The following is a 57,671-nucleotide window of genomic DNA, read 5'->3' as shown; positions in this document are numbered from 1 at the left end:
GCGTTGGCTCCGGTCGCGCGCACGCTGAGCGCGCCGCTGGGTATCTATTCGCGCAAATACAAGTCGCTGGAAGAACTGCCGGAAGGCGCGCTGGTGGGTATTCCGGGCGACGATACCAATCGCAATCGGGCCTTGCTGCTGTTGCAGCATTACGGACTGATCACGTTGCGCGCCGATCTCGATGTCAACAAAGGGGACAACGCGACGGCGCTGGATATCGTGGCCAATCCCAGGAAGCTGGACATCCGTGAGATCGACTCGCTGATCCTGGCACGCGCCCTGGATGATGTCGACGCCGGAGCGATCATCACGGCGGAAGCGTCGCAGGCCGGGCTGTTGCCGGCGCGTGACGCCATTGCCATCGAGCCGCCTGGCGGTCCGTATGCCAATGTGCTGGTGGTGCGCGAACAAGACCGCGAGCAACCCTGGGTGGCGCCGCTGACGCGAGCCTTCCAGTCCGACGAAGTCCGCCAGTTGCTGGCCACGCGCTACAGCGGCACCCTGCTGCCGGCATTCTAAGCCCCGGCCCTGCTGTTACCGTCTTGCAGGGCCTTTTTCATTTTCCCGTTCCGGATCGTTCATTGCCATGAGTCTTGATCTTCATAACGAAAGCCTGCCCATTCTCGACCTGTCGCTGCTTAATGGCGATGCCGGGCAACGCGAAGCCTTCCTTGCCGATTTGCGCTATGCCGCCCGCGAGATCGGCTTCTTCTATATCAAGGGCCATGGCATCCGGCCTGAACTGCTGCACGCGGTGAAACAACGGGCACGCGAGTTCTTTGCCCTGCCGCAAGCTGACAAGCTGGCGGTGCAGATGATCCATTCACCGCATTTCCGTGGCTATTCGCTGGCGGCGGCGGAGTACACGCGCGGTCACCAGGACTGGCGCGAACAGTTCGATATCGGTGCCGAACGCGCAGTGCGCGACATCGGGCCGGGTAGCCCGCCGTGGGCACGCCTGCAGGGGCCCAACCTGTGGCCCGACGCGGCCTTGCCCGAGCTGCGTCCGGTGTTGCAGGAATGGCAGGCGGAAATGACGCGCACTACGCTGCGCCTGTTGCGGGCTTTTGCGCTGGCGCTGGGGCTGGAGGAAAACGCATTCGACGCGCTTTATGGCCGCGAACCGAATGAACATGCCAAGATTATTCGCTACCCCGGCCGCGAGCAAACCAGTAGCGACCAGGGGGTGGGGCCGCACAAGGACAGCGGCTTGATTACTTTCGTGCTGCAGGACGAGCAGGGCGGCCTGCAGGTTGAGGGCAAGGATGGCCGCTGGATAGATGCGCATCCCATAGAAAATACCTTCGTGGTGAATATCGGCGAGTTGCTGGAATTGGCGACCAACGGCTACCTGCGCGCCACCGTTCATCAGGTGATTACCCCGCCCTCGGGGCGCGACCGCCTGTCCGTAGCCTTCTTCCTGGGCGCCAGGCTGGATGCCGAAGTGCCCCTGTACCGCCTGCCGTCAGAATTGGCGGCGCAGGCACTGGGCCCGGAGACAGATCCGCTCAATCCCTTGTTGCGCCAGGTCGGCCTGAATTACCTGAAAGGGCGGTTGCGCTCACATCCGGATGTCGCGCAGCGTTATTACGCGGACGTACTGGACAAGACCGGCGTGCACGCCTGATTACCTGGCCGGCTGACAGGCCGGCCTGCCCCGTACCCCTCAGCCGGCAGGTCGGCCGGCTGCAACGACCCATCGGAGTAAGAGACATGCATCCGCTTTTCGATTCCAAACAGGAGGACATGGTGCCTGCTGCATTGCATCCTGCCAGCCGTCTGGTACGCTGGCGTCGCCTGCTGGCTGGCGCCATGGTCTGTTTCGGTGCCAGCCTGGGCGCGACCGCCTGGGCGCAAGCGCCATTGATCGTGGCGGCTGATGCGATCCCGCATGCGGAAATACTGGAGCAGGTGGGGCGTGTTGCCCCGGATCTGAACCTGAAAATCATTGAAATACCCAATGGCGTGAACCCCAACGCTTTGCTGGCAGGCGGTGACGTGCAGGCGAATTTCTTCCAGCATGTGCCGTATTTGCGTACCCAGGAGGAAGCGCTGGGGCAGAAGTTCGCCGTGGTTGCCACCGTTCATATTGAGCCGCTGGGTATTTATTCGCGCCGCCATACCTCCCTGAAGCATCTGCCCGAGGGGGCGGTGGTGGCTTTGCCTAATAATGCCAGCAATCTCAGCCGCGCTTTGTTCCTGCTGCAGGACCAGGGCCTGCTGAGCCTGCGTCCAGGCCTGGAGGACCCGGCCAGCGGCCTGGCGACGCTTGCCGATATCGCCGGGAACCCGCGCAAGTTGCGCATTTCGGAGGTGGAATCACCCTTGCTGCCGCGAGTGCTGCCAGATGTCGATCTGGCGATCATCAATGGCAACTATGCGCTGGAAGCCGGGCTCAAGCCTGCGACCGACGCCCTGGCACTGGAGCGCGTGGCGGGCAACCCCTATGCCAATGTGTTGGTGACTTCACAGGCGCTGGCGCAGGACGCGCGGGTGGCGCGGCTGGCGCAAGTGCTGGAATCGCCGCAGATCGCCACCTATATCCAGGACCACTACGAGGGTTCGGTGATCCCGGTGCATGAGGCCCGTCCTTAGGCCGCAGACCCGATATCTGCCGTTCCTGGCTGCTCGTACGCCGGCGGGGGGGCAGCGTGTTGCGGAGCGATTCCCTGACTGGCCTGGACCGGGGGGATGATGACGCCGCCGCAGACCACCACAATGATGTCATGCAGCCCTGCCAGAACACCGGCCTGGTCGTAGGCCAGCGCCAGGCTGGCGCCACAGGCCGGCTCCACCAACAGACGGTGGTCATCAAGGAAACGCTGGCAGGCAAGCAGCGCCTCGGTATCGCTGACGACCGCAGGACGGGTGGGGTGGGCTTGCCCCAGCTGAAAGGCCTGTTCGCAGACCTGTTTGGCGGCCAGCGAGCTGGCCACGCTGGTAATGTGTTCCAGCGCGACACGCCGGCCCGCCGCCAGGGAGCGGGCAAAAGCATCGGCGCCGTCGGTTTCCGCAGTGATCACTGGAACATGGCCCCAGCCATTGCGGCGCAGGCCTTCGACCGCACCGCAAAACAGCCCGCCACCGCCCACGGACAGGAGGATGGCGTCGGGCGCGGCGGTCGAGGCAGCGAGTTCGTCGATCAGCGACGCATGGCCCTGCCACAATAGGGGGTCATCGAACGGGTGGATGAAGGCATCCGTTTCCGTCAGCAAGGATTGCGCCAGGGCATTGGCTTCGTGCCAGGCAGCGCCATGCACGATGAGTTGCGCCCCTTGCCGGCGAATGCGTTCGCGAGCGGCTTCCGGGGTGGATTCGGGCACGACGACGACAACGGCAATGCCCAGATGGCGTCCGGCATGAGCCACGGCAATGCCGGCATTGCCGCCGGAGGATGCGACAAACCGTTGCTTGCCCTGCTGCGCGTAGCGCGCGCAAGCCAGGCCGATGCCGCGTATCTTGAACGATCCCGGCGGCTGCAGTATGTCCAGCTTCAGGCGGATGCGGCGCCCGGCAGCACGGCTGATGGGTTCGGATTCGATCAACGGGGTATTGATATGTAGGGTCATTGGTGCGGGCAGCGGTAAACAGGCGATTGCAAAAGGGTGTGCGGCCAGTGTACGAAATAGCGAAAATGGCGATAATCATCTATTCATTCAAATAATATTTGCGCCATGAGCACAAATCAGGAAATGACCCTGCTGGCGGAGATGGCCGTATTTGCCAAGGTGGTCGAGGCCGGCAGTTTTTCCGCTGCGGCCCGCCTGCTTGGCAGCACGCCTTCGGCCACCAGCCGGGCCGTCGCGCGGCTGGAAAAGGCGCTGGGCACTCGGCTATTGCAACGCACGACCCGCAAGCTGCGCCTGAGTGAAAGCGGGCGCGATGTCTATGCCGGTTGCCAGGACATGGTGCACGCTGCGCAGGCCGTTGTGGCGCGGGCGGGGCGTTTTGATGAAGTGCCGCGTGGTCTGGTGCGTATGAGCGTGCCCAAGGCCGTGGGGCATTTCGTGGTGCATCCGCACATGCCGGAATTCCTGCGCCGCTACCCCGAGGTGGATGTGGAACTGCGCCTGGATGACAGGCCGCTGGATCTCATTGAAGACGGCATGGATCTGGCGATCCGGATTACCGATCAACCCCCGCCCGGCCTGATGGGGCGGCCCTTGCTCGCGCTAGAGCACAAACTGTGCGCCAGCCCCCGTTATCTGGCATGCCATGGCATGCCGTTGCAGCCGCAGGACCTGAAGCAGCACAGCTGCATCTATCTCGGGGAAGTGCCCGGGGACGCACGCTGGAAGTTCGTGCGTGGCGGCAAGACCGTCACGGTGCAGGTCAGGGGGCGCTATGCCGCCAATCATACCGGCGTGCGGCTGGACGCTGCCCTGAACCACTTGGGAATAGCCAGCCTGCCGGATTTCACTGCACGCCAGGCGCTGCGCGAGGGGAGCATCGTGCAGGTGCTGCCGGAGTGGTCTTTCAAGACCTCATACAGCGGCGATGTATGGGTACTATATCCGCCTACCCGGCATTTGCCGCCCAAGCTGCGCGCACTGATGACCTTCCTGGCGGAGCGTCTGGGACAGGAACCAGTCCAGGCTGATGAGGTCATGCCTGGCTGAGCATGCTGCGCCACGACCAATCAAGCATTTTCCGATTTTTCCGAGTTCTTACGCATGACATCACTATTGCCCACGTTTTTCATTTCCCATGGCGGCGGTCCCTGGCCCTGGATGGACGGCATGCTGGACGGGCCCTATGCCGGTCTGGCGCAGTCGCTGCGGCGCCTGCCCGAAGATGCCGGCGGCGCGCCTCGGGCCATCCTCATGGTGTCGGCCCATTGGGAGGCGCCGGCGTTCACGGTGCAGTCGCATCCGCGCCCGCCGATGATCTATGACTATTACGGTTTCCCGGAACACACCTATCACGTCGAATATCCCGCGCCCGGCGATCCGGGATTGGCGCTTGAGGTCGAAAACCTGATCCGTGCGGCGGGCCTGCCTGTGGCCTGTGATGCGGAACGGGGCTATGACCATGGCGTCTATTCACCCATGGTGGTGGCTTATCCCGACGCCCGTATGCCCATCGTGCAATTGTCCTTGATGACCGGGCTGGAGCCGCAGATTCACGTGGCCTTGGGGCGGGTGCTGGCGCCTTTGCGCCGCGCCGGCGTCCTGATCATAGGCAGCGGTCTGAGCTATCACAATCTGCGTGCCTTCGGCCCGCAGGCTCGCGAGAGTTCCTCCGCCTTCGATGCCTGGCTGTGCGAGGCCATGGCCCTGCCGGCGCAGGCGCGCACCCAGGCGCTGCTGGATTGGGAATCAGCACCTTATGCGCGCCAGGTGCATCCGCGTGAAGAACATCTGCTGCCCTTGATGGTGGCGGTCGGAGCGGCCGAGCACGAGCCTGCGGCGCTGAGCTATCACGAGACCGGCTTCCGGGGCGGCGTGACGGTATCGAGTTTTCGTTTCGGGGCCGCGGCTGTTGCATGAGGCGCGCTGCCGCACGCTGACATGCCTGTATCAGGCGCCGGTTGGGGAGGCTGCCCGGCTTGCCGCGACAGGTAAAATTTCTTTTTTCGTGCGCCGCGTGCCGTTCAGCCGGCGGCTGCGGCGCTTTAAATATTGGCTGGATGGAATGGGACAATGAGTAAGAAAATCCGGATAGGCATTGCAGGCTATGGCAATCTGGGCCGTGGTGTGGAGTCCGCCGTGGCGCAGAATGCCGACATGGAACTGGTGGGCGTGTTTTCGCGGCGCCCGCCGGCGAGCGTGAGCTTGCTGGATGCCTCCGTACCGGTATATCCCTGGGATGACATCGAGAATTTCCGCGATGCGATCGACGTGCTGATCCTCTGTGGCGGATCGCGCACCGACCTGCCCGAACAGGGGCCGGCACTGGCGCGCGCGTTCACGACTGTAGATAGCTTCGATACCCATGCCAGGATTCCCGAGTACTACGCTGCCGTCGATGCCGCGGCACAGGCGGGCGGCAACGTCGCTTTGATCTCTGTGGGCTGGGACCCGGGCCTGTTCTCGCTGAATCGCCTGTTCGGCGAAGCCATCCTGCCCGAGGGTGCCACCTATACGTTCTGGGGCAAGGGCCTGAGCCAGGGGCACTCCGATGCGGTGCGCCGTGTGCCAGGCGTGAAGGGCGGCGTGCAGTACACGGTGCCGGTCCCGCAGGCCGTGCAGCGTGTGCGCGATGGCGAACAGCCGGTGCTGAGCACGCGTGAAAAGCACAAGCGCGAGTGTTTCGTGGTGCTGGCCGAGGGTGCAGACCAGGCGCAGGTGCGCGACGCCATCGTGACCATGCCCGATTATTTTGCTGATTACGACACCACGGTGACTTTCATTTCCGAGGAAACGCTGCGCCGCGAACACAATGCCATGCCGCATGGCGGCTTTGTGATCCGCAGCGGCACGACGGGGACGGGCAACAAGCAGATCATGGAATATGCACTGGCGCTCGACAGCAATCCGGAGTTCACCTCCAGTGTGCTGGTTGCCTATGCGCGTGCCGCCTATCGCCTGAAGCAGGCTGGCGAGCGTGGCGCCCGCAGCGTATTCGACGTGGCGCCGGGGCTGCTGTCGCCGAAATCAGCGGCCGAATTGCGCAAGGAATTGCTGTAATCCGCAGGCGGCTGTCATCGCAGCGGCAACCGCCGCGTTGCTGCTGCGACGGCGCATGGTGAAATGAAAAAATCGGGCTGCCGTCGCAGTCCGTATGGATTGCCTGGTTTGTTTTTGCGTTGCCTGGGGATGCCCCTGGCATTGCCGCCACAGTCGGCCCAGGGCGGGTCAGAGCATGACCGTGCCGCTGATGCGGGTGCTGCTCTGGCCGCCCACCCAGACCTGGCCGCTGTCGTCCTGAGACAGGTGCACCTGCCCGGCGCGTCCGAGGTTGATGCCCTGGCTGGCCAGATAGGGGGCGGCGATATGCCCGCGCTGGATCAGCCATTGCGCCAGGCTGGCATTGAAACTGCCCGTGATCGGGTCTTCCGTCAGGGTGCTGCCGCTATTGAACCAGACCCGCACTTCCAGGTCGGTGGCGCCGGTATCCGGATGGCGTGCGGCGACACCCAGCTGAATGCCCTGCGCATGCAGCGCCGGGAGATCGGGTGTCAGGCCGAGCACGGTCTCGGGGTTGTCCAGCAACAAAGCCCAGAATCTGGGGCCATTGAACAGGATCGCGCTATCTTGCACCTGTTGCGCCGACAGGCCTGCCGCTTGCAGCACGGCCTGGTGTTGCGGTTCGCTGATCGGGCTGCATTCCATGGAAGGGGCGGCAAACGCCCATAGTCCGTTGGCTGGATCGCGCCGCAAGGGCACCAGGCCCTTGGCGCATTCCTGTATGACCAGGCCCTCGGCCTGCGGCTGGCCGCCGCCGTTCAACCAAGCATGGCAACTGCCCAGCGTCGGGTGTCCGGCAAAGGGCAGCTCGCCGCCGGGCGTGAATATCCTGACCCGGTAGTCGGCCCCGGCAGCTCGTCCAGCCGTACTGGGGGGCAACAGGAAGGTGGTTTCCGAAAGATTGGTCCAGTTCGCGAAACGCAGCATGGCCGCGTCGCTGATACCATCGCTGTCCAGCACGACAGCCAGGGGGTTGCCCATATAAGGCTGCGCCGAAAAGACGTCTATCTGCATGAAACGGCGTCCGCGTACTGAGGTCATGGACATCATCCTGGTTCGGAAGGAGGCAGCGCTAAGCAGGCAGTTTCAGGCGGGGCAGGGCCACCGGGTTGTTGGGCGTCAGTCTTCCAGCGAGGTTTCTTCCACCCCGTAGTACTTCACGCCGATCCGAATGCGCTCGCGGCCCTGGTCGCGGCGGTGGCGGTTGGTGTCGCGCAGCGAATATACGCAGCCGCAGTATTCCTGCTGGTAGAACTGTTCACGCTTGCTGATTTCGATCATGCGCGCCGAACCGCCGCCCTTGCGCCAGTTGTAGGTCCAGTAGACCAGCTCGGGATAGCGCGCGGCGGCGCGTTCGCCGCAGCCGTTGATCTGGTTCATGTCCTTCCAGCGGGAAATGCCCAGCGAGCTGGTGATGGTGTCATAGCCGTGCTCATGGGCATAGAGCGCGGTGCGCTCGAAGCGCATGTCGAAGCAGGCCGTGCAGCGCACGCCACGCTCGGGTTCGTTTTCCATGCCTTTGACACGATCGAACCAGTTGTCCATATCGTAGTCGGCGTCGATGAACTTGATGCCGTGCTGCTCGGCGTAGCGGATATTTTCTTCCTTGCGGATTTCGTATTCGCGTACCGGATGGATATTCGGGTTGTAGAAGAAAATGTCGTACTCGATGCCCGAGACCAGCATGGCCTCCATGACTTCGCCCGAACAGGGGGCGCAGCAGGAATGCAGCAGCACTTTCTTGCGTCCAGTGGGCAATTGCAGCGGTTTGCGATTGGCGAGGGTATCTGTAGTCGTCATGGCGTGCGTGCCGGGCGCATGCGGCGCCGGCCTTCAATGCGTATCCGGAACCCTGCATTTTAGGCTGAATCAGCAGCAGTATCCATGCCGGCTTGCACGGGTGTTTCATTCCTGCCCAGGCTTTCCCTGATGGCGGCGCAGGCTGCCGCCAGGCGAGGTAAGTCAATGTTAAAAAGTATGTCCGGCCAGCACGCGGTTTGAGGTGCCAGCGAGCGCCTGTCTGCGTGGTTCATGCTCGCCATATAGCCAGGAATGAAACAAGGGGAAGGGTATGTCGGAATACACGGGATACCAGGGATACGATGATGAGTTCTCAGGGGTTTGTGTCGCGATTTCAGGCGCGGCGGGCGGTGTCGGCCATGTGCTGGCACGCCGGCTGCTGAGGGCGGGCGCGAAAGTCGCTGCGTTCGATCAGCTGGGGGAGAGCCTGCAGCCGCTGGCGAGTGACGCCGGGCCGGCGCAATTGCATATGGCCAACCTGGACGTCAGCGACGCCGCTGCGGTGGAACTGGCGGTGGCCGCCGCAGAGCAGATGCTGGGGCCGGTGGAAAAACTGGTGAGCGCAGCCAGCCTGTTGCAGATCGGACGCATCGTTGATGTCGCACCTGCCCATTGGGCGCGGGCCTTCGAGGTGAATACCATGGGGGCCTTCAACTTCAATCGCATCGTGGCTAGCGGCATGATGGCGCGGCGCCGGGGGGCGATCGTGAATATCGGTTCCAGCGCGGCGGCAACGCCCAGGGCGGGCATGGGGGCCTATGCCGCCTCCATGGCGGCGGTGGCTCAGCTTACCCGGTGCCTGGCGCTTGAACTGGCAGGCTACGGTGTGCGTTGCAATATCGTCTCTCCGGGCGATACCGAAACCATCCAGCCTTACGCCAGGCTGCAACAGGGTTTGTCGCGGGAAAAGTTGATCGAAGGGGAACTGGCCCACTATCGGTTGGGCATTCCGCTGCGCAAGCTGGCGACAGCAGATGAAGTGGCTGATGCCGTGCTGTTCCTGTTGTCCGACCGCGCCAGTCACATCACCTTGCACGATCTGCGCGTGGATGGCGGTGCTACGCTGGACCAGTGACGCGGGCGGGTAGGGCTTGCGTCCGGGCCGCCACGTCGTCACATGACTGGCGGCGCCAGCGCGACCGGCCGTCTGGCAAGGCACAACGGGCAAGGATTGCGCAGCGCTGTTCAAAATTTGCTCAGTCAATCAAGCCTGCGCGTCATTGTTGCGTTTGCATGACATATGCCAAGCTTTTCCACCGACTTATTCACAGGCCTTGGGGATAAGTTTCGGGCCTGAAACAGGCCTGGAGAAAATGGCCGAGGCCAGTCTGCACGCCGTTGGCAGGGGAATCTGCGCGATTGGGCGAGGCTTGCGCTTGGCAGTAATAGGGGTATATTGCCGGGAAGCTGGCAAGCCGGTGCAAAAGAACATGTCAAACAGGGAAAATGGGTAGCTTTCCTGTCCCGGAAACAAAGATTCCTTCATATTCAGGCATGCCGCTTGAGTCATCTTAAGTTTGTGAAGATCTGTTGGGAAATCTTCAACTTAAAAATAGAAACGATTCGCATCCTGAGTTGCGGTCTTGCCTGTGCTGTGCTAAAAAAATGATTTCCAAACGTATCTTTTGAATACTTTGGAAATTCCCGGAACATTCTTCGCTGTTGTCCTATGCAACAAGCCTATCTGGATAAGCAGGACATGAACATCACGCCGCCTGCAGGCGAGCCGCGTGTCGACGCCTGCCCCTATGCAAAATCCGTTTCCTTCCTGATCGTCTCCGGACCGACCGTGCTGCGCCAGGTACTGCCGGCGCTCGCCCTGGCGGCGCCCTTGTCCGTGCATTTGGCGGCAGATGGCGAATCGGCCTGGAATTTCGTTCTGCATGAGCGGGTGGATCTCGCAATCATCGACGCCGGGCTGCCGGAAAATGACGGTTTCACGCTGTTGACCCGCCTGCGTCGCCGTTCCGATATGCCAGTGCTCATGCTGATCGAAAGCGACGGTGACACCGAGCGCCTGATGGGTCTGCGTTGCGGCGCCAGCGATTACGTGCGCAAGCCGGTGGATTTCGATATCCTCTGGACCCGCTTGCATGGCTGCCTGCGCCGCCAGGTAAGCCAGGCCGATGCGGCCAGCCGCTATCTGCAAGTGGGCGATCTGAGCCTGGACTCTGCTTCGTCGGAAGTGCGGGTCGGCGGTAATCAGATTTACCTGACGGCGGCGGAAACCAGCATACTCACGGCCCTGATGCGCCGCCCCGGCGCCATGATCAGCCGCGAGCACCTGACGGAAACGGCGCTGGGCCGCTCCATCGAGCCGCTGGACCGCAGTCTCGATACCCACATCAGCAATCTGCGGCGCAAGCTGGGCCTGCGCGCTGGCCAGGAAGGGCGGCCGCAGATCCGCAGCTACCGCAATCGGGGTTATGCCCTGATGATGCCGGCCGACGACGCGCCGGCCTGAGACCTGGGCGCAGGTACTGCGCTCCCTATACACAGCGGTGGCGCTATCCGACCTCGGGCGCCGCCCAGACCCCTGCCACAGGAAGGCTTCCAGTGGTAGGGGTTTTTTGCATCTTGGGCGCGTGTTTTTGCCGTCATTCAGCTACTTGCAAGTAAGGCAGTGAAACAGCTTTCTCGGCAAGATCTTCATGATAAATCAATCAATGCTTTGACAGTGATTGACTAGGCAAATAATATTTTCATCCATGGAACAAGCAGGCAAGACAAAGGATCTGCATCAGGACTATGACCTGATGGACAGCGTGGGCTGGCTGATGCGCTCGACGCTTGCCGTCATGCGCCAGGAGATAGAGCGGCGTATGGAGCCCTTCGGGCTGACCAACGCGCAATGGCATCCCATTCTCAAGCTCTATACCGGGCAGGCGGATACGGTGGCGGAACTGGCGCGTGGCTGTATGCAGGATGCAGGCGGCATGACGCGCTTGCTGGATCGCCTGGAGGCCAAGGGACTGTGCCGCCGCAAGCGGTGCCAGACCGACCGGCGGGTCGTTCGTATCGAACTGACCCCTCAGGGCGTGGAAGTGGCCAGCCGGATACCCGTGGTATTGCGTGATGTCCACGAACTGGGCCTGCAGGATTTTTCTGCAGCGGAAGTCGGCCAGCTCAAATCCTATCTGCGGCGCATGCAACAAACGCTGCAGGACAAAACAGGCCAGGCTTGAATGATTTTCCCGGCCTATGCAACCCGGCGCGCAGCTGCCGTCCGCCTGGCGGCTTGCGTGCGGCATCGCGCGGCGCCGGCAGCCGGGCAGGCCGTGCGATGCCACGCCTACGCCTGGCCCATGCATTGCTGCATGGGAATGACGGGGCCTTAGGGCTGGAATTTTTTCACCCCGGCAAGCGCCGGGTTTTTTCATTGTTCAGCGAAAATTTGCCATGAGTGACGACAATCACACGCAAAAGAGTGACGTAAACAGCAGCAGCAAGCCGCAGCTGGATCCCGCGGCAGTGAAGCACCGCCGCAAAGTGCTGCTGAGCGTGACGCTGGTCGTCGTGCTGGCGGCCCTTGCCTTCGGCGTCTATGAGTGGCTGCTGGGCGGCCGCTATGAAACCACGGACAACGCCTATGTGCAGGGCAATGTCATCCAGATCACACCGCGGGTGGAAGGGACGGTAGAGGCCATTTATGCCGACGACACGGACTTCGTGAAGGCGGGTCAGGTATTGGTACGCCTGGACCCGGCAGACGCGCACATCCGCCTGGAGCAGGCCGAGGCGCAACTGGCGCAGGCTGTGCGTCAGGCGCGCACGCTGTACGCGGACAACGAAACCCTGAATGCGCAAATAGCCTTGCGCCAGGCCGAGGTGGTCAAGGCGCGCAGCGATCTGGCGCGTGCCGAGGACGACCGCAAGCGCCGTACGACGCTGGCCAGCAACGGGGCTGTGTCGCGCGAAGAGCTGCGCCATGCCGAAGCCAGTTCGGCGGCAGCGCGCAGCACGCTGGCCGCTGCCGAGGCGGCGCTGGCCGCTGCCAGGGAGCAACTGACCAGCAACCAGGCGCTGACTGACGGGACAGACGTGATCCACCATCCGGCCGTGCAGTCGGCGGCAGCGGCGGTGCGTGAAGCCTATCTGGCCAACGAGCGCATGGCCGTCCTGGCGCCGACCGACGGCTACGTGGCGCGCCGCAATGTCCAGTTGGGCCAGCGCGTGTCGGCCGGTTCCAACCTGATGACCATCGTGCCGCTGCGCGAGGTCTGGGTGGAAGCCAATTTCAAGGAAAACCAGCTGCGCGACCTGCGCCTGGGCCAGGAAGCGACGCTGACGGCCGACCTGTATGGCACCAAGGTGCGCTATACCGGCAAGGTGACCGGCCTGGGTGTGGGGACGGGCGCTGCCTTTGCCCTGCTGCCTGCGCAGAATGCCACGGGCAACTGGATCAAGGTGGTGCAGCGTGTGCCGGTGCGTATTGAATTGACGGGCGATGAACTGGCCGAGCATCCGTTGCGTGTTGGCCTGTCCATGGATGTGAAGGTCAGGATCAGCGACAAGAGCGGCAATATGCTGGCAGCCACGCCGCGTACCGAGGCGTTCGCGCAAACGGATGTCTTCCGCCAGCAGGAAGAAGGGGCTGAAGCGGATGTCACGCGCATCATTGCAGCCAACCTGGGTGTGCCGGATCGGGCCATCAAACTCGGCATGACGTCGCCGGCGACGGGCGTGAACTGATCATGGCGGCAGCGATGCAGCCTTTGCCGCCGCTGGAAGGACGGGCGCGGATGATGGGGACGCTGGCCTTGTCGGCCGCCGTCTTCATGAACGTGCTCGATACCTCTATCGCCAACGTTTCCCTGCCCGCGATCGCCGGCGACCTCGGTGTCAGCGCGACGCAGGGCACGTGGGTCATTACCAGCTTCGCGGTGGCTAACGCCATTTCCGTGCCGCTTACGGGCTGGCTGTCACTGCGCTTTGGCCAGGTGCGCCTGTTCGTGTTGAGCGTGGCCCTGTTCGTCCTGTCGTCCTGGCTGTGCGGCCTGGCGCCCAATATGCCCTTGCTCATCGCCTTCCGGGTGTTGCAAGGCTTTGTGGCCGGCCCGATGATTCCGCTGTCACAGGCTTTGCTGTTGTCGAGCTATCCCAAGGCGCTCGCTGGACTGGCCATGGCGGCCTGGTCCATGACCACGTTGGTGGCGCCGGTGACCGGGCCCCTGCTGGGGGGATGGATCACGGACAACATGAGCTGGCCGTGGATCTTCTATATCAACGTACCGGTGGGCATCCTGTCGGTATTTGTGACCTGGCGCATCTTCCGGGATCGCGAGACCATGCGGCGCTCCCTGCCCATCGACAGCATCGGGCTGGCCCTGCTGGTGCTCTGGGTCGGCGCCATGCAGATCATGCTGGATATCGGTAAGGAACATGACTGGTTCCAGTCGCCGCTGGTGGTAGGCTGCGCGGTGGTGGCGGTCGTGGGCTTTGTGTTCTTCCTGGCCTGGGAACTGACGGAGCGCCATCCGGTCGTGGATCTCGCGTTGTTCCGCATTCGTAGCTTCTGGACCGGCACGCTGGCGATTTCCATCGGCTATGGCCTGTTTTTCGGCAACGTGGTGCTGCTGCCCCTGTGGCTGCAACAGTACATGGGCTACACCGCCACGCAGTCCGGCATGGCGATGGCGCCGGTGGGCCTGCTGGCCCTGGTGTGTTCGCCTTTCGTTGGCAAAAGCATTGCAAAGGTGGACCCGCGCAAATATGCGACGTTCTCCTTCCTGGTGTTTGCGCTGGTGCTGTTCATGCGGGCGCGTTTCAATACGCAGGTGGATTTCGATACCATCATGATCCCGACGTTGATCCAGGGGATAGGGCTGGCCTTCTTCTTCATTCCGCTGATGACGCTGACGCTCTCGAGCATCGCGCCAGAACGCATGCCGGCGGCATCCGGGCTGTCCAATTTCGTGCGCATCACGGCAGGGGCGGTAGGCACGTCGGTTTCCACGACGTTCTGGGAACGGCGGGCCAGCCTGCACCACGCGCAACTGACCGAGCATATGCTGCCCGGCAGCGAAGCGCTGCAGCATGCCCTGGATACCTACCAGGCGGCCGGAATGTCGATGCAGCAGGCGTTGGCCCAGGTGGAAAAACTGTTGAACCAGCAGGCGTTCATGCTCGCAGCGGATGACATCTTCTATGTGTCCGCCATCATTTTCATGATGCTGATTCCGTTGGTCTGGATCGCCAAGCGTCCCAGCCGTGGCGGCGCGGGCGGCGAGGCGGCAGGCGCGCACTGAGTACGAACAGCGCAACAAACAGCGCAACAAACGGCGCGTGCCAGCCCAGGCCGGGCGCGCCGACATGAAAAACGCCTCCGGACGATCAACGTCCGGAGGCGTTTTTTTCATGTCCCGACCGACGCCGTGGCGCTGGCCGGGAGAACGGCTTCAGGCCGCGGCGAGCTCGGTGGCAGCTGTGGGCAGTTGCTCCAGGCTGGCGACGGTTTCCAGTGCAGCACGTGCCGCTTCGGCGCCCTTCTGCGAGAAGTGGCGGAAGAAGTAGTCCTGGTGCTGGTCGTGTTCGTGGAAATGGTGCGGCGTGAGCACGACGGAGAAGACCGGAACGTCATTGTCCAGTTGCACGCGCATCAGGCCGTCGATGACAGCCGAGGCAACGAAATCGTGGCGGTAGATGCCGCCATCGACCACGAAGGCCGTGGCAACGATGCCGTCATAGCGGCCGCTGCGGGCCAGGCGCTGCGCATGCAGCGGAATTTCAAAGGCGCCTGGCACGGTGTAAATGTCGACGAGGTCGGCAGCGTAGCCGTGCCTGGCCAGTTCGTCGAGAAAGCCTTCGCGAGCCTGGCCGACGATTTCCGCGTGCCAGCCTGCCTGGATGACGGCATAACGAGGTGTGCGGGTGGGGAGAGGGGTATTGCGAGAAACGGACTGATTCATGGTATTCCCATTGAAGACTGAGTTCCAGAATCAGGGCAGACAACACGAAAACCGACCCCCTGCGGCCAGCGGCCGTGGGTGGAGGATTTGCGCGCTTTCTTTCATCCGGACTATGACCGTCGGCTCCGGCATCGAACCGGATCTGCTGACCCCGGCAACAAGGCTGCCGGGCGCTCGCGGGCTCGCGTGTCTATTGGCACGCCTACCGCCGGTGGGGAGTTTCACCCCGCCCTGAAAACGCTTGCCCTGGCTGGCTGCAGTTGCAGTTCGACAGGACATGGTCAGTATAACGCCGTCTCTTATGAGATGGCGTTGGAACGATATGCCTGACGGCTCACAGCTCGTAGGGGCCTCCGCGCTCGCGTGCGCGCAGGTAGGCGGGACGGGCCTGGATGCGCGCCAGCCAGCCGAGCAGGCGCGGGTGCTTTTCGGGGGTCAGCCATTCCCGGGCGGCGGCGGCTTCCAGTGGGAAGCTCAGCTGGATATCGGCAGCGGTGAAGGCATCGCCGGCAAACCAGTCGCGGCTGGCGAGTTCGCTTTCCATGAAGTCGAGCTGGCGTCCGAGATTGGGCTGGACGAAGGCCGATTCGACGCTGTCGGCGATGCGTTCGGCAATGGGGCGTGCGAAGAAGGGCATGTCAGCCTTGCGTACCCGGCGGAAAATGAATTGCACCAGCAGCGGCGGCATCATCGAGCCTTCGGCGAAGTGCAGCCAGTAGGTCCAGCGCAGCGCTTCCGGCGTGCCGGCTGCGGGACGCAGGCTGGCATTGCCGCCGTGCCGGTCGACCAGGTATTCGATGATGGCGCCGGATTCCGCCACCACGTTGTCGCCGTCGGTGATGACCGGCGCCTTGCCCAGCGGGTGCACTGCCAGCAGGGCGGCCGGCGCCAGGTGCGTGTCTGCATCGCGGGCGTAATGCTGGATCTGGTATTCCAGTCCGAGCTCTTCAAGCAGCCAGATGATGCGTTGCGAGCGTGAGTGTTCGAGGTGATGCAGGGTAATCATGCGTAATCCGCTTCAATGATGGAGGTGATTGTTTTCGGGTAACCGGGGGCCCAGCACTTGCTGCCAGAGCCGTTCGGCCACGGCGCGTTCGCTGGCCATCTGACCGGCAGGCAGCCTGGCTTTTTCATCGCCGCGCATTCTCAGGTTGTGTTGTATGCGGCGCATGATGCGATAGGCGTCGCCGGACTGGCGTGCCAGGTCCTGTGGTATCAGCCCGAGTTCACCGGCGATGCGCAACAGCGCGATGTTACCCAGGTTGTCCAGCAGCGCCGGATGTTGGCAGGCGTGGCGCAGGACCAGGTATTGGGTGATGAATTCGATATCCACCATGCCGCCCCGGTCGTGCTTGATATCGAACAGCATGCTGGGGTTGGGGTGGCCGTCACTGATGCGCTGGCGCATGGCGCGGACTTCTTCGGCCAGCAACAGCGGGTCCCTGGGGCGCAGCAGGATTTCCCGCCTCAGGGCTTCGAAGCGCTCTCCCAGGCAGGCGTCGCCAGCGGCAAAACGCGCCCTTGTCAGGGCCTGATGTTCCCAGAGCCAGGCGTGATCGCGCTGGTAACGCGCGAAGGCATCGTAGGACACGGCCAGCAAGCCGGCGTCGCCATCGGGGCGCAGCCGCAGGTCCACGTCATAGAGCCTGCCCGATGAAGTCATGGTGGTCAGCCAGGAGGTCATGCGCCGGCCCAGGCGGGCATACAGCTCGGCAGCATTGTCGTCCGGGTCTTCGTAGATGAAGACCAGATCCAGGTCGGAGGTATAGCCCAGTTCCTTGCCGCCCAGCTTGCCGTAGGCGATGACGGCGAAGCGCGGTTGGGGCAGCACGTTGTTGCGCTTGACCATGGGCCAGATGCGGTGAATGGTTTCTTCGAGCAGAGCGTCGGCCAGGCTGGACAGCTGATCGGCCAGCGCTTCGACGCTTAGGGTGCCTTCCAGGTCCTGCGTCAGCAGCTGGAAACTGGCCTGGCGCTGGGTGTCGCGCATCAGGTTCATCTGTCGCTCGACATCGGGCGAGCCGTCGGGCAGTTGGCAGGCATCCAGTTCGCTGCGCAGTTGTTGCGCCAGCTGGCGCACCTCCAGGGGCTCGGCCAACGTGTTCCAGTCGATCAGGCCGTCCAGCAGCAGGGGATGCTGGGTGAGGTATTGGGCGGCCCAGGGGCTGGCGCCTACGATGCGGGCCACGCGGGTCAGGATGTCGGGGTACTCTGCCAGCAGGGCCAGATAGGCGCTGCGCTGGGATATCTGTTCGATCAGGTCGAGCAGGCGCACGGCAGCGTCGTGCGGGGCTTCTGTGCGCGCCGCGGTTTCCAGCACGGCAGGCAGCAGTCGCTCCACCCGTTCACGGCTGAGCGAGGGCAGGCTGCGCATGCGATGGCCGCCCAGCATGGCGCGTATCCTTTGCAGCAGGCCATCCGCCTGGTCCGTGAAATGCTGGCGCGCCAGGGCTTCCAGTTTTTCCTGCACGTCCGGGCTGTCTTCCTGGCTGCCGGTGTCGCTGCCGGGCGCTACGGCGCGGCCGATGCCGGTCAGATGAAAGACATCCTGGAAGATGCGCGAGACATTGGCGCGGTGCTGCGCCAGGCAGGCGCTGAATTCCGCTTCCTTCATGCCCATGGCATGCGCCAGTTGGGCCAGGCGTTCCGGGCCGGCGGGCAGCAAATGGGTCTGCTCATCGGCGCGGTATTGCAGCATGTGCTCGGTGCGGCGCAGGAAACGGTAGGCCTGTGCCAGTTGCGCGCCTTCCTCGGCAGGCATGACGCCCGCGTCCTGTTCGGCCTGAAGCGCCAGCAGCAGATTGCGTTCCTGCAGCGTGGGCTGCCGGCCGCCGCGCATCAGTTGGGCCAGTTGCACCACGAATTCGATTTCCCGGATGCCACCTTCACCCAGCTTGATGTTGTGGATCGCTTCGACGCCATTGCGTGCATGTGCACGGCGGTTCCAATCATTGCTGATGCGTTCCCGCAGCGCGCGCAGCGCGGCGATGGCATCGAAATCGAAGTATTTGCGGTAGACGAAAGGCACGCGCAGGCTTTCCATCTGCCGCCACTGTTCGTCGAGCTGGCTGTCCGGAAAGGCGCGGGCCGGTAGTGCGCGCGCCTTCAGCCAGGCATAGCGTTCCCATTCCCGGCCCTGGCGCAGCAGATAGTGTTCCAGCGCGTCCAGGCTCCAGGCCAAGGGGCCGCCGTCACCGTCGGGGCGCAGGCGCAGGTCGGTGCGGAAAACATAGCCGTTGATATCGTTATCGGCCAGGATGGGCATCATGCGCTGCGTCAGGCGGCCATAGAACTCGTGGTGGCTGAGGCGCCGGGCACCGTCCGTTTCACCTTCCTCGCCATACAGCATGATCAGGTCGATATCGGACGAGACATTCAGTTCCTCACCGCCCAGCTTGCCCATGCCGACGATGATCATTTCCTGCGGAGCGCCGCTGGCAGGGTCGCGTGGCGTGCCATATACACGCGTCAGTTCCGCCATCGTGGTGCGATAGGCCGTGGCCACGGCCAGTTCGGCCAGCGCCGTCATGCTCCGGGTGACTTCTTCCAGTGTCGCCATGCCGCCGATATCTCGCACCATGAGCGTGCAGAAGATGCGTTCGCGCAGCTGGCGCAGGACGCGTCTGGCGGCGTCGGGATCCAGTCCCTCATTCGTCGCCAGGGCAGCCGTAGCCGCCAGGGCCTGGAACTGTTGCTGTATGACCCCGGCATCCACCGGCGCAAGTGCCAGCGCTTCTATCGTGTCCTGCAGCCCTGGCCGGGCCTGGAGGCGGCGGGCCAGGTACTCCGACCAGGCCAGTGCGGCCTGCAGGGCGGCGCGAGGGGAGGGCTGGGTGTCTGGGCCGGTTTCCGGTGGCGAGGGCAGGGAAGCGGCGGTAGGGGAGAAATCGCTCATGACAGGGGCTCGAAGGCAGTGGCTGCGCGGTGGAAATGCCCGCCAGCGTCCAGGCCGGGAACGCAAGCGGTTTCTGAGGTCTAATATAACTATTGCACTGACGAATCAATCATCAAGCGAAGCGCTGATTGCATTTTGGTCGATGGGCTGGCGTCCCGGAGGGACAGCCCGGACATCGGCTGGACGCATGCTGCGCGGGCTGCGATGCTTCGCTTGAAGCAGAATACAACAAGAGGGACCATGCGCGAGGAAGCACTGCATTGCGCCGGTTAAGGAAATTCCTGCACATACTGTTCTGGCTGCTGCTGTCGCTGTATCTGGCGGCCGCAGGCTCGCTGCTGGTCGTTCGCTATGCGGTGCTGCCCCAGGTGGACAGGTTCCGCCCGGCGATAGAGCGCGTCGCGTCGCAGGCGTTGGGCGCCAAGGTGGAAATCAGCCGGGTGGGCGCGGATTGGCGCGGCCTCAACGCCAGGCTGGCTTTGTCCGGGGTGCGCATACAGGGGGACGATGGCGAGGTGCTCAGCGTACCGGAAGCACAGGCGGTCATGTCCTGGCGCAGCCTGTTGCAATGGGAACCGCTGTTCCTGTACCTGGAGGTGCGCGGCCTGGATCTGTCGGTGCGGCGGGATGCCCAGGGCAACATCCACCTGGCCGGCCCGCAGGGGCAAACGGCTTCGGATGACCCGCAAGCCAGTGAACGCGTGTTGCGCTGGCTGGGCAAGCAGCGCGAATGGGTTGTGCGCGATGCCGTATTACGCTGGCGCGATGAGCGCCACGATCCGCAAGCGCCGGAATTGCTGCTGAGTTCGGTGCAGGCACGTTTCATCAACCGTTTTGCCCACCATGCCTTCGGATTGTCGGCAGCGTTGCCGGCAGGGGCGGATACAGAGGCTGGCAGCCTGACACTGCGCGGCGAATTCGACCGGCGCTGGTTCGAAGTGCTTTCCCGTCAGCCGAACTGGGATGCGCGCCTGTATGCCGGTTTCACCGGCGTGGACCTGGCGCGCTGGGCGGCCTGGCTGCCGGCCCGGCAGGCAGGTCTGGAGCAGGGGCAGGTATCCGGCCAGGCCTGGGCATTGGTGCAGGACGGCGTGTTGGAGCATGTGATACTGGATTTGCATGCGCGCGGTCTTGCCTGGCGGACGCAGGCAGCCGCCCTGCAGGCGGCTGCCGTCGACGTGTATGCCGATGGTTCGCCTGCCGCCTTGTGGCAGGTGCCGCCTCCGGCGGCGCAGGCAGACAGTCAGCAGCAGGCTGGCGCGGCCTTGCCAGCCTGGCTTGCGCCTGCGCGGGAGGGCCAGCGGGTCTATGCCGATGTTGCGTTGCGGGATGCGGCGTTCTGGTGGCCCGCAGAGTTCGGCGAACGCCGCCTGCCCTTGCGGCAGGCGTCTGCCGTCGCGGAACTGCGCGGGGCGGATGCAGAGGGTTGGTCGGCCGCTGTGCGGCGGCTGTCTCTGGAAAATGAGGACCTGGCCCTGGCGTTGCAGGGGCAATGGCAGCAGAAGGCAGGCAGCGAGGCCGGGTGGCTGGATGTCCAGGGCACCATTGCGCGCCTGTCTTTGCCTGCCCTGCACGCCTATTTCCCTCTGGTGGTGCCGGAAGAGACCCGGCACTGGCTGGCGACGGCGCTCAAGGCCGGAGAGCTGCGGCAGTCAGACCTGGAATTGCGCGGCAACCTGGATGATTTTCCGTTCGAGGACGCGGCCAGCGAGGGGACGCGTTTTTCCCTCAAAGGGGATTTCGATGGACTGACGCTGGATTACGCCCCGGCACATGGCAGGTACAAGGGCTGGCCGCTGGTGCAGTCCGCCAAGGGCCGCATGGATCTCCTGCAGAATGTTCTGGCGCTGGAACTGGAATCCGGTACCGTGATCACGGGGCCGGCCAATCGGCTGGCGCTGAACCGGGCTGCCGCAAGTATCACGGATCTCTACCGTCAGGCTGCGCACCTCAAGGTTGATGCCGGGCTGGCTGGCGAGGCGCGCCATTACCTGGCGCTGATGCAGCATTCGGATCTTGGCGAGATCCTGGCGCATACCGTGTTGCCCCAGATCGCTGCGACTGGCAATTGGGGCATGGCGCTCAAGCTGGATATTCCCTTGATGCACAGTGTGGACAGCCAGGTCAGCGGTTCCGTGGCCTTGCAGGGCGGGCAAGTAGAAATCAAGCCGGAAATCCCCGTGTTCTCGGCGCTGAGTGGTTGGCTGGATTTTGATAACGACGGTATCTCTGCACGTGATATCCGCGGCCGTTTCCTGGGCGGTGCCTTCAGCCTGGGCGGCAAATTGACGCGCAAGGATATCGACGCGGCCCTGAACATGGAGGGCGCGCTGGCGGCCGACAGCCTGCAGCGCTGGTTGCCGCCGGCAGCGGCTGCGCGTTTTGGTGGGGAAATTCCCTACCAGGCCAGACTAGGCATGGATGCTGGCGACCGCTTGTGGTTGCAGGTCGACAGCAGCCTGCAGGGAACGACGCTGGACTTTCCTGCTCCGCTGGGAAAAGCGGCGCAGGCGCGCCGCTCCGTTACCCTGAATTGGGGGCCGGGAGAAGCGGCAGGCAGCGAAGTGCTGGCGGCGCGTATTGGCGGTATCGGTGCCCTGCGGCTGGAGCACGATGCGGCCCGCCGCGATGCCTATTTCTGGCGTGGCGCGCTGGTCGATGGTGCGGTGGCCCTGGCGCTGCCGGTATCGGGGCTGGCGGTAGACCTGCATATGCCGGAGTTCGACTGGGCTGCCTGGGATCAGGTTTTCACGGATTTCGACGATGGCCAGGCGAGCGGACGGCCATTGCTGCCGGGGCTGGCCAGCGTGAAGCTGGCGGCAGAGCGGGTGCACGCGTTTGCCGCGCAGTGGAACCAGGTTCGCCTGCAGGCCGAGCGCCAGGCACGTGGCGGCTGGCGTATTGCCGTGCAGGGAGACGAACTGGACGGTACGCTGGATTGGCGCAGCCAGCCTGAGGCGCAGCATCCTGTGCTGCTGGCTGAATTCGGCCGCCTGGCATGGCCCCAGGCTGTCGGGCAGGCCAGCCAGTCGCCGACGCAGGAAGCACCTGATTGGAATATTTCGTCGGCCTTCCGCCTGCCGGACCTGGATTTGAAAATCAATGAGTTGTCATGGCGCGGCAAGGCGCTGGGCAAACTGCAGGCGCGCGGGAAAAATCGCAACATGCGCGGCGACTGGGGGCTGGACAGTCTGGTGCTGGGGCAGCCGGGAGCAGTGCTGAGCGCCACCGGCAACTGGCAGGTCGAAGGGCCGGGTCGGGGGCTGGCGCTCAACCTCAATACTGCCGTCAGCGACCTGGGAAAGTGGCTGGATGTCTGGGGCTTGGACGATGCCGTACGCGCTGGCCGTGGCAAGGCGACGGGCAGCTTGCGCTGGCTGGATTTCCCCTGGCGCCAGGATGGTCGCAGCCTCAGCGGCACGGTAGCGCTGGATCTTGAACAGGGGCGGTTTGTGCACATGCGTTCGCGCAGCGCCAGAGTGCTGGAAATTCTGTCGCTGCAATCGCTGTCGCGGGTGTTGAGCCTGGATGCCCGCCCCGCCGAGGCGTTCAAGGATGGCTTTCCTTTTGACAGCATCGTGGGAACGGTGCAGCTGGCCGGACCCGAGATGGATATCAAGACCCTGACGGTGGATGGCCCGGCGGCTCAGGTCGTGCTGCAGGGCGGCACTGACCTGGTTCAGCAACGCTGGAACCTGCAGGCGACGGTGACGCCTCACCTGGATGTTAGCGGGGCCTCGGTGGCGGCCGGCTTTGTGGTGAACCCGGTGGTAGGGGTAGGGGCGTTCGTGGCGCAATGGTTGCTGAAAGACCCGCTGGCCCGAGCCATGCGGCTGGAGTACGAAGTCACCGGCAGTTGGGACGACCCCAGCATCGAGGCGCTGGAAAAGGAAAAGCCCGAACGCGCCAGCAGCCCGTCCGCAGAGCTGCACTATGCCGAGACCGGCAACTGATCCCTGAAAACAGCCCGATGAAAACAGCCAGCCTCGGCGATTGTCGTCGGGGCTGGCTGTGAATCCCGCCTGCCAGGCTGCGCGGAGGCAGCCTGGCCGGTGGAAAGGGTGCAGGCATGAGGCCTGCACTGCGCTTATTTCTTCATCATGTCGAAGAATTCGGCGTTGTTCTTGGTCTTGCGCATCTTGTCGAGAATGAACTCCATGGCCTGCACGTCGTCCATTTCGTGGATGAACTTGCGCAGCACCCAGATTTTCTGCAGCAGGTCCGGCTTGATGAGCAGTTCCTCGCGGCGCGTACCCGACTTGTTCAGGTTCATGGCCGGGTAAATGCGTTTCTCTGCCAGGCGGCGCTCCAGGTGGACTTCGCAGTTGCCGGTACCCTTGAATTCTTCGTAGATCACTTCATCCATGCGGCTGCCGGTTTCGATCAGTGCGGTGCCGATGATGGTCAATGAGCCGCCTTCTTCCAGATTGCGGGCTGCACCGAAGAAGCGCTTGGGGCGTTGCAGGGCGTTGGCGTCCACGCCGCCGGTCAGCACCTTGCCGGAGGACGGCACCACGGTGTTGTAGGCACGTGCCAGACGCGTGATGGAGTCCAGCACGATGACCACATCGCGTTTCATCTCAACCAGGCGCTTGGCTTTCTCGATCACCATTTCCGCGACCTGAACGTGGCGTGTGGCAGGCTCGTCAAACGTGGAAGCCACGACTTCGCCGCGCACGGTGCGCTGCATTTCGGTCACTTCCTCGGGGCGCTCATCGACCAGCAGGACGATCATGTAGGCGTCGGGGTAGTTGGTCGTGATGGCATGGGCAATGTGCTGCATCATCACGGTCTTGCCCGACTTCGGGCTGGCGACGACCAGGGCGCGCTGGCCCTTGCCGATGGGCGCGAAGATGTCGAGGATACGGCCCGTCAGGTTCTCTTCGCTCTTGATGTCGCGTTCCAGGCGCATCGGAGAATCCGGGTGCAGCGGCGTCAGGTTCTCGAACATGATGCGGTGCTTGAGCACTTCGGGCGGCTGATCGTTGACACGATCGACCTTCACCAGTGCGAAATAGCGTTCGCCATCCTTGGGCACGCGGACTTCGCCTTCGATGGAGTCGCCGGTATGCAGGTTGAAGCGCCGGATCTGGGACGGGGAAATATAGATGTCGTCGGGGCTGGCCAGATAGGAGGTATCGGGCGAACGCAGGAAGCCGAAACCGTCAGGCAGCACTTCGAGCACGCCATCGCCAAAAATCTGCTCGCCTTGCTTGGCACGGCGCTTCATGATGGCGAACATCAGCTCTTGTTTGCGGAGCCGGTTGGCGTTGTCGATGTCCAGGCTCGCGGCCATTTCCAGCAGCTGCGAGACGTGCAGCGCCTTCAGTTCATTCAGGTGCATGAGCGGAGAAAAGAGGGGATGGAAAGAAAGGACTTGTTCGTAAGGAGATGCTGGCCGGCGATAGAAGACGCCGAGCGCGTCGGAGCAGGCGCGAAACCTGCTCCGTGATGGCGGATTACAGCGAGCTTTCCAGGAAAGCCGTCAGCTGGGCCTTCGAGACGGCGCCAACCTTGGTGGCGGCGACTTGACCATCCTTGAACAGCATCAGGGTCGGGATGCCACGGATGCCATACTTGGCAGCGCTTTCGGGGTTATCGTCCACGTTCAGCTTGGCGATCGTGAGACGGCCGGCAAAGTCGCGGGCAACATCCTCGAGGATGGGGGCGATCATTTTGCACGGGCCACACCAGGCTGCCCAGTAATCGACCAGGACGGGTTGGGAGGACTTGAGGACGTCAGCGTCGAAGCTGGCGTCGCTGATGTGCTTGATGGCTTCACTCATGATGGATTCTCGTGGCGGGAAAGACTAGGCGGGGCGCCTGGTCGTTTAGGTTTCCCATGAATAGGTGATACTGATAGCAGTGAGCATAACACTGTATCGGGGCTTCTGGCAGCCGGTGGTGGGCTGGAAAGGCGCGCCGGGTGTTGCTCACGGGGGAACAAGCAAGAAGTTTGGCACGTAAAAGAGCGCAAGGCGCCGACTTTCCTTAAAATGTCTGTTTTTTTCCACAGTAGTTGGAGCAATTGCGTGGCGACACCGCGATATAACGAAGCATCCATCCGCGTCCTGAAAGGACTGGAGCCGGTACGACAGCGCCCGGGCATGTACACACGCACCGAGAACCCGCTGCATATCATCCAGGAAGTCATCGACAACGCGGCCGACGAAGCGCTGGCAGGTTTCGGCAAGCAGATCCAGGTCACGTTGCACCTGGACGGCAGCGTCACCGTCGAAGACGACGGGCGCGGCATTCCGGTCGGCATGCACCCCGAGGAGCACGCGCCAGTGGTAGAACTGGTGTTCACGCGCTTGCACGCCGGCGGTAAATTCGACAAGCAGGACGGCGGCGCATATGCCTTTTCCGGCGGCCTGCACGGCGTGGGCGTGTCGGTCAGCAATGCGCTTTCCACCCGGCTGGAAGTGACAGTCTGGCGTGACGGCAGCGTGCATCGCATCGCTTTTGCCGGCGGGGATCTGGTGGAGCCGTTGGCCCCCTGCCCGGAGGCTGGCCGCAAGAAATCCGGCACGCGAGTGCGGCTCTGGCCGGATGCCAGTTATTTCGACAGTGCCACCATTCCGCTCAATGAACTGACGCACCTGCTGCGCAGCAAAGCTGTCCTGCTGCCAGGCGTGAAGGTTGTGCTCAAGGTGGAAAAAACCGGCGCCGCCACAACCTGGCGCTATGAGAACGGTCTGCACGATTATCTGGCCGAAGCGCTGGACGGTGCGGAATTGCTGGTGCCCTTTTTCGAGGGCGGGCAACATGCCGGCGCCGATGACGAACATCATTCCCAGGGCGAGGGCGCCGATTGGGTGGTGGCCTGGACGACTGAAGGTCAGGTGGCGCGTGAGTCCTATGTCAATCTGATCCCCACGCCTGCCGGCGGCACCCATGAGGCCGGCTTGCGCGACGGCCTGTTCCAGGCCGTCAAATCGTTTGTCGAACTGCACGGCCTGCTGCCCAAGGGCATCAAACTGCTGCCCGAGGATGTCTTTGCGCGCACCAGTTTCGTGCTCTCGGCCAAGGTACTGGACCCGCAGTTCCAGGGCCAGATCAAGGAGCGCCTGAATAGCCGCGACGCGGTCCGGCTGGTGTCTGGCTTCGTCAAGGGCACCCTGGACCTATGGCTCAACTCCAACGTGGAATACGGCCGCAAGCTGGCAGAGCTGGCCATCCGCCAGGCCCAGGCGCGGGTTCGTTCCGCGCAGAAAGTGGAAAAGCGCAAGAGTTCCGGCGTGGCTGTGCTGCCCGGCAAGCTGACCGATTGCGAATCCAGCGACGTTTCGCGTACCGAAGTGTTCCTGGTCGAGGGCGACTCGGCCGGCGGCTCAGCCAAGATGGGCCGGGACAAATCCTTCCAGGCCGTGCTGCCCTTGCGCGGCAAGGTGCTCAATGCCTGGGAGGTGGAGCGCGACCGTCTGTTCGCCAATAACGAAATTCACGATATTTCCGTGGCCATCGGGGTCGATCCCCATGGCCCGGAGGATGATCCCGACCTGTCCGGCTTGCGCTACGGGCGTATCTGCATCCTGTCGGATGCCGATGTCGACGGTTCGCATATCCAGGTGCTGTTGCTGACGCTGTTCCTCAAGCATTTTCCCCGGCTGGTAGAGGCCGGGCATATCCACGTGGCCAGGCCTCCGCTGTTCCGGGTGGACGTGCCGGCGCAGGGCAAGCGCCCGGCGCGCAAGATCTACTGCCTGGACCAAGGTGAACTGGATGGCCTGCTGGAAAAACTGCGCAAGGAAGGCGTGCGCGAGGATAGCTGGCGCATCAGCCGTTTCAAGGGCCTGGGAGAAATGAGCCCTGAACACCTGTGGGAAACCACGATGAATCCGGATACCCGGCGCCTGCAGCGCGTGGCCTATGGCCCGCTGGGCCGCGATGATACCCGCCGCATGTTCGACATGCTGATGGGCAAAGGGGAAGCGGCCCAGCGCCGCAGCTGGATCGAAGACAAGGGCAACCTGGCCGAGCTGGACATATGACTGACGATTTCAACCAAAATTTTGATCCGCAGGACGCCAACCAGGATCCGGATGGCGACCTGACGCTGGGGCTGTACGCCGAACAGGCCTATCTGGATTACGCCGTTTCCGTGGTGCGCGGCCGCGCCTTGCCCGAAGTGGGCGATGGCCAGAAGCCGGTGCAGCGCCGCATCCTGTATGCGATGCACGCCATGGGCCTGCATTCCGGCGCCAAGCCGGTGAAATCGGCCCGCGTCGTCGGCGACGTGCTGGGCAAATACCATCCGCACGGGGATCAGGCCGCGTATGACGCACTGGTGCGAATGGCGCAGGATTTCACCTTGCGCTATCCGCTGATCGACGGCCAGGGCAACTTCGGCTCGCGCGATGGCGACAATGCCGCCGCCATGCGTTACACCGAGGCCCGCCTGACGCCTTTCGCGCGGCTGTTGCTCGACGAGCTCGACGAAGGCACGGTCAATTTCGGACCCAACTATGATGGTTCCTACCAGGAGCCGCTGATGCTGCCAGCGCGGCTGCCCGTCATGCTGCTCAATGGCGCATCCGGTATCGCGGTGGGCATGGCGACCGAGATCCCGTCGCACAATCTGGGCGAAGTTGCGCGTGCCAGCGTGGCGCTGCTGAAGAAGCCCAGCCTGCCCGATGACGACCTGTACGCGATGGTACCCGGGCCGGATTTCGCCGGCGGCGGCCAGATCATCACGGCACCCGACGATATCGCGCAGATTTATCGTACTGGCCGAGGTTCGATCAAGGCGCGGGCGCGCTGGCACTATGAGGAAATGGCCCGTGGCCAGTGGCAGCTGGTCGTGACCGAATTGCCGCCCGGCACGTCTGGCCAGAAGGTGCTTGAGGAAATCGAGGACCTGACCAATCCCAAGCCCAAGGCCGGCAAGAAAGCACTCAGCGCCGAGCAGCAGCAGACCAAGGCCTTGATGCTGAACCTGCTGGATACGGTGCGCGATGAGTCAGGCAAGGATGCCCCGGTGCGTCTGGTCTTTGCGCCGAAATCCTCGCGGGTGGACCGCGACGAATTCGCTACTGCTTTGCTGGCGCGTACCAGCATGGAAGGCAATGTTGCCATCAATCTGGTGTGCATCGGCCTGGACGGCCGTCCGCGCCAGCGCTCGCTGCGCGAAATCCTGACGGAATGGCTGGCTTTCAGGCGTGATACCGTGGTCAGGCGTACTGCCTTCCGGCGCGACAAGGTGGCCGACCGCATTCATGTGCTGGAAGGGCGCATGGTGGTTTACCTGGACGTCGATGCTGTTATCGAGACCATTCGGGAATCCGATGCACCGCGCGAGGCGTTGATGGCGCGCTTCTCGCTGAGCGAGCGCCAGGCGGATGACATCCTGGAAATGCGCTTGCGCCAGCTGGCGCGGCTGGAAGGGTTCAAGATCGAACAGGAACTGGCCGATAAGCGCCAGGAACTGGAAAAGCTGCAAGCCCTGCTGGACGACGAAACTACGCTCAAGCGGGCCATGGTCAAGGAAATCGAGGCCGACGCCAAGCTGTATGGCGATGAGCGTCGCACCCTGATCGAACCGGCTGAGCGCGCCGTTATGGAAGCCAAAGTGCTGGATGAACCGGTCACGGTGATCGTATCGCAACAAGGCTGGCTGCGATCGCGCCAGGGCCATGGCCACGACGCCACCCAGTTCGGCTTTAAATCGGGCGATGCGCTGTATGGCGCTTTCGAATGCCGCACTACCGACACGCTGATCGCGTTGAGTGACACTGGACGGGCCTATACCATTGCCGTGGCGGGCCTGCCGTCGGCACGTGGCGACGGCGCGCCGGTCACGAGCATGATAGAACTGGAGCCCCGCAGCCGCATCATCCATATGTTCGCAGGTGCGCCTGACAGCCGCTGGGTGCTGGCCAGCGCAAGCGGCTATGGTTTCCAGATCAAGCTGGCGGATGCCACCAGCCGCCAGCGCGCCGGCAAGCAATACGTCACGATCGAAAAGGGCGACAGCCTGCTGGCGCCGGTACCGTGCGCGCCGGAAGCCCGTTATCTTGCGCTGTTGTCCGAACAGGAACGGCTGCTGGTCATTGATATCAATGAGGTGAAGAAGCTCACCGCCGGCGGGCGGGGCACCATACTCATGGGCCTGGACGCCAAGGACAGCATTGCCCAGATCGTGGCGGCCGGCGAGGGCGGGGTGCGCTTGTCAGGCATCTATCGCAAGAAGGAAGTAGAAGATGTCCTGGCCGGGGAAAGCCTGCTGGCCTATCTTGGCAAGCGTGCCCGCAAGGGCCGCCAGCTGGATGTCCGGCCGCGTCAGCCGCGCCTGTGGGCGGTTGATGACGAGGACGGGCTGGCATAACGGTGTTGGCAGGCCTGTGTGGCGTGTGGCGAGGGCTGGGTACCGCGCCAGCAGGCAGCTGATCGTCCGGGCGGCCAGGGCTTGCCTTCTGCCGGGGCCTGTCTTCTGATCCAGGCCGGGCATTTCCGTGACATGAATGGCACTGCCCGGACGCGCCTGGTCACAGGTCTGGCCGCGGACTGGATGCATGACGGGAAAGGGTCTGCTCGTGCGCGCGCACGGCTTCGTTCGCGGGTTCGATGCTGGGCGCCGTCAGCCAGCGCATGGTGGTGGTTTCGCCCATCAGGTAGGCCTGGTTCACCTCGGCAACCTCCCTCAGGTAGTCCCACAGGACTCTCACCCGGGTGACTTGACGGTGCTCCGCCGGAGTCACCAGCCAGAAATTCCGTGTGATGCGGGCTTTGCCCGGCAGCACCGGAATGAGGTCTGTAGCGTCCGCTGCCAGAAAGCAGGGCAGGACAGCCAGCGCCTTGCCCTGGCGGGCCGCATGCAGTTGGGCGATCACATTGGTGCTGCGCAGCGGCACGCGTGATTGCGGTGCGATCTGCGCCAGATAGCTCAATTCCGCACTGAATACCAGATCATCCACATAGCCGGTCAGGCGATGGGAAGCCAGGTCGCGCAGGTTGCGTATGGGCGGGTGCGTGGCCAGGTAGCGCGAGGTAGCGTAGAGCTGCAGCCGATAGTCGGACAACTTGCATGCCACATAGGCGCCTGCCGCGGGGCGCTCAATGGTCACGGCGAGGTCGGCTTCGCGCTTGGAGAGGTTGACGAAGCGGGGGACCGCCAGCAGGTCGACCACGATGTCGCGATGGCGGTCGCAGAAGTGGGCCAGGTGCGGCGCCAGAAAGGCGCAGCCCAGGCCCTCGGTGGCGCCGAGCCGGACCTGGCCGCTGATCGCCTGGGCATCGTTGCGGATATCAGATTCCATTGCACCCAGGGTCGCTTCGATTTTCTCGATGTGATTCAACAGGCGTGTGCCCTCGGGCGTCAGGGCGTGGCCTTGCGTCGTGCGGCTGAACAGCAGCGAACCAATTTCATTTTCCAGGCGGCGCAGGCGCCGGGTAATGGTGGAGTGGTCCATGTCCAGCAGTTGTGCGGCATCCAGGGCCGTGTGGGCGCGGGCGACGGCCAGGAAGATGCGCAGGTTATCCCAGTTGAGGCGTGCTGGATTCATGATTTATTGTGCGTTGCCGCATATCCTCGTTGTGCATTAATGCAAAGTGGTGCTGCATATATTAGCTAACTCGCGTCGGAAACGCATCGCTATACTCGATTCACAAAAAACAGGAATCCGGTACGCCGGCTATCCGAATGACAACCCGAGGAGACAAACATGGCAGCTTATTCCAAGCGTTGGGCGGCGCTCGCCCTGACGGTAGCGGCAAGCGGTGTGGCACAGGCTCAGATTTCGGACAATGTGGTCAAGATCGGTGTGTTGACCGATATGGCCGGGCCGTATTCCGGCATGGGCGGCGCCGGTTCAGTGGTTGCCGCGCAAATGGCGGTGGAGGATTGCCTCAAGGCCGATTGCAAGGGCATGAATATCGAAGTGCTGTCGGCAGACAACCAGAACAAGGCAGACATCGCCTCGGCCAAGGCGCGCGAATGGATGGACCGCGATCATGTCGATGCCTTTGTCGACCTGACCAATTCGGCGGGCGCGCTGGCGATCCAGAAATTGATACGCGAAAAAGGCGGCATTGCAATGTACAGCGGGCCGGCAACGGCGCTGTTGACCAATGACGAATGCGCGCCCAATGGCTTTCACTGGATGTTCGATACCTATTCCCAGGCTGCCGGTGCTGCCGCCGCCCTGACGCGGGAGGGGCGCAAGAAATGGTACTTCCTGACGGTGGATTACGCATTCGGCCACTCTCTTGAGAAAGAAGCCGGCGACATGGTGAAGGCCAATGGCGGCACCGTGGTCGGGGCGATCCGGCACCCGCTCAACAATAACGACTTTTCTTCATTCCTTCTGCAGGCCCAGGCTTCAGGCGCGGATGTGATCGGTCTGGCCAATGGCGCCCAGGACACGATCAATGCCATCAAGACGGCCCAGGAATTCGGCATCGGCAGCGGTTCGCCCAGCATTGCGGCCTTGCTGATCTTTCTGTCCGATGTCCATGCGATGGGCCTGGATGCGGCACAGGGCCTGATTTTTGCCGATGGCTTCTATTGGGATATGGATGATCGGGCGCGGGAGTTTTCGGCGCGCTTCGAGCAGCGCTACCGGGGTAACAAACCGACCATGGTGCAGGCGGGGGTGTACTCCAGCACGCTGCATTATCTGAAGTCTGTGGCCGCTGCGGGGACCGATGACTACAAGGTCGTGATGGAAAAAATGCGCGAGCTGCCGATTGACGATGCCGTGATGCGCAATGCATCCATCCGTCCGGACGGCCGCGTCATTCACGATATGTACCTGTACCAGATCAAGACCCCGGCAGAGTCCAAGGGCCCCTGGGACTACTACAACCTGCTCGCCACCATTCCGGCTGACCTGGCCTTCAAGCCGCTGTCCGCCTCCACTTGTCCCCTGGTCCAGTAAGCACCACCTGGCCTGAACCTTCACACGGAGTATCACCATGAGTTCGCCGCAAACGGCCGTGCCGTGCATTCCGCATTTCATTGATGGCAAGCCTTATCAGTCACGCAGTACGCAGTGGCTTGATGTCACCAATCCCGCCACTCAGGAAGTGGTGGCGCAAGTACCGCTGGCGACACCCGAAGAGGTCGAGCTGGCAGTGGCCAGTGCTGTCCGCGCATTCCAGAGTTGGCGCAATACCTCGCTTGGAGCGAGGATGCGGGTGATGTTGCGATTGCAGCAACTGATCCGCGAACATACTGCACAGCTGGCCGAGCTGATCACGCGTGAGCATGGCAAGACGCTCCCTGACGCCGAGGGCGAGGTGGCGCGCGGGCTGGAAGTGGTCGAGCATGCCTGCGCCATCACGACCCTCCAATTGGGGGAAATCGCCGAGAACGCGGCGACCGGCGTAGATGTCTATAGCCTGTTGCAGCCGCTGGGTGTCGGGGCCGGAATCACGGCATTCAACTTTCCGGTGATGCTGCCGTGCTTCATGTTTCCGATGGCCATCGCGTGCGGCAACACCTTTATTCTCAAGCCATCCGAGCAGGTACCCAGTTCGACCATGCTGCTGGTGGAATTGGCTCATCAGGCGGGCGTGCCGCCGGGAGTGCTCAATGTGATACATGGCGGGGCCGATGTGGCCAACAGCCTGTGTGATCACCCGGATATCCGTGCTTTGTCGTTCATTGGTTCGACGGCGGTGGGCACCCATATCTATCGTCGCGCTACCGAGGCGGGCAAGCGAGTGCAGTCCATGATGGGGGCCAAGAATCATTGCATTGTCATGCCCGATGCGCACAAGGACCAGGCCATCAACAATTTGCTGGGTTCTGCCTTCGGGGCGGCGGGCCAGCGCTGCATGGCCAACTCGGTGGCGGTTCTGGTCGGCCAGGCGCGCGATTGGGTGCCGGAGATCGTGGCGCGATCCCGCGCGCTGCGTGCCGGGCCAGGTACCGACCGTGCCGCGGACCTGGGGCCCTTGGTCAATCCCCGGGCGCGTGCGCGTGTCGAGCGTCTGATCCAGTCAGGTGTCGAGCAGGGGGCGCAGCTCGAACTGGACGGCCGCGGCTATCAGGTGTCTGGCTACGAGCGCGGCAATTTTGTCGGTCCCAGTGTGTTTTCCGGGGTACGGCCGGGCATGGAAATCTATGACCAGGAAATTTTCGGACCGGTGCTGTTGCTGGCCGGGACGGATTCCCTGGATGAGGCGATTGCCTTCATCAATGCCAATCCCAATGGCAACGGCACTTCCATCTTCACCAGCAGCGGCTGGGCAGCCCGCAAGTTCCAGAATGAAATCGACGTCGGCCAGGTGGGTATCAACGTACCGATTCCCGTACCCGTTGCCTATTTCAGTTTTACCGGTTCGCGGGCGTCCAAGCTGGGTGATCTGGGCCCCAACGGCAAGCAGGCGATCAGCTTCTGGACACAGACCAAGACCGTGACGGCACGCTGGTTCCAGCCGGATGCTGAAGGCGGCAGCGTCAATACGACGATCGCCATGAAGTGATCGCACAGGAGGAGACAACATGAGGATCGCATTCATCGGACTGGGCAATATGGGCTTGCCCATGGCCGTGAACCTGCTGGCGGCAGGCCACCAGGTGCTTGGCTACGATTTGGCCGAGGCAGCCCTGGAGGCCTTCGCGGCGGCAGGGGGCCAGCGTGCAGCTTCGGCCAGGCAGGCCTTGGAGGGGGCGCAAGCCGTCATCACAATGCTGCCGGCCTCGCGCCATGTCGAAGCGCTGTATCTGGGAGATGAAGGCGTGCTGGCTGCGGTTCCCGCCGGCACGCTGCTGGTGGATTGCTCCACCATTGCGCCGGCCGTGGCGCGCAAGGTTGCTGCGGCAGCGGCCGAATCCGGGCATTTCATGCTGGATGCGCCGGTGTCAGGGGGAACCGGCGGCGCCAAGGCGGGGACCTTGACGTTCATGGTGGGCGGGGAGACGGCAACGTTCGAGCGGGGCAGGCCGCTGCTGGAAGCCATGGGCAAGAATATTTTCCATGCCGGAGATTGCGGTAGCGGCCAGACCGTCAAGGTGTGCAACAACATGCTGCTGGGCATCCTCATGGCGGGTACCAGCGAAGCATTGCGGCTGGGCATCGCCAATGGGATGGACCCCAATGTGCTGTCGGATGTCATGCTGCGCAGTTCGGGGCGCAACTGGACGCTGGAGGTTTACAACCCTTGTCCTGGTGTGATGGCGCAGGCTCCCGCGTCCCATGGCTATGCGGATGGCTTTGGTGTGGACCTGATGTTGAAGGATCTTGGCCTGGCCCAGGAAAGCGCATTGGCGACCGGTACGCCGACACCGCTCGGTGCGCTGGTGCGCAATCTGTACGATCTGCACAGCAAGGCCGGGCATGGCCGGCTGGATTTTTCCAGTATCTATAACCTGCTTGCATCCCAGGCTTGACACAAGGCACCCGATAGAAGGATGAGGAAGGAGACAGCTTTGGATTCAAACCATGACTATGTGCTGGAAACAGCAGGTCTGGCCAAGGAATTCAGGGGCTTCGTGGCAGTGGCCGGCGTCGATCTCAGGATCCGGCGCGGCCATATCCACGCCCTGATCGGTCCGAACGGCGCGGGCAAGACAACCTGCTTCAATCTGCTGACCAAGTTCCTGACCCCGACGCGCGGCACTATCCGTTTCAACGGTGTCGACATCACTGCTGAGCCGCCAGCGCGTATCGCCCGGCAGGGAATTGTTCGTTCATTCCAGATATCTGCCGTCTTTCCCCATTTGACCGTACTGGAAAACGTGCGCATCGCCCTGCAGCGTCAGTTGGGGCTGTCGTTTCACTTCTGGCGGCCGTCGCGCGTGCTGGATCAGCTCAACGACCGCGCCATGGCCTTGCTGGCCGAAATGGGGCTGGAGGACAGCGCCGGTATGATCGCCATGGAGCTTCCCTATGGCCGCAAGCGCGCGCTGGAGATAGCGACCACGCTGGCGCTGGAGCCGGAACTGATGCTGCTCGATGAGCCGACCCAGGGCATGGGGCATGAGGACGTGGAACGGGTGATGGCCTTGATCCGCAAGGTGGCGCAGGGCCGGACCATCCTGATGGTGGAGCACAACATGAAAGTGGTGTCAGGTATCTGTGACCGCATCACCGTGCTGGCGCGTGGCGCTGTCTTGGCCGAGGGGGATTACGCGGCCGTTGCCAATGACCCGCGCGTGGTCGAGGCATATATGGGCGGTGCCGGGGGGCAATGACATGGGCATCGAATATCTGCGCATCACAAATTTGCATGCCTATTACGGCGAGTCCCATATCCTGCATGGCCTGGACATGAACGTCATGCAGGGGGAGTGCGTGACCTTGCTGGGCCGTAATGGCGCAGGCCGTACGACGGCGCTGCGCGCCATCATGGGCCTGACTGGAAAACGCACGGGTTCCATCACGATCAATGGTACTGAGGCCATTGATCTGGCGCCGCATCGCATCGCTCGCCTGGGCGTGGGGTACTGTCCGGAAGAGCGTGGCATCTATGCCAGTCTCAATTGCGAGGAAAACCTGCTGTTGCCGCCTCGGGTCGGCAGCGGCGGCATGAGCGTCGAGGCACTTTATGCGATGTTCCCAAACTTGCTGGAACGACGACACAGCCCTGCCGGAAAGTTGTCGGGGGGCGAGCAGCAGATGCTCGCCCTGGCGCGCATCCTGCGCACTGGCGCCCGGCTGCTTTTGCTCGACGAAATCTCGGAAGGCCTGGCGCCTGTGATTGTGGCGCAGCTGGGCCGGGTGATCCAGACGCTCAAGGAGCAGGGCTACACCATCTTGCTGGTCGAGCAGAACGCTGCGTTTGCGGCACCGCTGGCCGATCGCATGTACATCATCGAACACGGCCAGGCCGTGGCCGAGTTGACGCGCGAGGAACTGCCGCAACGGCAGGACCTGCTGCGCCGCTACCTGGGGGTATGAGCCATGATGGAAATCCTGGGCGTGCCATTGCCCGCACTGATGGGGCAATTGTTGCTGGGGCTGGTCAACGGGGCGTTCTATGCAATGTTGAGCCTGGGGCTGGCCGTGATTTTCGGTTTGCTGAATATCATTAATTTTTCGCACGGGGCGCTCTACATGATGGGCGCCATGTTTGCCTGGATGGGCTTGCACTACCTGGGCATCAATTATTGGTGGTCGTTGTTGCTGGCGCCTCTGGCAGTAGGCCTGTTCGGTATGGTGATAGAGCGCACGCTGCTGCGGCGGCTCTATAAGCTGGATCATATCTACGGTTTGCTGCTGACGTTCGGGCTTGCGCTCATCCTGGAGGGGCTGTTTCGGGATGCCTACGGCGTTTCCGGCCAGCCATATGCCATTCCGTCGCAATTGACCGGAGTCTTCAATCTGGGCTTCATGTTCCTGCCCAAGTACCGGCTCTGGGTGATTGTGGCGTCCTTGGCGGTGTGCCTGTTCACCTGGTTCATGATAGAACGCACGCGCCTGGGCGCCTATTTGCGCGCCGCTACTGAAAACCCGTCGCTTACCCAGTCGTTTGGGATCAATGTACCCATCATGGTGACGCTGACCTACGGCTTTGGTGTTGCGCTGGCCGGGCTGGCCGGGGTGCTGGCGGCACCGGTGCTGCAAGTCAGCCCGCTGATGGGCTCCAATCTCATCATTGTCGTATTTGCGGTAGTGGTGATTGGCGGCATGGGTTCCATCATGGGGGCGATTCTCTCAGGGCTGGGGCTGGGAGTGATTGAAGGCTTGACCAAGGTGTTCTATCCGGAGGCATCAGCGACTGTCGTATTCGTCATCATGGCCGTGGTGCTGGTCTTGCGTCCGGCGGGCCTGTTCGGCAAGGAGGCATCATGAAATTGAAGGCATCGCAGTTTCTTTATCCTGTCCTGCTGATCCTGGGCCTGTGCGCGCCGGCGCTGGTGTATCCCATCCTGATGATGAAGGTGTTGTGCTTCGCTCTGTTTGCTTGCGCATTCAATCTGATGCTGGGCTATACCGGATTACTGTCGTTCGGCCACGCAGCGTTTTTTGGTTCAGCCGCGTATGTGGCAGGGCATGCAATCAAGGTCTGGTCCTTCGGTCCGCTTACGGGTGTGATAACAGGCACGCTGGTGGCTGCTGTGCTGGGATTGATCATCGGCTTGCTGGCGATTCGTCGGCAGGGGATATATTTTTCGATGATTACGCTGGCTTTGGCGCAAATGGTGTTTTTCCTTTTCCTGCAGGCGCCCTTTACGGGCGGGGAGGATGGCCTGCAAGGGGTGCCGCGCGGCACGATACTGGGCCTGGACCTCAATAACGATATCACCCTCTACTATGTGGTGCTGGCGATCTTCGTCCTGGCGTTCGGGTTGATTTTCCGGATCGTGCATTCGCCTTTCGGCGAAGTGCTCAAGGCAATCCGCGAGAATGAATCCCGTGCGATATCGCTGGGCTATGACGTGACCCGCTACAAACTTCTGGCATTTGTCCTGTCTGCCGGTTTTGCCGGGCTGGCCGGCGCAACCAAAGTGCTGGTGTTCAAGTTTGCCACGCTGACCGATGCGCACTGGCATATGTCGGGCGAAGTGGTGCTGATGACGCTGGTGGGTGGGATGGGAACGCTGCTGGGGCCGGTTGTGGGAGCCAGCACCATCGTGACGTTGCAGAACGTGCTGGCTGACAAGGTCGGTTCGCTGGTGACGGTCATCATGGGGGCGATCTTTGTGCTGTGCGTACTGGCATTCCGGCGCGGGATCGTCGGTGAACTCCAGGCATTGGCCAGGCGTGTGCTGCGCCAGCGCTGACGCGGTACGGGCCGGCCAGCGCGGCGGCCCGTACCATTTTGTCGTCACCTCACCGGCCCGCGCGGCGCAAATTGCCTGGAGACGGCATCGCTTGTGCAGGCGGTGCGTGGCGCATGCGCCGTCCCTGTTGCCACCAGACCAGCGCCAGCAGCAGCAAGGCAGGCAGGTAGACGACGAATGGCGAGGGGCGGTCGGGGTTGGGCACTTTCAGGCTGCGGACATCCCAGCCTTGTTCCCAGCTGGCCTTGCGCGCCGTACTGCCGAAGCGCACGTTCATGATTTGCACCGTATCGCCCATTTCCATGAACTGCAAGCCTGCCAGCGCCAGCCGCTGCATGCCCAGCGCCTTGTGCGCCGCCGCAGGGGCAGCCGCTGTTGCGGCGCTGTCCGGGGTGACGCCGCCTGTCGTTGCCAGGGCATCGTCCGGCAGCGCCGGCAGGCGCACGGCCACGGTCTTGGAGAGTTCGTCGCCTTCGATGTTGTAGCCCTGGATGATGGCGACCAGCCGGCCATTGTCAGGCAGTTCGGCCGCGACCTGATAGATGTCGGCGGCGGGCTGTTCGCGGTATTCCTCGTAGAGCTGGTTCATGAACCAGTCAGGCCGGAACAGCATGAAGGTAACCAGCAGCAGCACGATGACTTCCAGCGGGTTGGCGCGTATGCGCATCCAGCGCATGGTGGCTGCGGCGAAGGTCATGGACGCCAGCGTGGCGCCGATGATGACCAGGCTGAGCTGCCACCAGCCTTCGACGTCAATGAGTAGCAGCATCGGGTTGAACACGAACATGAAGGGCAGCAAGGCCGTCCGCAGTGCGTAGGTCACACCCTGCAGGCCGGTTTTGATCGGGTCTTCGCCGGAAATGGCCGCGGCGGCGAAGGTGGCCAGGCCCACGGGCGGCGTGATGTCGGCCATGATGCCGTAATAGAACACGAACATGTGCACGGCGATCAGCGGGATGATCAACCCGCTTTGGGCGCCGAGTTCGACGATGACGGGTGCCATCAGCGTGGCCATCAGGATGTAATTGGCCGTGGTCGGCATGCCCAGCCCCAGGATCAGGCAGACTAGCGCGGTGAAGAACAGCATCGCCAGGACGTTGCCCATGGATACCATTTCCACGAAGGCTGTCATGCGCAGCCCCAGGCCGGTGAGCGTGATGCCGCCGACGATCAGGCCGGCGGTGCCGCAGGCAATGGCGATGCCTATCATGTTGCGTGCGCCATCCTGCAGGCCGAGGATGGCTTCGCAGGCGCCTTGACGCCATGCCGGGGCGGTAGCCTGCTGGCGGAACCAGGCCGTCAGCGGGCGCTGGGTCACCATTTGCAGCAGGATGGCCACGGCGGACCAGAACGCCGACAGGCCGGCGGAAAGCTCTTCTATGCTCAGGCACCAGACCAGCACGCCAATGGGAATCAGGAAGTGCAGTCCGGCCCGTACCGTGGGCCAGGTTTCGGGGCGTTGCGGGTTGGTGATACTGATGTCAGTGGGCAGGTCGGGGTGGCGGGCAGCCATGCGCAGCAGCCAGACGTTCAGGACCACCAGCAGCCCTATCAGTATCCACATGGCTGCCGCGCCGGCGACTGCCTGCACGCCTATGCCTATGTAATAGACCAGGCCCATGACCACCAGCGTGCCGGAAATGCCCATGCCCCAGCCGGCCAGCTTTTGCAGCGGGGTTTTCGGCTTGCCGGCCGACATCATGGGCTGGATGCCCAGTTTCAGCGCTTCCAGGTGCACGATATAGAACAGCGCAACATAGGAAATCGAGGCTGGCAGGATGGCGTGGCGGATGATATCGGTGTACGGAATGCCCACGTATTCGATCATCAGGAAGGCGGCCGCGCCCATGACTGGCGGCATGAGCTGGCCATTGACCGAGGAGGCGGTTTCGATGGCGCCTGCGCGTATGCCGCCATAGCCTGCTTTTTTCATGAGCGGAATCGTGAAAATGCCGCCAGTGACCACATTTGCTACCGAAGAGGCCGAAACCAGGCCGTTGACGGCAGAGGACACCACGGCCACCTTGGCCGGCCCGCCGCGCAGGTGGCCCAGCAAGGCAAAGGACACTTGCATCATGTAGTTGCCGGCACCGCTTTTGTCCAGTAACGAACCCAGCAGTACGAAAATGAAGATGTATGAAACCGATACCCCCAACGCGACGCCATACACGCCCTCGGTGGTCAGCCACATGTGCGAGGCCAGGCGTTCCAGTGAGGCGCCGCGGTGGGCCAGGACATCGGGCATGTAGGGGCCGGCCATGGCATAGATGACGAAAGCCAGCCCGAGCACGGCCATGGGAGCCCCCAGGGCGCGGCGCGTGACTTCCAGCAGCAGGACCAGCCCCAGTGCGGCAGAAACGATGTCGAATTGGGTGGGCTGCCCGGGGCGGCGCGACAGTTCGACATAGAAAAGATAGAGATAGGCGCCGCAGAATGCTGCAGCCAGCGCCAGCAGCCAGTCGTAGAACGGCATGCGGTCGCGCGGCGAGCGTTTGCTGAAAGGATAGGCCAGGTAGCCCAGGAACATGGCGATGCCGAGATGCAGGGCGCGGGCTTCGGTATCGTTGAATATGCCTATGCCCAGGTCGAAGGGGAAGGGCGAGGCATACCAGAGCTGAAACAGCGACCAGAGCAGGGCGCCGATAGCGAGGACTGCGCCCGCCAGGCCGCCGGCGTTGCGGCCGCCGCGGTCGGCATCTGCGACCAGTTGCTCGAGATCGGTGGAGGGTGTCTGCGGGGTGTTGCTCATGGCATGCCTCCTGTGTTGCTGCGAACCGGTGCCGTCGGTCCGTTGGCAGGGGCGAGGCCGGGCCGGCCAAGCCCCTGCGGGGAAATGGCGCCGGTTGTGGCGCCGCTTCCGGGCATTACATCCAGCCGCGTTCCTTGTAATACTTCTCCGCGCCGGGATGCAGCGGTGCGGACAGGCCGTTCTTGATCATTTCCTCTGGTGTCAGGTGCGCCAGCGCCGGGTGCAGCTTCTTGAAGTCGTCGAAGTTGTCGAACACGGCCTTGGTAATGCGATAGACCGCTTCGTCCGGCACGTCCGAGGAGGTGACCAGCGTGGCAAGCACGCCATAGGTGTCGATGTCGTTGGGGTTGTTGGGATAGAGCCCGCCGGGAATGGTGACCTTGGCGAAGTAGTCATGGTCATTGACAAGTTTGTCCACGGCGGGGCCGGTCAGGGGCACCAGCTGCGCGCCGCAGGTAGTGGCCGGGTCCTGGATATTGGCGGAAGGGTGGCCGACGCCATAGATGAAACCGTCTATCTTGCCATCGCACAGGGCGGGGCCGTGCTCATCGGCACGCAGCTCGGAAGCCAGTGCGAAGTCCTTCAGCGTCCAGCCGCGTGCCGCCAGGTACTGTTCCAGCGATGCGCGCGTTCCTGATCCGGGATTGCCTACGTTGAAGCGCTTGCCCTTGAAATCGTCGAAGGATTTCACGTTGGCTTCTTTCCGGGCCATGACGGTGAAGGGTTCCGGGTGCAGGGAGAAAACCGAACGCAGCTTATCGTACTTGGCATCCTTGAATTGTTCTTCGCCATGGTAGGCGTTGTAGGCCACGTCGGATTGGGCCACGCCGAAATCCAGTTCCCCGGCTTTGATAGTGTTGATGTTGAACACGGACGCCCCGGTGGATTCCACCGAGCAACGCAGGCCATGATCCTTGCGGTCTTTGTTTACCAGGCGGCAAATGGCGCCGCCGGCGGCGTAATACACACCCGTGACGCCGCCTGTACCAATACTGACGAATTGCGTCTGGGCCTGTGCCGGGCTGGTAATCACGGCGCCGCCGAGCAGGAGGGCGGCAAGGATGCTGAGAGTCGGCCCTTGGCGGCGAAAGAGGGGGGAGAGTGGATTGCGCATGCGATTTCTCCTGGCTTTGATGAAAGGGGACAGAAATCCGTGCTGGCCGTGTGCCCAGGGGTGCGGGCGGGCGGCAGGAAGACCGGAAGCGGGTAGCGCACCGGGCGGGCTTGCAACCCATTGAAGCAAATTTGTTGCTTTGCAGATATTTGGGGCTAACCCGATATCGCGAACGTGCGCCATGCACCGCTTGCGGGCATGGCAACGGGCAAGTGGTGCAAACATCCCGGCAGCGTCTGCAGGGGAGATCGAGGCTGGACATGGCTTTCCCCTGGCGGGGCGGCGGGCAGGTGCCACGCAGAAGTGAGTCGGTGAGCAGCCTGCCCGCACCCTGGCCGCAGGGGCGACATACCGTCTAAAATCAAGCTTTTATGACGCATGCGGGGGTGTTTCCTCCGTTGCGCTGTCCGTCGTGCCCGGCTGCTGGTTTTCGTGTCCGGGCATTTCGTCCTGATGCATTCCGTTCATGTCACATCACATCACCGTCCTTCCCGCCAATCATGCCTTTTCCGCAGAAGGGGGGCAGAATCTGTTGGATGCCGCGCTCGCGGCGGGCATTGTGTTGCCCTACAGCTGCCGCAACGGCGCCTGTTCGAGCTGCAAGGGCAAGGTGGTCAGCGGCAGCTATGATGCGGGCGGTGCCGTCGCGCAGAGCCTGCCAGCCTCGGATATCGCCGCCGGCTATACGCTTTTCTGCCAGGTGACGCCGACCTCCGATATGGTCATCGAGTCCCACCAGGTGCGCCTGGCGACGGATATCGAGATCCGTCGGCTGCCGGTGCGCGTCATGGGTATGGAGCGGCCCGTGCCGGATGTCACCATTCTGACGCTGCAGTTGCCAGCGACGGAAAACTTCCGCTATTACGCCGGACAGTACGTGGATATCATCCTGAAGGATGGTACGCGCCGCAGCTATTCCATGGCGAGTGCGCCGGGCCAGGAGAAATTTCTGGAACTGCATCTGCGGCACGTGCCTGGCGGCCTGTTCACGGATCATGTGTTCGGCGTGGGCGATACCCAGATGCGCCTCAAGGAAATTCTGCGCATCGAAGGGCCGCAAGGGTCCTTTTTCCTGCGTGAAGAGGATGACGCGCCCATCGTGATGCTGTGCAGCGGTACTGGCTTCGCGCCGGTGCAGTCCATGGTGGAGCACATGCGCGCGCAGGGCTTGCACCGCAAGGTTCGGTTGTACTGGGGCGGACGCCGTCCGGGCGACCTGTATCACGACGCCAGGGCGCGGGCCTGGGCGGAGCAATTGCCTGATCTCACTTATATTCCGGTGGTATCGGACGCGTTGCCCGAAGACAATTGGCAAGGCCGTCGCGGTTGGGTGCATGAGGCTGTGCTGGAAGATTTGCCGGATCTGTCGGCCTGGCAGGTGTATGCCTGTGGCGCGCCCGCCATGGTCGAAGCCGCGCGGCGGGATTTCCATGCCCGCGCCGGTCTGTCCGAGGCGCAGTTTTTTTCGGACGCCTTCACCAATGCGGCGGATCTTGCCGCTTTGCGGGTGTAAATCGGGAATGCTGCCGTGCAGCGACGTTATCATCGCGCGGTTTTGTCGCTTTTTTATGGCTGCGGGATGGCAGCCGGAGCGTTACACTCAGTGATTATCGTCTGAAGTCACGGACGGTCTGTATCATCGCGCCAGCGGGCCATGTCGGCCATGCTGGCGCAGCAAGGGTTTGCATCCTGTAAGACGGGGGAACAGCATGAGAGTTGTGGTGTTGGGCAGCGGGGTGGTAGGCACTTCCAGCGCATGGTGGCTGCGTCAGGCAGGCCATGAGGTTGAAGTGCTCGATCGCAGTACGGGGCCTGCACAGGAAACCAGTTTCGCCAATGGCTGCCAGATTTCGGTTTCCTATGCTGAGCCTTGGGCCAACCCGCATGCGCCGCTGAAACTGCTCAAATGGTTGTTCAAGGATGACGCGCCGCTGCTGTTCCGTCCTCAGCTGGACTGGCACCAGTGGTTGTGGGGCGCGGCCTTCCTGCGGGAATGCCTGCCCTCGCGGTTGCCGCGCAACATCCGCGCCATGGTGCGGATGGCGGAATACAGCCGCAGCACCCTGCGGGAGCTGCGGCGCGACTTGTCCATTGAATACGACCACCTCGAACGCGGCATCCTCAATTTCTACCGCAGCCAGGAAGAGTTCGACGATTCCCAGGAAGCCGCGGGCATGATGCGCGACTTCGGCGTGGAACGCCGGGTGGTGTCTGCCGATGAAGTCGTGCAGATCGAGCCGGCGCTGGCCAACAGCCGCCACCTGATCGTCGGCGGGGACTACACCCCCGAGGATGAAAGCGGCGACGTCCACAAGTTCACTGCGGCCCTGGCGCAGCGCGCCGAAGCTGCTGGCGTCAATTTCCGTTTCTCCACCCGGATCACCCGGCTGCTGTGCGAGCAGGGCAAGGTGACGGGCGTGGAGGTTATCGCACCCGATGGCCACTATGAAATCGTGCGCGCCGATGCCTTTGTCGTGGCGCTGGGCAGCTATTCGCCCGAACTGTTGCGTCCGGTCGGCGTGCGCTGCATGGTTTATCCCGCCAAGGGCTATTCCGCGACCTTCCCGGTGATCGACCCGGCACAGGCGCCGACCGCCAGTTTGACCGATAGCGGCCACAAGATCGTATTCAGCCGGCTGGGTGACAAACTGCGCATGGCCGGCACTGCGGAACTTTCTGGATATTCGCGTTCTCTAAATAACAAGCGCTGCGACGCCATGACGCGGGTAGCGCGAGAACTATTCCCCAATGCGCTGGATTTCGAAAACGTCACCTACTGGACCGGCCTGCGTCCCGCAACGCCCTCCAATGTGCCACTCATCGGCCGTTCACGCATTGCCAATCTCTATCTCAACACCGGGCACGGCACGCTGGGCTGGACCATGGGTGCCGGTTCGGGCCGGGCGTTGGCGGATATCGTTTCCGGCCGCCGTCCCGAGCCTGAGTTCCCCTTTCTAGGCGTTTAAAGTCAGAGTCATCTATGAGTATCAAACAAGAGTTTTCTGGCCGTTTGCAGCAAGCGATGCGCCGTTTGCCCCAGGCGCTGGTGCTGGCGCTGGGTGTGTCCGGCGCTGCCGTGGCATGGGCTGCGCCGCAGGAAGTACAGGTCTGGCATACGCTGACAGGCCGCAACCAGGCTGAATTCGACAAGCTGGCTGCAGATTTCAACAAGAAGAACGCCGATGTACGCGTCGTGCTGCGCGGCTTTGGCAGTGAAGATGAACTGGCGCGGGAAACCGCCATGGCAGTGGCCGGCAAGTATGCGCCGCAGCTGGTGCAGATCAGCGACCAGCATTCGCCGGAAGTCATTGCCGAACATGCGGCCATCTTGCCCATGCACCAGTTGCTGGCGTCGCATCCCATCCGCGATCAGGCCTGGTTCCTGCCCCAGGCCAGCAGCTTCGTGCGCGATGGCCGCGGACGCCTGCTGGCCTTTCCCTACATGGCGGAAGTGCCGGTCATGTTCTACAACCTCGATGCCTATCGCAAGTCTGGCCTGAACCCGGCCCAGCCGGCCCGGACCTGGCCCGAGCTGCAGAATGAACTGGCCCAGATCTACGAACGCACCGATCTGCAGTGTGCTTACGCGACCGGCGACCCCCTGACGGTGCACCTGGAAAACCTGGCGCCCATCAATGGCAAGCTGTATGCCACGGCGGACAACGGACTGGGCCGGGGCAAGCCCACGCTGAATTTCGACGTGCTCTACATGCGTCATATCTCGTTGATGGCCAGCTGGAAGCGTGGCCACCTGATGACCGAGTTCCCCACCGATACCGAAGCCAACCTGGCATTTGCGCGCGGCCGCTGTGGCGTGCTGACCACCGGTTCGGGCGCGTTGGGCGAGCTGCTGGCATCCAATACGCTGTCGTTCGGCGTGGCTCCGCTGCCGTATTACGCGCAGGTCACCAGCCAGCCCGGCAAGCCATTCATCAGCGGCAGCGCCCTGTGGGCGTTGAAGGGCCATGACCGTGGTTCCGACGCGGCAACGGCGTCGTTCCTGGCCTATCTGGCGACGCCTGTGGTGGCGGCCGAATGGCATCAGAAAACTGGCTATCTGCCTTTGACGCAAGCGGCATTCCTGGCGGCCGACGTGTCGTTCTATGACCGCATCCCTGGCACCCAGCAACTGATCGCATCGCTTGAAAGCGCGCCCACCGTGGCCAGCCGTGGTTTCCGCCTGCCGAACTACCCGCAGGTGGCTGTGGTGCTCAACGATGCGCTGACAGCAGCCTTGTCGGGCCAGCGTCCGGCGATGGAGGCCCTGCAGAATGCCATGCGCCAGGGCAATGCCTTGATGAAGTAAATGTGGCCGGGGTACGCCCCGGTGCAATGGCCGACGGATACTGGCCGATAGAAAACGGGAGGAGCGGCTCAGGCCGGCTTCCCGTTTTTTGTCGTCGGGCCGCTGCGTATCGGCTTGAACAGGCAGCAGGACTGCACCGGGCATGTTTTGCGCATGCGCAACTGCTTGCGCAAGGATTGGGACAGGCGGGAGAAGCCAGGCATGGATTCATTGACACAGGCAGTACTGGGCGGTGCCCTGCAGGGCAGCCTGCTGGGACGATGGCAAGGGCGGCGAGCCCTGGCGTATGGCGCGGCGCTGGCAACGCTGCCGGACCTGGATGTGCTGATACGGTATGCCGACCCGGTGTCGATGATGACCTATCATCGAGGCTTTTCGCATTCCCTGTTTGTCCTGACCGGGCTGGCTGCCGTACTGACGGGCCTGATACGCTGGCGTTGGCCGCAGGCGGCCTATGGCTGGCGGCGCCTGTTTCTGACCTTGTGGCTTGTGCTGGTCACGCATCCGCTGCTGGATGCGTTCACGGTGTATGGCACTCAGCTATTCTGGCCCTTGCAGTCAGTACCGGCGAGCTGGGCGGGGGTGTTCATCATTGATCCCGTCTATACCCTGCCTTTGCTGGGAGCGGTGCTGTATGGCGTCTGGCGTGGCTGCACCGTCAGGGCGCGGCGCCTGATGGCGGCCGCCCTGGCTTTCAGCATCCTGTACCTGGGCTTCGGGTGCATCAGCCGAATGGTGGCCGAACACCGGGTTTCGGCGGAGTTGCAGGCGCGTGGGGTGGCGGTCACCGAATTGCGTGGCGTGCCCATGCCGTTCAATACCCTGCTCTGGAGGGTATTGGCGCGAACTCCGGATGGGGGCTACTACGAGGCTGTCAGCGGCCTGTTCGACCAGGCGCCGCCCGAGTTGCTGCGCCAGCCTTTGAACCAGGAATTGGCTCTGGCCCTGGCGGTCGACCCCTTGCACCAGCGGCTGCGCTGGTTCACGGACGGCTGGTTGCGCTATGACCAGCGCGGGAATGCACTGGTGGTGACGGACCTGCGCATGGGGGTACCGGGCAGCTACACTTTCCGCTTCAAAATGGCCGAACAGGATGCACAGGGGCAGTGGCAGCATGTCGTGCCCAGTGCCTGGGAGAGCCAGGACACGGCAGGCAGCGCCGAGTTGGGCTTGTTGTTCAGGCGTATCTGGCGGCAGGATCCTCCGCTGCCGCTGCAACACTGGATGGAGCGTTTCCTGTAAGAGCGGTTTCCTGTAAGGGCGGAGCGATTGCCGACTCACTAGCCACAAGGGGGGCGGTACGGCAACTGCCGCCCCGGCAGGGTGCTGCTGGCATGGCGGCGAGTCGGGCACAGGGTTGGGCGCGGGGCCGTGACGGGTGGCTGGGGTCGCCATGGCCCGGCACCCGTCCGCCACGGGGTATCGGGCTTAGCGCTTGGCGGGTGTAGCGGTGTGAACCGGGCGGCCCTGGAATATGGTCAGCAAGACTTCGGTATCGCTGATGTCGGCCGTCGGGACAGTGAAGAGATCGCGGTCCAGCACGATGATGTCGGCCGACTTGCCGACTTCCAGCGTACCCGTCTGCTCTTCGCGCCCGATGGCCTTGGCGCCTGCCTGGGTAAAGATGCGCAGGGCCTCTTCCAGCTTGATGGCCTGTTCCGGGTTCAGTGTCTGTCCGGCACGCTGGCCATGAGGATCAGCACGGGTCAGCAGCGCTTCAATGGCTGGCCAGGGATTATTGTCCTTGACGCCCGAGGGCCAGTCCGAACCGGCGATGATGGTGGCATGCTGGTCCAGCAGCGTGCGGGCCGGGAACGTCTGGTCGGCACGGTCGCCGACGCTCTTGCGGATGGCGTCTATCAGCGGCGAGGGATACCAGATATAGGGAGAAAAGTCGGCGGCAGCGTTCAAGGAGCCAAAACGCGGAAGATCTTGCGCGCTGATGAATTCCGCGTGAGCCAGCTCATGCATGGTGCCAGGCTTGCCATTGGCCTGGCGCGCTGCCTCGATGGCATCCAGCGCGAGCCGGATGGCGCGGTTACCGGCGGTGTGCATTTTCAGGCCATAACCCGCTTTGTCGAACTCGAGGACGACTCGCTTGAGCTCATCTTCCGGCACCACCAGCATACCCAGAGCGTGCGGGTCGTGGGCATCAGCGTCGGCATATGGGTTCAGCATGGCAGCGGTATGGCCGCTGGTGGGCACGCCGTCGACGTAGATTTTCAGGTAATTGGTTTTCAGCCTGGGAGTGGCATAGGTCTGGCTGATGCGGATGATTTCCGCTGGATCAAAAAGATGCTTGTGCGCCTGGCCCGAGATGCGGATGGCCGTGGCGACGTTGGCATTCAAGCCCTTCTGGGTGTCCAGCGCATGATAGGCCTTGACCACGGCTTCGCTGGCATCGGCGTCCTTGATGCCGGTAATGCCATAGCGGTTCGATTGCTGGATGGCATAGTCGGCGGCGGCCGGGTATTGCTTTTCGCTCCAGTCCGGAACGAAGGCGCGCAGGTAGTTGTTTCCTTCGTAAAGTACGCCATTGGGCGTCTTGCCGTCTGCTTCGCGCCCGATGCTCATGCCGGAGGGGGGCTGGAAGTTCGCGTCGATCTTGAGCAGCGCCAGCGCCTTGGAATTGACCCAGGCATTATGGCCGGTGTCATCGGTGAGCGTGATGGCCTTGTCGCCGGAGACGGCATCCAGCCACAGGCGTGGCGACTCGATGTTGTGAGTCTTGAAAAAATTGCTATCCCACTGGCCGCCACGTATCCAGGCAGTATCGTCGCGTGCCACGCAGGCCTGGATGATGTCAGCCAGTGCCTCCGGCGTTACCGTGAAGGGGAAGTTGCATTGAAAAAGCTGCTTGAGCCCGCCCCAGACCGGATGCGAGTGGGCCTCGACGATGCCGGGCATGGCCATTTTCCCCTGCAGGTCCACGACCTCGGTCTGCGCGCTGCGCAAGACCAGCAAGTCGGCGTCCTGGCCCAGGGCCAGGATTTTGCCATCCTTGATGGCAATCGCTTCCACCCAGGGCTGCTGGGGGTTTTCGGTATAAATGCGGCCATTGTGGAGCAGCATGTCGGCATTGTTGCCTGACGCGGCGAGCGTCGGCGTCGACAATACGCTTAGGCCGGCGGCCAGCGCCAATGCCAGTGCGGGACGATGAAAGATTATGCGAATGGGCTCCAGGGAAGGGAAACGCAGGCATGGCGGATGCTCGGGAAAACGGCTCCCGGCCTCTACTCAGGCGGGGAAGAAGTGGTTATGACCGTTATCCTAATGGGGCCAGTCCTGCACAGGCATCGGGAATAATCACAATATCCAAATGGAGATATCTGTTTATGTAATTAATAAGTTAATGAATAGGAATGACTTTTCCCTGATCCAGGCAGATATGAAAAAAGCCATGCCCAGGTAGGACATGGCTTTCTTGAGGCCGCCCCTGCGAAGGGGGGGCTTGTGCGAGGTAGCCGGTGCGGGCACCGGCCTTGCATTACACGCTGACGCTGTCTGCAACGTCCTTGTAGTCTGCGATCTGGTCGAAGTTCAGGTATTTGTAGATCTTGTCGCCATTTTCATTGATGACGCCAATATCGGCCATGTACTCTTCCTTCGTCGGGATGCGGCCCAGGCGCGAGCAGATGGCGGCCAGTTCGGCAGAACCCAGGTACACGAAGGTGTTCTTGCCCAGGCGGTTCGGGAAGTTACGCGTGCTGGTGGACATCACCGTTGCGCCTTCACGGACTTGAGCCTGGTTACCCATGCACAGCGAGCAGCCGGGCATTTCAGTGCGCGCACCCGCCGTGCCGAATACGCCGTAGTGGCCTTCTTCGGTCAGCTGGGCGGCATCCATCTTGGTGGGCGGGGCCACCCACAGCTTGACCGGGATATCACGCTTGCCTTCCAGCAGCTTGGAGGCTGCACGGAAGTGGCCGATGTTGGTCATGCAGCTGCCGATGAACACTTCGTCGATGGTTGCGCCAGCAACGTCGGACAGCGTCTTGACGTCGTCCGGGTCGTTCGGGCAGGCCACGATGGGTTCGTGGACATCGGCCAGGTCGATGTCGATGACGGCAGCGTATTCGGCGTCTGCATCGGGCTCCAGCAGCTTGGGGTCGGCCAGCCAGGCTTCCATGGCCTTGATGCGGCGCGCCAGGCTGCGCTCGTCCTTGTAGCCATTGGCGATCATCCACTTCAGCATCACGATGTTGCTGTTGATGTATTCGATGATCGGTTCCTTATTCAGGCGCACGGTGCAGCCTGCGGCGGAACGTTCGGCCGATGCGTCGGACAGTTCGAATGCCTGTTCGACCTTCAGGTCGGGCAGGCCCTCGATTTCCAGGATGCGGCCGGAGAAGATGTTCTTCTTGCCTTGTTTGGCAACCGTCAGCAGGCCTTGCTTGATGGCGTAGAGCGGAATGGCATTGACCAGGTCGCGCAGCGTGACGCCGGGTTGCATCTTGCCCTTGAAACGGACCAGGACCGATTCCGGCATGTCCAGCGGCATGACGCCCGTGGCGGCGGCGAAGGCCACCAGGCCCGAACCAGCCGGGAAGCTGATGCCGATCGGGAAGCGGGTGTGCGAGTCACCGCCGGTACCAACGGTATCCGGCAGCAGCATGCGGTTCAGCCAGGAGTGGATCACGCCGTCGCCGGGGCGCAGCGAGATGCCACCACGGGTGCTGATGAACTCGGGCAGCGTGTGGTGCGTCTTGACGTCCACAGGCTTGGGGTAGGCGGCGGTGTGGCAGAAGGACTGCATCACCAGGTCGGCCGAGAAGCCCAGGCAGGCCAGGTCTTTCAGCTCGTCGCGGGTCATGGGGCCGGTGGTATCCTGGCTGCCCACGGAGGTCATCTTGGGTTCGCAGTAGGTGCCCGGACGCACGCCCTGGCCTTCTGGCAGGCCGCAGGCGCGGCCGACCATCTTCTGGGCCAGCGAGAAACCCTTGCCGCTGTCGACAGGGTTTTGCGGCAGACGGAACAGCGTGGAGGGCGGCAGGCCCAGCACTTCGCGCGCCTTGGCGGTCAGGCCGCGGCCGATGATCAGCGGAATGCGGCCACCGGCGCGCACTTCGTCGAACAGCACATCCGACTTGACCTTGAATTCGGCGATGACTTCGCCGTTCTTCAGGGCCTTGCCTTCATAGGGACGCAGTTCAACGACGTCGCCCATTTCCATTTGCGATACGTCGAGTTCGATCGGCAGAGCGCCGGCATCTTCCATGGTGTTGTAGAAGATGGGGGCGATCTTGCCGCCCAGACAGACGCCACCGAAGCGCTTGTTGGGAACGAAGGGAATGTCTTCGCCAGTGAACCACAGCACCGAGTTGGTGGCGGACTTGCGCGAGGAACCGGTACCAACCACGTCGCCGACGTAGGCGATGAGGTGACCCTTTTCTTGCAGGGATTCGAGGAACTTGACGGGGCCGACCTTGCCGGGCTCATCGGGTTCGATGCCGGGGCGCGGGTTCTTGAGCATGGCCAGCGCGTGCAGCGGGATGTCCGGGCGGCTCCAGGCGTCAGGCGCGGGCGACAGATCATCGGTATTAGTTTCGCCGGTCACCTTGAAAACGGTGATGGTCATGCTTTCCGGCACTTCCGGGCGGCTGGTGAACCATTCGCCATCTGCCCAGCTTTGCAGCACGGCCTGGGCGTTGGCATTGCCCTTCTCGGCCTTCTCCTGGACATCATGGAAAGCGTCGAACATCAGCAGCGTTTTTTTCAGGCCTTCGGCTGCCAGGGTGCCGACTTCGGCGTCGTCCAGCAATTCGATCAGGGCGCTGATGTTGTAACCGCCGAGCATGGTGCCCAGCAGGCGGACCGCGTGGGCGCGGTCGATCAGCGGACACGATTCGCTGCCATGGGCCACGGCGGCCAGATAGGAGGCCTTGACCTTGGCGGCGTCATCCACGCCGGCCGGCACGCGATGCGTGATCAGGTCGAGCAGGAATTCTTCTTCGCCGGCGGGCGGATTCTTCAGCAATTCGATGACGCCGGCGGTTTGCTGGGCAGACAGCGGCAGCGGCGGGATGCCCAGGGCAGCGCGCTCGGCGACGTGTTGGCGGTAGGCTTCTAGCATGGTTTCAGACCTGCAAAAAAGGGACTCGGTTTAACCCCTTTATTGTAGGGCTATTCCATGGCAGGTGCAACAGTCTTATATAAGACATAAGACTGGTTCGCATTTGCGCAGCAGCCTTGAGGGCGCAGCCGGATGCGCCAGGGTTGGGGGGACAGGGATTTGCATATAGGGAATGAGTATTTCCTGTGCGTCGGTGCTGACGGTAAAAGATTCCGTAGCCTGCGCATGGCGCGGGCCGGAATTCAATCAAGAGGTGTTTCATGTCCGGATTTCGCCGTTGGGTGTTGCCGCTGGCCGTGCTGGCCGGGTTTTCTGTCGTGGCGGGTGCCGCTTCGGCGCAGCAGAAGGAAGTCGTTATTGGCTATCAGGACATGATCGTGCCCTGGCGCTACGCCCAGGAAACCGGCGAACTGGAAGCCCGTACCGGCTATAAGGTGACCTATCGCAAGATTGGCAGTGGTGCCGAAGTGGTGCGGGCGCTGGCTTCTGGTGCCATCGACATCGGCGAGGCCGGTTCGGCACCTTTTGCGGCGGCACTGTCGCAGGGCGTGCCGCTCAAGATCTTCTGGGTGCTGACCAATATCAACGATGCCGAGGCGCTGGTGGCGCGCGAGGGCAGCGGTGTGCATTCCGTGGCAGATTTGCGCGGGCACACCATTGCCTTGCCGCATGCTTCCACCACGCACTTCCATACGCTGGTGGCGCTGGAGCAGGCCGGGGTGGTTGCCCGCGATGTACGCATCCTGAATCTGCGTCCGCCGGAAATTCAGGCTGCCTGGACACGCGGCGATATCGACGCGACTTTCATCTGGGACCCGGTGCTGCAGTCGGTCAAGCAGAATGGCAGTGTGCTGCTGACTTCCGGGCAATTGGCCGCCAGCACCGGCAAGGCGACGTTTGACGCCCTGGCGGTACGCGATGGTTTCGCCAGCAAGCATGATGCATTCCTGGCGCAATTCGTGCAGGTGCTGGCCGGGGCCGATGCCGACTACCGTGAGCATCGGGCGCAATGGACGCAGGATTCCGCGCCGGTAAGGGCCGTGGCGAAGTGGAGTGGCGCGACACCAGCACGCGTTCCCGCCAGTCTCGCCTTGTATGCCTTCGTGCCTCCAGCGGAGCAAGCCACTGCGCAATGGCTGGGCGGCGGCAAGGATGGCGTGGTGGCCCGTTCGCTGGCCGCCACGGCTGCGTTCCTGAAAGAGCAGGGCACCATCGGTGCAGTCCTGCCGGATTACTCGACCGCTGTCGAACCGCGTTGGGTGGAGCAGGCCGCTACTGCGGCGCCTGCGCCTGTCGCAGCGGCACAGGCCCGGCCATGACGGGCACGGCAAGCCGCAGCCTGTTGCGCTGGTTGCGCAGGCCGGTGACGCCCGTGTCTGCGGCCAGCCTGCTGGCCGGGGCGCAGGTGGGGTCGCCTGACGGCAGCCCGGCGCCAGCGCCAGGTGCGGTAGCCGCCCAGGCGGCCACCCCGGTCGCTGCGCATGCGACCGGGGTGCTTGCTGCTGCCAGCAACGCGGCGCCGTCCTCGGTCGGGCGTGGCGGCGGCAGCCTGTCCTTGCGGCAGGTATCGGTGCGCTATGCCGGCCATGGCCATGATGGCAAAAGCCTGGCCTTGCATCAGCTGGATCTCGATATTGCGCCGGGGGAGTTCGTCGTGGCGCTGGGCGCATCCGGTTGCGGCAAGACTTCCCTGTTGAATGTGATTGCAGGCTTTACCGGCGTGTCGGCAGGACAGGTCCTGCATGATGGCCGTCCGGTGCGGGGGCCCGACGCCTCGCGTGGCGTGGTATTCCAGAAGCATGCGCTGTTGCCTTGGCTTTCTGCGCTGGAGAATGTCATGCTAGGGCCGCGCCTGCGAGGTGTCTCGCGCGCGGTGAGTCGGGCGCAGGCAATGGAGTACCTGGCGCGGGTCGGGTTGGCCGGCCAGGAAGCGGCCAGGGTATGGCAGTTGTCCGGGGGCATGCAGCAGCGAGTGGGTATTGCGCGGGCGCTGGCCAGTGATCCGGATGTGCTGCTGCTGGATGAACCCATGGGTGCACTGGACGCTTTTACCCGGGAATCCATCCAGGCGCTGCTACTGGACCTCTGGTCACGTACGGGCAAGACAATTCTGCTGATTACCCATGACGTCGAGGAAGCGCTGTTTCTGGCCAGCCGGCTGATTGTCATGGCGCCGTCGCCCGGCCGGGTGGTGGGGGAGCGGCAGTTGTTCTTCGGACGACGCTATCTGGCTGGGGATGCGCCGCGGGCGGTCAAGTCGGCAGCGGGTTTCATCGCCGAGCGCGAGCGTCTGCTGGCGTGGATTGCCGAGCTGGGGGCAGGTGAGGCCGGTGCGGCTGTGCCACTGGCGGAGGAAGGACTGGCGCATGGCCGCGGAGCGGCAAGCGGTGTCAATGGCGCGGGCAGGCGGGGCTTCGTGGACGTGGCGGCAGCGCCTGTGCAGCAGGATGCGTTGGCCGGCTATGTGCTGGAAGAGCGCAGCAGTGAGGCGGCCGGTCTGCGGCCGATGCGCGCATGACGGGGCCGCAGCAAACGGTGGGCAGGCCTGAGCAGTCAGGCCTGCCGGTGGTTGCTCAGTACCGTGTGCCGGGTGATGGCAACAGCCGCTGGATCAGCCTGGTTTGTGTCGTGGCCTTGCTGTCATTGTGGTGGCTGGCGACGCACCGGGGCTGGCTGCCGCCCTTGTTCCTGCCGGCGCCGGAAGCGGTGTGGACGGCGCTCGGGAATGCCTGGTTCGGCGACATCCAGGGCGGCGAGCCCCTGCTTGAACACCTGAAGTGGAGTGTGATCCGCGTGTTCGGCGCTTTCGCGCTAGCAGTGGTCACGGCCGTGCCCGTAGGTATTGCAATGGGTGTCAGCCGCATTGCACGCGGTATCTTCGATCCGCCCATCGAGTTCTATCGGCCTTTGCCGCCGTTGGCCTATCTGCCGCTGATCGTCATCTGGTTTGGCATTGACGAAATGGCCAAGCTTGTGCTGATCTGGCTGGCCTGTTTTGCCCCGATCGCGCTGGCCGCCAGAGCGGGGGTGCGCAGCGCCAGCGTGGAGCAGATCAATGCCGTGCTGTCATTGGGGGCGAGCCGCTGGCAACTGATATGGCATGTGATCCTGCCGGCAGCGTTGCCCGATATCCTGGTGGGCCTGCGCATTGCTGTCGGATTCGGCTGGACGACACTGGTGGCGGCGGAAATGGTTGCTGCCAGCGTAGGCCTGGGGCAAATGGTCCTGAATGCATCCAGCTTCCTGCGTACCGATATCGTGGTGATGGGTATTCTGGTGATTGCGTTGGTGGCCTGGACCGTCGATTTGCTGATGCGCGGCCTCGAGCGAGTGCTGGTGCCCTGGCGCGGCAAGGCGTGATTCCAGCCGGACGGGCGGCGGGAAGGGGCGGCTGTTGCCCAGAAAAAATGCCCTGCACCATCAATGGTGCAGGGCATTCTGCATGACGGCCCCGCTGGCAGTGCAGCGGGGCGGGCCAGGATTTACAGCAGGTCCTTGACGCCGTCGCGCTCTTCGAGCAGCTCTTTCAGCGTGAAGTCCAGGCGTTCGCGCGAGAATGCGTCGATTTCCAGGCCTTCGACGCGTTTGTACTCGCCGTTTTCGGTGGTCACCGGCACGCCGTAGATGATGCCTTCCGGAATGCCATAGGAACCGTCAGAGGGCACGCCCATCGTGACCCACTTGCCGTTGCTGCCCAGCACCCAGTCACGGATGTGGTCGATGGCGGCGTTGGCGGCCGAGGCAGCCGACGACAGGCCGCGGGCCTGGATGATGGCGGCGCCGCGCTTGCCCACGGTGGGGATGAAGTCGTCGCGGTTCCAGGCATCATCGTTGATGAGGTCTTTCAGGCTCTTGCCGTTGACGGTCGCGAAGCGGAAGTCGGGGTACATCGTGGGCGAGTGGTTGCCCCACACGACCAGGTTCTCGATGTCGGCGACGGCCACGTTGGCCTTGGCCGCCAGTTGCGTCAGGGCACGGTTGTGGTCCAGGCGCAGCATGGCGGTGAAGTTCTTCGCGGGCAGGTCCGGCGCGGATTGTTGGGCGATGTAGGCATTGGTGTTGGCAGGGTTGCCGACGACCAGGACCTTGACGTCGCGGCTGGCCACGTCGTTCAGCGCCTTGCCTTGTTCCGTGAAGATCTTGGCGTTAACGTTCAGCAGGTCCTTGCGTTCCATGCCGGGGCCGCGGGGGCGGGCGCCCACGAGCAGAGCGATGTCGGCATCCTTGAAGGCTTCGCGAGGATCGCTGTGCGCGGTGATGGCTTGCACCAGCGGGAACGCGCAGTCGTCCAGTTCCATGATGACGCCCTTGAGCGCCTGTTGGGCCTTTTCGTCAGGGATTTCCAGCAGTTGCAGGATGACAGGCTGGTCTTTACCCAGCATTTCACCCGAAGCAATGCGGAACAGCAGCGCGTAGCCGATCTGGCCGGCGGCGCCGGTGACGGCAACACGTTTTGCAGGCTTGGACATTCTTCAATCTCCGTAGGTCTTGGTAATGGCGCCGGACGAGATGTCCGGCGGTTTGCATGATGTTCGGGCGCGACGATCGCCTGTGGCGGGCAAGCGGGCAGCAGGCACCATGATGGTGCGCACATCATGCCGCAGCGCCGCAAATATTAAACCTTCAATGGCGATGTTGCTATGAGACCGACACTGATTTTCATCAATTCCAGATGGAATTCCATTTCAACGATGAATTAATTCTCATTGACTGGATTCTGTTGTATTTCCATCTATTGAATTTTCAGATTCGTGAAAGGTTCATTAAAAATCTTAGAGCAAAAATCCAACGAGCGTCAAACGATCTTATATCTTATATAAGACAAAAGAGTGCTGGATTTATGCACGATTCGTATGCGACAATTGGCCCCGTTTCCGATTCTTTCCTACCGGCAGGTTCCGGCAAGCGGCCAGTCCGCAGCCGGGCCCATGGTTTCGTGCTTTATGTCTGAAATACCTGGCGAATCTTCTTCAGCGCGACCGCGGACGGCGACGCGCCAGGTGGTGCGTGCGGCAGGCGCCGGCGGCGCGGCATTCAGTCCGCTGTACCGGCAGATCAAGGCATTGATCGTCGACAGCCTGGAGCGCGGCGAATGGAAGCCCGGTGAATCCATTCCCAGTGAAATGGAACTGGCGGCGCGTTTCCACGTGAGCCAGGGCACCGTGCGCAAGGCAATCGACGAACTTGCCGCCGAACATCTGCTGATGCGGCGGCAGGGCAAGGGCACGTTCGTCGCCACCCACAGCGAGCCGCGCACCCGCTATCGTTTCCTGCGCCTGGCCAGTGACGACGTCACGGATAGCGGTGGTGCCCAGAGCCGTTTCATCGACTGCCGGCGGGCGCGTGCCAGCGCCGATATTGCCAAGGTACTGGCGCTGCGTACCGGCGATCCTGTCATTACGATCCGGCGCGTGCTGTCCTTCGATGGCGAACCTACCGTGATTGACGACATCTGCCTGCCTGGCGGTCCGTTCCGCCGCCTGACGGCGGAGCTGCTGGCCGGCTACCGCGGCCCGCTCTATGC

Annotated in this window: 42 protein-coding genes, 1 pseudogene and 1 riboswitch (2 of these 44 only partly in view); of the genes and pseudogenes, 29 read left to right on the top strand and 14 right to left on the bottom strand. The window is 62.9% G+C overall.

Annotated elements, in window-relative coordinates:
* The 3 genes from ACEW7X_RS10625 to ACEW7X_RS10615 all read left to right on the top strand — a co-directional run.
* Positions 1-519, top strand: partial view of a MetQ/NlpA family ABC transporter substrate-binding protein gene (locus ACEW7X_RS10625; protein ID WP_068370551.1) — the 3' portion only. The gene continues 288 nt to the left of window position 1, outside the view; only the last 519 of its 807 coding nucleotides appear in the window; its start codon lies off the left edge, out of view; the stop codon is at positions 517-519.
* 67 nt (positions 520-586) lie between these two features.
* Positions 587-1,627, top strand: coding sequence for an isopenicillin N synthase family dioxygenase (locus ACEW7X_RS10620; protein WP_068370555.1), 1,041 nt, complete (start codon positions 587-589; stop codon positions 1,625-1,627).
* 86 nt (positions 1,628-1,713) lie between these two features.
* Complete coding sequence (locus ACEW7X_RS10615) at positions 1,714-2,595, top strand: MetQ/NlpA family ABC transporter substrate-binding protein (protein ID WP_205704108.1); 882 nt, start codon at positions 1,714-1,716, stop codon at positions 2,593-2,595.
* Here ACEW7X_RS10615 and ACEW7X_RS10610 read toward each other — a convergent pair.
* Positions 2,592-3,569: a pyridoxal-phosphate dependent enzyme gene (locus ACEW7X_RS10610; protein WP_083969569.1), complete on the bottom strand. Its 978-nt coding sequence runs from the start codon at positions 3,567-3,569 to the stop codon at positions 2,592-2,594. The two genes, ACEW7X_RS10615 and ACEW7X_RS10610, sit on opposite strands and share 4 nt — an antisense overlap.
* Before the next feature lie 105 nt (positions 3,570-3,674).
* On the opposite strand from ACEW7X_RS10610, the gene ACEW7X_RS10605 reads away from it, so the two are divergent.
* From ACEW7X_RS10605 to ACEW7X_RS10595, 3 genes are all read left to right on the top strand, one after another.
* Positions 3,675-4,619 carry a LysR family transcriptional regulator gene (locus tag ACEW7X_RS10605; protein ID WP_068370559.1) on the top strand — a complete coding sequence of 315 codons (945 nt, stop codon included), beginning with the start codon at positions 3,675-3,677 and terminating at the stop codon, positions 4,617-4,619.
* Between the two features lie 54 nt (positions 4,620-4,673).
* The gene (locus ACEW7X_RS10600) at positions 4,674-5,489 is read left to right on the top strand and encodes a DODA-type extradiol aromatic ring-opening family dioxygenase (protein WP_068370567.1); all 816 of its coding nucleotides are present in this window, start codon (positions 4,674-4,676) and stop codon (positions 5,487-5,489) included.
* Positions 5,490-5,642: 153 nt separating this feature from the next.
* Positions 5,643-6,629, top strand: coding sequence for a diaminopimelate dehydrogenase (locus tag ACEW7X_RS10595; protein WP_068370570.1), 987 nt, complete (start codon positions 5,643-5,645; stop codon positions 6,627-6,629).
* 168 nt (positions 6,630-6,797) lie between these two features.
* On the opposite strand, the gene ACEW7X_RS10590 is transcribed toward ACEW7X_RS10595, so the two are convergent.
* Both ACEW7X_RS10590 and ACEW7X_RS10585 read right to left on the bottom strand, forming a co-directional pair.
* Entirely contained in the window at positions 6,798-7,679 is an 882-nt protein-coding gene (locus ACEW7X_RS10590) for a PhzF family phenazine biosynthesis protein (protein WP_420177180.1), read from the bottom strand.
* Between the two features lie 69 nt (positions 7,680-7,748).
* Positions 7,749-8,429 carry an epoxyqueuosine reductase QueH gene (locus tag ACEW7X_RS10585; RefSeq protein ID WP_068370574.1) on the bottom strand — a complete coding sequence of 227 codons (681 nt, stop codon included), beginning with the start codon at positions 8,427-8,429 and terminating at the stop codon, positions 7,749-7,751.
* A gap of 271 nt (positions 8,430-8,700) precedes the next feature.
* Here ACEW7X_RS10585 and ACEW7X_RS10580 point away from each other — a divergent pair, with 271 nt between their 5' ends.
* From ACEW7X_RS10580 to ACEW7X_RS10560, 5 genes are all read left to right on the top strand, one after another.
* A complete protein-coding gene (locus ACEW7X_RS10580) occupies positions 8,701-9,504 on the top strand; it encodes an SDR family oxidoreductase (protein WP_068370578.1) in 804 nt (267 codons plus the stop codon).
* A 594-nt stretch (positions 9,505-10,098) separates the two neighbouring features.
* Positions 10,099-10,893, top strand: coding sequence for a response regulator transcription factor (locus ACEW7X_RS10575; protein ID WP_068370580.1), 795 nt, complete (start codon positions 10,099-10,101; stop codon positions 10,891-10,893).
* Positions 10,894-11,137: 244 nt separating this feature from the next.
* Positions 11,138-11,614 carry a MarR family winged helix-turn-helix transcriptional regulator gene (locus ACEW7X_RS10570; RefSeq protein ID WP_134838608.1) on the top strand — a complete coding sequence of 159 codons (477 nt, stop codon included), beginning with the start codon at positions 11,138-11,140 and terminating at the stop codon, positions 11,612-11,614.
* A 214-nt stretch (positions 11,615-11,828) separates the two neighbouring features.
* Positions 11,829-13,121, top strand: a complete 1,293-nt coding sequence (locus ACEW7X_RS10565) for an efflux RND transporter periplasmic adaptor subunit (protein WP_068370586.1) — start codon at positions 11,829-11,831, stop codon at positions 13,119-13,121.
* 2 nt (positions 13,122-13,123) lie between these two features.
* Positions 13,124-14,677 (top strand): DHA2 family efflux MFS transporter permease subunit, encoded by a 1,554-nt coding sequence (locus tag ACEW7X_RS10560; protein WP_068370588.1) that lies wholly within the window; start codon positions 13,124-13,126, stop codon positions 14,675-14,677.
* Between the two features lie 150 nt (positions 14,678-14,827).
* Here ACEW7X_RS10560 and ACEW7X_RS10555 read toward each other — a convergent pair whose 3' ends face one another.
* The 3 genes from ACEW7X_RS10555 to glnE form a co-directional block, all read right to left on the bottom strand.
* Entirely contained in the window at positions 14,828-15,337 is a 510-nt protein-coding gene (locus tag ACEW7X_RS10555; RefSeq protein WP_068370590.1) for a 6,7-dimethyl-8-ribityllumazine synthase, read from the bottom strand.
* Positions 15,338-15,426: 89 nt separating this feature from the next.
* Positions 15,427-15,580, bottom strand: a riboswitch (FMN riboswitch).
* Positions 15,581-15,671: 91 nt separating this feature from the next.
* Complete coding sequence (locus tag ACEW7X_RS10550; RefSeq protein ID WP_068370591.1) at positions 15,672-16,343, bottom strand: glutathione S-transferase; 672 nt, start codon at positions 16,341-16,343, stop codon at positions 15,672-15,674.
* Between the two features lie 12 nt (positions 16,344-16,355).
* Positions 16,356-19,232: a bifunctional [glutamate--ammonia ligase]-adenylyl-L-tyrosine phosphorylase/[glutamate--ammonia-ligase] adenylyltransferase gene (glnE, locus tag ACEW7X_RS10545; RefSeq protein ID WP_420177179.1), complete on the bottom strand. Its 2,877-nt coding sequence runs from the start codon at positions 19,230-19,232 to the stop codon at positions 16,356-16,358.
* A 260-nt stretch (positions 19,233-19,492) separates the two neighbouring features.
* On the opposite strand from glnE, the gene ACEW7X_RS10540 reads away from it, so the two are divergent.
* Positions 19,493-23,185 (top strand): YhdP family protein, encoded by a 3,693-nt coding sequence (locus ACEW7X_RS10540; protein ID WP_420177178.1) that lies wholly within the window; start codon positions 19,493-19,495, stop codon positions 23,183-23,185.
* Positions 23,186-23,319: 134 nt separating this feature from the next.
* Here the strand turns inward: ACEW7X_RS10540 and rho are convergent, their stop codons facing one another.
* Both rho and trxA read right to left on the bottom strand, forming a co-directional pair.
* Complete coding sequence (gene rho / locus ACEW7X_RS10535; protein WP_068370594.1) at positions 23,320-24,576, bottom strand: transcription termination factor Rho; 1,257 nt, start codon at positions 24,574-24,576, stop codon at positions 23,320-23,322.
* A gap of 115 nt (positions 24,577-24,691) precedes the next feature.
* Positions 24,692-25,018 (bottom strand): thioredoxin TrxA, encoded by a 327-nt coding sequence (gene trxA / locus ACEW7X_RS10530; RefSeq protein ID WP_068370596.1) that lies wholly within the window; start codon positions 25,016-25,018, stop codon positions 24,692-24,694.
* A gap of 246 nt (positions 25,019-25,264) precedes the next feature.
* On the opposite strand from trxA, the gene parE reads away from it, so the two are divergent.
* Both parE and parC read left to right on the top strand, forming a co-directional pair.
* Positions 25,265-27,226: a DNA topoisomerase IV subunit B gene (gene parE, locus ACEW7X_RS10525; protein WP_134838607.1), complete on the top strand. Its 1,962-nt coding sequence runs from the start codon at positions 25,265-25,267 to the stop codon at positions 27,224-27,226.
* A complete protein-coding gene (parC, locus tag ACEW7X_RS10520; RefSeq protein WP_068370598.1) occupies positions 27,223-29,559 on the top strand; it encodes a DNA topoisomerase IV subunit A in 2,337 nt (778 codons plus the stop codon). The genes parE and parC overlap by 4 nt, the downstream gene beginning before the upstream one ends.
* Before the next feature lie 160 nt (positions 29,560-29,719).
* Here parC and ACEW7X_RS10515 read toward each other — a convergent pair whose 3' ends face one another.
* On the bottom strand, positions 29,720-30,736 hold the full coding sequence (locus ACEW7X_RS10515; protein WP_134838606.1) for a LysR family transcriptional regulator: 1,017 nt from the start codon (positions 30,734-30,736) through the stop codon (positions 29,720-29,722).
* A 159-nt stretch (positions 30,737-30,895) separates the two neighbouring features.
* Between ACEW7X_RS10515 and ACEW7X_RS10510 the strand changes: the two genes are divergently transcribed.
* The 7 genes from ACEW7X_RS10510 to ACEW7X_RS10480 are packed head-to-tail and all read left to right on the top strand — an operon-like array spanning position 30,896 to position 37,905.
* Positions 30,896-32,110: an ABC transporter substrate-binding protein gene (locus tag ACEW7X_RS10510; RefSeq protein ID WP_134838605.1), complete on the top strand. Its 1,215-nt coding sequence runs from the start codon at positions 30,896-30,898 to the stop codon at positions 32,108-32,110.
* Positions 32,111-32,147: 37 nt separating this feature from the next.
* The gene (locus ACEW7X_RS10505; RefSeq protein ID WP_127774597.1) at positions 32,148-33,662 is read left to right on the top strand and encodes a CoA-acylating methylmalonate-semialdehyde dehydrogenase; all 1,515 of its coding nucleotides are present in this window, start codon (positions 32,148-32,150) and stop codon (positions 33,660-33,662) included.
* Positions 33,663-33,681: 19 nt separating this feature from the next.
* On the top strand, positions 33,682-34,569 hold the full coding sequence (mmsB, locus tag ACEW7X_RS10500) for a 3-hydroxyisobutyrate dehydrogenase (RefSeq protein WP_130487373.1): 888 nt from the start codon (positions 33,682-33,684) through the stop codon (positions 34,567-34,569).
* Between the two features lie 39 nt (positions 34,570-34,608).
* Entirely contained in the window at positions 34,609-35,373 is a 765-nt protein-coding gene (locus ACEW7X_RS10495; RefSeq protein WP_238591365.1) for an ABC transporter ATP-binding protein, read from the top strand.
* 1 nt (position 35,374) lies between these two features.
* Positions 35,375-36,079, top strand: coding sequence for an ABC transporter ATP-binding protein (locus tag ACEW7X_RS10490; RefSeq protein WP_068370612.1), 705 nt, complete (start codon positions 35,375-35,377; stop codon positions 36,077-36,079).
* Between the two features lie 6 nt (positions 36,080-36,085).
* On the top strand, positions 36,086-36,973 hold the full coding sequence (locus tag ACEW7X_RS10485) for a branched-chain amino acid ABC transporter permease (RefSeq protein WP_068371002.1): 888 nt from the start codon (positions 36,086-36,088) through the stop codon (positions 36,971-36,973).
* Positions 36,970-37,905 (top strand): branched-chain amino acid ABC transporter permease, encoded by a 936-nt coding sequence (locus ACEW7X_RS10480; RefSeq protein ID WP_068370613.1) that lies wholly within the window; start codon positions 36,970-36,972, stop codon positions 37,903-37,905. The genes ACEW7X_RS10485 and ACEW7X_RS10480 overlap by 4 nt, the downstream gene beginning before the upstream one ends.
* 49 nt (positions 37,906-37,954) lie before the next feature.
* On the opposite strand, the gene ACEW7X_RS10475 is transcribed toward ACEW7X_RS10480, so the two are convergent.
* Both ACEW7X_RS10475 and ACEW7X_RS10470 read right to left on the bottom strand, forming a co-directional pair.
* Positions 37,955-40,654, bottom strand: a complete 2,700-nt coding sequence (locus ACEW7X_RS10475) for a TRAP transporter permease (protein WP_253595518.1) — start codon at positions 40,652-40,654, stop codon at positions 37,955-37,957.
* Between the two features lie 115 nt (positions 40,655-40,769).
* On the bottom strand, positions 40,770-41,768 hold the full coding sequence (locus ACEW7X_RS10470) for a TAXI family TRAP transporter solute-binding subunit (protein ID WP_127774591.1): 999 nt from the start codon (positions 41,766-41,768) through the stop codon (positions 40,770-40,772).
* Between the two features lie 466 nt (positions 41,769-42,234).
* On the opposite strand from ACEW7X_RS10470, the gene ACEW7X_RS10465 reads away from it, so the two are divergent.
* The 4 genes from ACEW7X_RS10465 (at position 42,235) to ACEW7X_RS10450 (ending at position 47,316) form a co-directional block, all read left to right on the top strand.
* Positions 42,235-43,281: a CDP-6-deoxy-delta-3,4-glucoseen reductase gene (locus ACEW7X_RS10465; protein ID WP_420177177.1), complete on the top strand. Its 1,047-nt coding sequence runs from the start codon at positions 42,235-42,237 to the stop codon at positions 43,279-43,281.
* A gap of 196 nt (positions 43,282-43,477) precedes the next feature.
* Positions 43,478-44,734 carry a D-amino acid dehydrogenase gene (locus tag ACEW7X_RS10460; RefSeq protein ID WP_068370616.1) on the top strand — a complete coding sequence of 419 codons (1,257 nt, stop codon included), beginning with the start codon at positions 43,478-43,480 and terminating at the stop codon, positions 44,732-44,734.
* 14 nt (positions 44,735-44,748) lie between these two features.
* Complete coding sequence (locus ACEW7X_RS10455; protein WP_068370618.1) at positions 44,749-46,074, top strand: extracellular solute-binding protein; 1,326 nt, start codon at positions 44,749-44,751, stop codon at positions 46,072-46,074.
* A gap of 201 nt (positions 46,075-46,275) precedes the next feature.
* Positions 46,276-47,316, top strand: coding sequence for a metal-dependent hydrolase (locus ACEW7X_RS10450; protein ID WP_257740511.1), 1,041 nt, complete (start codon positions 46,276-46,278; stop codon positions 47,314-47,316).
* Between the two features lie 186 nt (positions 47,317-47,502).
* Here the strand turns inward: ACEW7X_RS10450 and ACEW7X_RS10445 are convergent, their stop codons facing one another.
* Both ACEW7X_RS10445 and acnB read right to left on the bottom strand, forming a co-directional pair.
* Positions 47,503-49,146, bottom strand: a complete 1,644-nt coding sequence (locus ACEW7X_RS10445) for an amidohydrolase (RefSeq protein WP_420177176.1) — start codon at positions 49,144-49,146, stop codon at positions 47,503-47,505.
* Between the two features lie 415 nt (positions 49,147-49,561).
* A complete protein-coding gene (gene acnB / locus ACEW7X_RS10440) occupies positions 49,562-52,147 on the bottom strand; it encodes a bifunctional aconitate hydratase 2/2-methylisocitrate dehydratase (protein ID WP_068370621.1) in 2,586 nt (861 codons plus the stop codon).
* A 260-nt stretch (positions 52,148-52,407) separates the two neighbouring features.
* On the opposite strand from acnB, the gene tauA reads away from it, so the two are divergent.
* The 3 genes and pseudogenes from tauA (at position 52,408) to ACEW7X_RS10425 (ending at position 55,507) form a co-directional block, all read left to right on the top strand.
* A complete protein-coding gene (tauA, locus tag ACEW7X_RS10435; RefSeq protein WP_420177175.1) occupies positions 52,408-53,466 on the top strand; it encodes a taurine ABC transporter substrate-binding protein in 1,059 nt (352 codons plus the stop codon).
* 230 nt (positions 53,467-53,696) lie between these two features.
* Positions 53,697-54,452: pseudogene (locus ACEW7X_RS10430) on the top strand (taurine ABC transporter ATP-binding protein); the annotation flags it as partial.
* Between the two features lie 209 nt (positions 54,453-54,661).
* On the top strand, positions 54,662-55,507 hold the full coding sequence (locus tag ACEW7X_RS10425; RefSeq protein WP_420177174.1) for an ABC transporter permease subunit: 846 nt from the start codon (positions 54,662-54,664) through the stop codon (positions 55,505-55,507).
* Between the two features lie 122 nt (positions 55,508-55,629).
* Here the strand turns inward: ACEW7X_RS10425 and ACEW7X_RS10420 are convergent, their stop codons facing one another.
* Positions 55,630-56,616 (bottom strand): malate dehydrogenase, encoded by a 987-nt coding sequence (locus tag ACEW7X_RS10420; protein ID WP_068370629.1) that lies wholly within the window; start codon positions 56,614-56,616, stop codon positions 55,630-55,632.
* Positions 56,617-57,090: 474 nt separating this feature from the next.
* Here ACEW7X_RS10420 and ACEW7X_RS10415 point away from each other — a divergent pair, with 474 nt between their 5' ends.
* A protein-coding gene (locus tag ACEW7X_RS10415; protein WP_134838596.1) for a GntR family transcriptional regulator crosses the window boundary here: on the top strand, positions 57,091-57,671 show its 5' portion. Its footprint extends 220 nt past the window's final position; the window shows 581 of its 801 coding nt (coding positions 1-581); it begins with the start codon at positions 57,091-57,093; its stop codon lies beyond the right edge, outside the window.

This window comes from Kerstersia gyiorum (genome assembly GCF_048595715.1).
Taxonomy (GTDB): domain Bacteria; phylum Pseudomonadota; class Gammaproteobacteria; order Burkholderiales; family Burkholderiaceae_B; genus Kerstersia; species Kerstersia gyiorum.
This window is presented reverse-complemented; position numbering and strand designations above follow the sequence as displayed.

Excerpts from the sequence above, each read along its gene's own strand:
- trxA (WP_068370596.1), bottom strand. The coding sequence starts at position 25,018 with ATGAGTGAAGCCATCAAGCACATCAGCGACGCCAGCTTCGACGCTGAC.
- ACEW7X_RS10510 (WP_134838605.1), top strand. The coding sequence starts at position 30,896 with ATGGCAGCTTATTCCAAGCGTTGGGCGGCGCTCGCCCTGACGGTAGCG.
- acnB (WP_068370621.1), bottom strand. The coding sequence starts at position 52,147 with ATGCTAGAAGCCTACCGCCAACACGTCGCCGAGCGCGCTGCCCTGGGC.
- ACEW7X_RS10480 (WP_068370613.1), top strand. The coding sequence starts at position 36,970 with ATGAAATTGAAGGCATCGCAGTTTCTTTATCCTGTCCTGCTGATCCTG.
- ACEW7X_RS10505 (WP_127774597.1), top strand. The coding sequence starts at position 32,148 with ATGAGTTCGCCGCAAACGGCCGTGCCGTGCATTCCGCATTTCATTGAT.
- ACEW7X_RS10585 (WP_068370574.1), bottom strand. The coding sequence starts at position 8,429 with ATGACGACTACAGATACCCTCGCCAATCGCAAACCGCTGCAATTGCCC.
- ACEW7X_RS10450 (WP_257740511.1), top strand. The coding sequence starts at position 46,276 with ATGGATTCATTGACACAGGCAGTACTGGGCGGTGCCCTGCAGGGCAGC.
- ACEW7X_RS10590 (WP_420177180.1), bottom strand. The coding sequence starts at position 7,679 with ATGATGTCCATGACCTCAGTACGCGGACGCCGTTTCATGCAGATAGAC.
- tauA (WP_420177175.1), top strand. The coding sequence starts at position 52,408 with ATGTCCGGATTTCGCCGTTGGGTGTTGCCGCTGGCCGTGCTGGCCGGG.
- ACEW7X_RS10620 (WP_068370555.1), top strand. The coding sequence starts at position 587 with ATGAGTCTTGATCTTCATAACGAAAGCCTGCCCATTCTCGACCTGTCG.
- ACEW7X_RS10485 (WP_068371002.1), top strand. The coding sequence starts at position 36,086 with ATGGAAATCCTGGGCGTGCCATTGCCCGCACTGATGGGGCAATTGTTG.
- rho (WP_068370594.1), bottom strand. The coding sequence starts at position 24,576 with ATGCACCTGAATGAACTGAAGGCGCTGCACGTCTCGCAGCTGCTGGAA.
- glnE (WP_420177179.1), bottom strand. The coding sequence starts at position 19,232 with ATGAGCGATTTCTCCCCTACCGCCGCTTCCCTGCCCTCGCCACCGGAA.
- ACEW7X_RS10490 (WP_068370612.1), top strand. The coding sequence starts at position 35,375 with ATGGGCATCGAATATCTGCGCATCACAAATTTGCATGCCTATTACGGC.
- ACEW7X_RS10475 (WP_253595518.1), bottom strand. The coding sequence starts at position 40,654 with ATGAGCAACACCCCGCAGACACCCTCCACCGATCTCGAGCAACTGGTC.
- ACEW7X_RS10615 (WP_205704108.1), top strand. The coding sequence starts at position 1,714 with ATGCATCCGCTTTTCGATTCCAAACAGGAGGACATGGTGCCTGCTGCA.
- ACEW7X_RS10425 (WP_420177174.1), top strand. The coding sequence starts at position 54,662 with ATGACGGGGCCGCAGCAAACGGTGGGCAGGCCTGAGCAGTCAGGCCTG.
- ACEW7X_RS10515 (WP_134838606.1), bottom strand. The coding sequence starts at position 30,736 with ATGAATCCAGCACGCCTCAACTGGGATAACCTGCGCATCTTCCTGGCC.
- ACEW7X_RS10580 (WP_068370578.1), top strand. The coding sequence starts at position 8,701 with ATGTCGGAATACACGGGATACCAGGGATACGATGATGAGTTCTCAGGG.
- mmsB (WP_130487373.1), top strand. The coding sequence starts at position 33,682 with ATGAGGATCGCATTCATCGGACTGGGCAATATGGGCTTGCCCATGGCC.
- ACEW7X_RS10420 (WP_068370629.1), bottom strand. The coding sequence starts at position 56,616 with ATGTCCAAGCCTGCAAAACGTGTTGCCGTCACCGGCGCCGCCGGCCAG.
- ACEW7X_RS10605 (WP_068370559.1), top strand. The coding sequence starts at position 3,675 with ATGAGCACAAATCAGGAAATGACCCTGCTGGCGGAGATGGCCGTATTT.
- ACEW7X_RS10575 (WP_068370580.1), top strand. The coding sequence starts at position 10,099 with ATGCAACAAGCCTATCTGGATAAGCAGGACATGAACATCACGCCGCCT.
- ACEW7X_RS10550 (WP_068370591.1), bottom strand. The coding sequence starts at position 16,343 with ATGATTACCCTGCATCACCTCGAACACTCACGCTCGCAACGCATCATC.
- parC (WP_068370598.1), top strand. The coding sequence starts at position 27,223 with ATGACTGACGATTTCAACCAAAATTTTGATCCGCAGGACGCCAACCAG.
- ACEW7X_RS10460 (WP_068370616.1), top strand. The coding sequence starts at position 43,478 with ATGAGAGTTGTGGTGTTGGGCAGCGGGGTGGTAGGCACTTCCAGCGCA.
- ACEW7X_RS10465 (WP_420177177.1), top strand. The coding sequence starts at position 42,235 with ATGTCACATCACATCACCGTCCTTCCCGCCAATCATGCCTTTTCCGCA.
- ACEW7X_RS10610 (WP_083969569.1), bottom strand. The coding sequence starts at position 3,569 with ATGACCCTACATATCAATACCCCGTTGATCGAATCCGAACCCATCAGC.
- ACEW7X_RS10595 (WP_068370570.1), top strand. The coding sequence starts at position 5,643 with ATGAGTAAGAAAATCCGGATAGGCATTGCAGGCTATGGCAATCTGGGC.
- ACEW7X_RS10570 (WP_134838608.1), top strand. The coding sequence starts at position 11,138 with ATGGAACAAGCAGGCAAGACAAAGGATCTGCATCAGGACTATGACCTG.
- ACEW7X_RS10555 (WP_068370590.1), bottom strand. The coding sequence starts at position 15,337 with ATGAATCAGTCCGTTTCTCGCAATACCCCTCTCCCCACCCGCACACCT.
- ACEW7X_RS10470 (WP_127774591.1), bottom strand. The coding sequence starts at position 41,768 with ATGCGCAATCCACTCTCCCCCCTCTTTCGCCGCCAAGGGCCGACTCTC.
- ACEW7X_RS10455 (WP_068370618.1), top strand. The coding sequence starts at position 44,749 with ATGAGTATCAAACAAGAGTTTTCTGGCCGTTTGCAGCAAGCGATGCGC.
- ACEW7X_RS10445 (WP_420177176.1), bottom strand. The coding sequence starts at position 49,146 with ATGCTGCTCCACAATGGCCGCATTTATACCGAAAACCCCCAGCAGCCC.
- ACEW7X_RS10600 (WP_068370567.1), top strand. The coding sequence starts at position 4,674 with ATGACATCACTATTGCCCACGTTTTTCATTTCCCATGGCGGCGGTCCC.
- ACEW7X_RS10560 (WP_068370588.1), top strand. The coding sequence starts at position 13,124 with ATGGCGGCAGCGATGCAGCCTTTGCCGCCGCTGGAAGGACGGGCGCGG.
- ACEW7X_RS10565 (WP_068370586.1), top strand. The coding sequence starts at position 11,829 with ATGAGTGACGACAATCACACGCAAAAGAGTGACGTAAACAGCAGCAGC.